General features: G+C 70.2%; 46 protein-coding genes and 1 tRNA gene (2 of these 47 running past the window's edge). 25 read left to right on the top strand and 22 right to left on the bottom strand.

Features of this window, described 5'->3' with window-relative positions:
- Window positions 1-1,806: the 3' portion of an efflux RND transporter permease subunit gene (locus FM069_RS09760; RefSeq protein WP_143488112.1), read on the top strand. It extends 582 nt beyond the left edge of the window; only the last 1,806 of its 2,388 coding nucleotides appear in the window; its start codon lies off the left edge, out of view; it ends in the stop codon at window positions 1,804-1,806.
- Window positions 1,807-2,163: 357 nt separating this feature from the next.
- On the opposite strand, the gene FM069_RS09765 is transcribed toward FM069_RS09760, so the two are convergent.
- The 10 genes from FM069_RS09765 to FM069_RS09810 all read right to left on the bottom strand — a co-directional run bounded on the left by FM069_RS09765 (window position 2,164) and on the right by FM069_RS09810 (window position 12,960).
- Window positions 2,164-3,804, bottom strand: coding sequence for a BatD family protein (locus FM069_RS09765; RefSeq protein ID WP_143488113.1), 1,641 nt, complete (start codon window positions 3,802-3,804; stop codon window positions 2,164-2,166).
- On the bottom strand, window positions 3,801-5,696 hold the full coding sequence (locus FM069_RS09770; protein ID WP_143488114.1) for a VWA domain-containing protein: 1,896 nt from the start codon (window positions 5,694-5,696) through the stop codon (window positions 3,801-3,803). The genes FM069_RS09765 and FM069_RS09770 overlap by 4 nt, the downstream gene beginning before the upstream one ends.
- Complete coding sequence (locus FM069_RS09775; protein WP_143488115.1) at window positions 5,693-6,697, bottom strand: VWA domain-containing protein; 1,005 nt, start codon at window positions 6,695-6,697, stop codon at window positions 5,693-5,695. The genes FM069_RS09770 and FM069_RS09775 overlap by 4 nt, the downstream gene beginning before the upstream one ends.
- Window positions 6,690-7,184, bottom strand: a complete 495-nt coding sequence (locus FM069_RS09780) for a DUF4381 domain-containing protein (RefSeq protein ID WP_143488116.1) — start codon at window positions 7,182-7,184, stop codon at window positions 6,690-6,692. The genes FM069_RS09775 and FM069_RS09780 overlap by 8 nt, the downstream gene beginning before the upstream one ends.
- A complete protein-coding gene (locus tag FM069_RS09785; RefSeq protein WP_143488325.1) occupies window positions 7,181-8,107 on the bottom strand; it encodes a DUF58 domain-containing protein in 927 nt (308 codons plus the stop codon). Before FM069_RS09785 ends, FM069_RS09780 begins: the two co-directional genes overlap by 4 nt.
- Window positions 8,108-8,154: 47 nt before the next feature.
- Window positions 8,155-9,114, bottom strand: a complete 960-nt coding sequence (locus FM069_RS09790; protein WP_143488117.1) for an AAA family ATPase — start codon at window positions 9,112-9,114, stop codon at window positions 8,155-8,157.
- Between the two features lie 130 nt (window positions 9,115-9,244).
- Entirely contained in the window at window positions 9,245-10,168 is a 924-nt protein-coding gene (locus tag FM069_RS09795; protein WP_143488118.1) for a 5-oxoprolinase subunit C family protein, read from the bottom strand.
- Window positions 10,165-10,881: a 5-oxoprolinase subunit PxpB gene (gene pxpB / locus FM069_RS09800; protein ID WP_143488119.1), complete on the bottom strand. Its 717-nt coding sequence runs from the start codon at window positions 10,879-10,881 to the stop codon at window positions 10,165-10,167. The genes FM069_RS09795 and pxpB overlap by 4 nt, the downstream gene beginning before the upstream one ends.
- A complete protein-coding gene (locus tag FM069_RS09805) occupies window positions 10,878-11,630 on the bottom strand; it encodes a 5-oxoprolinase subunit PxpA (RefSeq protein ID WP_143488120.1) in 753 nt (250 codons plus the stop codon). Before FM069_RS09805 ends, pxpB begins: the two co-directional genes overlap by 4 nt.
- Window positions 11,631-11,667: 37 nt before the next feature.
- Complete coding sequence (locus FM069_RS09810) at window positions 11,668-12,960, bottom strand: MFS transporter (RefSeq protein ID WP_143488121.1); 1,293 nt, start codon at window positions 12,958-12,960, stop codon at window positions 11,668-11,670.
- 251 nt (window positions 12,961-13,211) lie between these two features.
- On the opposite strand from FM069_RS09810, the gene FM069_RS09815 reads away from it, so the two are divergent.
- The 3 genes from FM069_RS09815 to FM069_RS09825 all read left to right on the top strand — a co-directional run bounded on the left by FM069_RS09815 (window position 13,212) and on the right by FM069_RS09825 (window position 21,869).
- The gene (locus FM069_RS09815; protein WP_143488122.1) at window positions 13,212-14,144 is read left to right on the top strand and encodes a LysR family transcriptional regulator; all 933 of its coding nucleotides are present in this window, start codon (window positions 13,212-13,214) and stop codon (window positions 14,142-14,144) included.
- A 215-nt stretch (window positions 14,145-14,359) separates the two neighbouring features.
- Window positions 14,360-19,225, top strand: coding sequence for an NAD-glutamate dehydrogenase (locus FM069_RS09820; protein ID WP_143488123.1), 4,866 nt, complete (start codon window positions 14,360-14,362; stop codon window positions 19,223-19,225).
- 250 nt (window positions 19,226-19,475) lie between these two features.
- Window positions 19,476-21,869 (top strand): response regulator, encoded by a 2,394-nt coding sequence (locus FM069_RS09825; protein ID WP_143488124.1) that lies wholly within the window; start codon window positions 19,476-19,478, stop codon window positions 21,867-21,869.
- On the opposite strand, the gene FM069_RS09830 is transcribed toward FM069_RS09825, so the two are convergent.
- The gene (locus tag FM069_RS09830; RefSeq protein ID WP_143488125.1) at window positions 21,870-22,754 is read right to left on the bottom strand and encodes a DUF6685 family protein; all 885 of its coding nucleotides are present in this window, start codon (window positions 22,752-22,754) and stop codon (window positions 21,870-21,872) included.
- A gap of 135 nt (window positions 22,755-22,889) precedes the next feature.
- On the opposite strand from FM069_RS09830, the gene FM069_RS09835 reads away from it, so the two are divergent.
- Window positions 22,890-23,111 (top strand): DUF2835 domain-containing protein, encoded by a 222-nt coding sequence (locus FM069_RS09835; protein ID WP_143488326.1) that lies wholly within the window; start codon window positions 22,890-22,892, stop codon window positions 23,109-23,111.
- A 55-nt stretch (window positions 23,112-23,166) separates the two neighbouring features.
- Window positions 23,167-24,207 (top strand): quinone-dependent dihydroorotate dehydrogenase, encoded by a 1,041-nt coding sequence (locus FM069_RS09840; RefSeq protein ID WP_143488126.1) that lies wholly within the window; start codon window positions 23,167-23,169, stop codon window positions 24,205-24,207.
- Between the two features lie 82 nt (window positions 24,208-24,289).
- Here FM069_RS09840 and rmf read toward each other — a convergent pair whose 3' ends face one another.
- Window positions 24,290-24,505, bottom strand: coding sequence for a ribosome modulation factor (rmf, locus tag FM069_RS09845; RefSeq protein ID WP_143488127.1), 216 nt, complete (start codon window positions 24,503-24,505; stop codon window positions 24,290-24,292).
- 415 nt (window positions 24,506-24,920) lie between these two features.
- Between rmf and rlmKL the strand changes: the two genes are divergently transcribed.
- Together rlmKL and FM069_RS09855 are read left to right on the top strand one after the other, a co-directional pair.
- Window positions 24,921-27,122, top strand: a complete 2,202-nt coding sequence (gene rlmKL / locus FM069_RS09850) for a bifunctional 23S rRNA (guanine(2069)-N(7))-methyltransferase RlmK/23S rRNA (guanine(2445)-N(2))-methyltransferase RlmL (RefSeq protein WP_143488128.1) — start codon at window positions 24,921-24,923, stop codon at window positions 27,120-27,122.
- A gap of 76 nt (window positions 27,123-27,198) precedes the next feature.
- Entirely contained in the window at window positions 27,199-30,054 is a 2,856-nt protein-coding gene (locus FM069_RS09855) for a sensor domain-containing diguanylate cyclase (RefSeq protein WP_178106708.1), read from the top strand.
- Window positions 30,055-30,094: 40 nt separating this feature from the next.
- Here the strand turns inward: FM069_RS09855 and dacB are convergent, their stop codons facing one another.
- The gene (gene dacB, locus FM069_RS09860; protein WP_143488130.1) at window positions 30,095-31,546 is read right to left on the bottom strand and encodes a D-alanyl-D-alanine carboxypeptidase/D-alanyl-D-alanine endopeptidase; all 1,452 of its coding nucleotides are present in this window, start codon (window positions 31,544-31,546) and stop codon (window positions 30,095-30,097) included.
- A gap of 254 nt (window positions 31,547-31,800) precedes the next feature.
- On the opposite strand from dacB, the gene FM069_RS09865 reads away from it, so the two are divergent.
- Window positions 31,801-32,139, top strand: a complete 339-nt coding sequence (locus FM069_RS09865; protein ID WP_143488327.1) for a 50S ribosome-binding protein YggL — start codon at window positions 31,801-31,803, stop codon at window positions 32,137-32,139.
- Window positions 32,140-32,179: 40 nt separating this feature from the next.
- Here the strand turns inward: FM069_RS09865 and FM069_RS09870 are convergent, their stop codons facing one another.
- The 4 genes from FM069_RS09870 to FM069_RS09885 all read right to left on the bottom strand — a co-directional run bounded on the left by FM069_RS09870 (window position 32,180) and on the right by FM069_RS09885 (window position 39,156).
- Window positions 32,180-35,137: an HD domain-containing phosphohydrolase gene (locus FM069_RS09870; protein WP_143488131.1), complete on the bottom strand. Its 2,958-nt coding sequence runs from the start codon at window positions 35,135-35,137 to the stop codon at window positions 32,180-32,182.
- A gap of 67 nt (window positions 35,138-35,204) precedes the next feature.
- Window positions 35,205-36,317, bottom strand: coding sequence for an FUSC family protein (locus tag FM069_RS09875; RefSeq protein WP_143488132.1), 1,113 nt, complete (start codon window positions 36,315-36,317; stop codon window positions 35,205-35,207).
- Window positions 36,318-36,344: 27 nt separating this feature from the next.
- Window positions 36,345-37,676: a deoxyguanosinetriphosphate triphosphohydrolase gene (locus FM069_RS09880; RefSeq protein ID WP_143488133.1), complete on the bottom strand. Its 1,332-nt coding sequence runs from the start codon at window positions 37,674-37,676 to the stop codon at window positions 36,345-36,347.
- Window positions 37,677-37,788: 112 nt separating this feature from the next.
- Window positions 37,789-39,156, bottom strand: a complete 1,368-nt coding sequence (locus FM069_RS09885) for a type VI secretion system Vgr family protein (RefSeq protein WP_143488134.1) — start codon at window positions 39,154-39,156, stop codon at window positions 37,789-37,791.
- A 199-nt stretch (window positions 39,157-39,355) separates the two neighbouring features.
- Here FM069_RS09885 and FM069_RS09890 point away from each other — a divergent pair, with 199 nt between their 5' ends.
- The 3 genes from FM069_RS09890 (at window position 39,356) to FM069_RS09895 (ending at window position 40,240) form a co-directional block, all read left to right on the top strand.
- A complete protein-coding gene (locus tag FM069_RS09890; protein ID WP_143488135.1) occupies window positions 39,356-39,559 on the top strand; it encodes a hypothetical protein in 204 nt (67 codons plus the stop codon).
- A gap of 78 nt (window positions 39,560-39,637) precedes the next feature.
- A complete protein-coding gene (locus tag FM069_RS21605) occupies window positions 39,638-39,793 on the top strand; it encodes a hypothetical protein (RefSeq protein WP_178106709.1) in 156 nt (51 codons plus the stop codon).
- A 216-nt stretch (window positions 39,794-40,009) separates the two neighbouring features.
- Window positions 40,010-40,240, top strand: coding sequence for a hypothetical protein (locus FM069_RS09895; protein ID WP_143488136.1), 231 nt, complete (start codon window positions 40,010-40,012; stop codon window positions 40,238-40,240).
- Between the two features lie 30 nt (window positions 40,241-40,270).
- On the opposite strand, the gene FM069_RS09900 is transcribed toward FM069_RS09895, so the two are convergent.
- Window positions 40,271-40,939, bottom strand: coding sequence for a FadR/GntR family transcriptional regulator (locus FM069_RS09900; protein ID WP_143488137.1), 669 nt, complete (start codon window positions 40,937-40,939; stop codon window positions 40,271-40,273).
- Between the two features lie 167 nt (window positions 40,940-41,106).
- On the opposite strand from FM069_RS09900, the gene FM069_RS09905 reads away from it, so the two are divergent.
- From FM069_RS09905 to FM069_RS09935, 7 genes are read left to right on the top strand one after another with little or no spacing between them, the layout of a single operon-like run.
- Entirely contained in the window at window positions 41,107-42,570 is a 1,464-nt protein-coding gene (locus tag FM069_RS09905; protein ID WP_143488328.1) for an NAD-dependent succinate-semialdehyde dehydrogenase, read from the top strand.
- A 39-nt stretch (window positions 42,571-42,609) separates the two neighbouring features.
- On the top strand, window positions 42,610-43,503 hold the full coding sequence (locus FM069_RS09910) for an NAD(P)-dependent oxidoreductase (protein WP_143488138.1): 894 nt from the start codon (window positions 42,610-42,612) through the stop codon (window positions 43,501-43,503).
- A 33-nt stretch (window positions 43,504-43,536) separates the two neighbouring features.
- The gene (locus FM069_RS09915) at window positions 43,537-43,926 is read left to right on the top strand and encodes a carboxymuconolactone decarboxylase family protein (protein WP_143488139.1); all 390 of its coding nucleotides are present in this window, start codon (window positions 43,537-43,539) and stop codon (window positions 43,924-43,926) included.
- 59 nt (window positions 43,927-43,985) lie between these two features.
- Window positions 43,986-44,768 (top strand): amino acid ABC transporter ATP-binding protein, encoded by a 783-nt coding sequence (locus tag FM069_RS09920; protein WP_143488140.1) that lies wholly within the window; start codon window positions 43,986-43,988, stop codon window positions 44,766-44,768.
- A 41-nt stretch (window positions 44,769-44,809) separates the two neighbouring features.
- Window positions 44,810-45,655: a glutamate ABC transporter substrate-binding protein gene (locus FM069_RS09925; RefSeq protein WP_143488141.1), complete on the top strand. Its 846-nt coding sequence runs from the start codon at window positions 44,810-44,812 to the stop codon at window positions 45,653-45,655.
- Between the two features lie 51 nt (window positions 45,656-45,706).
- Window positions 45,707-46,354 carry an amino acid ABC transporter permease gene (locus FM069_RS09930; protein ID WP_143488142.1) on the top strand — a complete coding sequence of 216 codons (648 nt, stop codon included), beginning with the start codon at window positions 45,707-45,709 and terminating at the stop codon, window positions 46,352-46,354.
- Window positions 46,351-47,148 carry an amino acid ABC transporter permease gene (locus FM069_RS09935; RefSeq protein ID WP_143488143.1) on the top strand — a complete coding sequence of 266 codons (798 nt, stop codon included), beginning with the start codon at window positions 46,351-46,353 and terminating at the stop codon, window positions 47,146-47,148. The genes FM069_RS09930 and FM069_RS09935 overlap by 4 nt, the downstream gene beginning before the upstream one ends.
- A 128-nt stretch (window positions 47,149-47,276) precedes the next feature.
- On the opposite strand, the gene FM069_RS09940 is transcribed toward FM069_RS09935, so the two are convergent.
- The 3 genes from FM069_RS09940 to mobA all read right to left on the bottom strand — a co-directional run bounded on the left by FM069_RS09940 (window position 47,277) and on the right by mobA (window position 48,317).
- Window positions 47,277-47,353, bottom strand: a tRNA-Pro gene (locus FM069_RS09940).
- Window positions 47,354-47,439: 86 nt separating this feature from the next.
- Window positions 47,440-47,661, bottom strand: coding sequence for a YgdI/YgdR family lipoprotein (locus tag FM069_RS09945; protein WP_143488144.1), 222 nt, complete (start codon window positions 47,659-47,661; stop codon window positions 47,440-47,442).
- Window positions 47,658-48,317, bottom strand: a complete 660-nt coding sequence (mobA, locus tag FM069_RS09950; RefSeq protein ID WP_143488145.1) for a molybdenum cofactor guanylyltransferase MobA — start codon at window positions 48,315-48,317, stop codon at window positions 47,658-47,660. Before mobA ends, FM069_RS09945 begins: the two co-directional genes overlap by 4 nt.
- A gap of 68 nt (window positions 48,318-48,385) precedes the next feature.
- Between mobA and moaB the strand changes: the two genes are divergently transcribed.
- Together moaB and FM069_RS09960 are read left to right on the top strand one after the other, a co-directional pair.
- Complete coding sequence (moaB, locus tag FM069_RS09955) at window positions 48,386-48,925, top strand: molybdenum cofactor biosynthesis protein B (RefSeq protein ID WP_143488146.1); 540 nt, start codon at window positions 48,386-48,388, stop codon at window positions 48,923-48,925.
- Between the two features lie 3 nt (window positions 48,926-48,928).
- Window positions 48,929-50,134 carry a molybdopterin molybdotransferase MoeA gene (locus tag FM069_RS09960; protein WP_143488147.1) on the top strand — a complete coding sequence of 402 codons (1,206 nt, stop codon included), beginning with the start codon at window positions 48,929-48,931 and terminating at the stop codon, window positions 50,132-50,134.
- On the opposite strand, the gene gliR is transcribed toward FM069_RS09960, so the two are convergent.
- Window positions 50,106-51,158, bottom strand: coding sequence for an AraC family transcriptional regulator GliR (gene gliR / locus FM069_RS09965; RefSeq protein ID WP_143488148.1), 1,053 nt, complete (start codon window positions 51,156-51,158; stop codon window positions 50,106-50,108). The two genes, FM069_RS09960 and gliR, sit on opposite strands and share 29 nt — an antisense overlap.
- Window positions 51,159-51,304: 146 nt before the next feature.
- On the opposite strand from gliR, the gene FM069_RS09970 reads away from it, so the two are divergent.
- The 4 genes from FM069_RS09970 to yegS all read left to right on the top strand — a co-directional run.
- Entirely contained in the window at window positions 51,305-52,900 is a 1,596-nt protein-coding gene (locus FM069_RS09970; RefSeq protein WP_143488149.1) for an FAD-binding oxidoreductase, read from the top strand.
- Window positions 52,897-54,474 carry a glycerol-3-phosphate dehydrogenase/oxidase gene (locus tag FM069_RS09975; protein ID WP_143488150.1) on the top strand — a complete coding sequence of 526 codons (1,578 nt, stop codon included), beginning with the start codon at window positions 52,897-52,899 and terminating at the stop codon, window positions 54,472-54,474. Before FM069_RS09970 ends, FM069_RS09975 begins: the two co-directional genes overlap by 4 nt.
- A gap of 3 nt (window positions 54,475-54,477) precedes the next feature.
- Window positions 54,478-56,085, top strand: a complete 1,608-nt coding sequence (locus tag FM069_RS09980) for an FGGY-family carbohydrate kinase (RefSeq protein ID WP_407681574.1) — start codon at window positions 54,478-54,480, stop codon at window positions 56,083-56,085.
- A 108-nt stretch (window positions 56,086-56,193) separates the two neighbouring features.
- Window positions 56,194-57,036 carry the 5' portion of a lipid kinase YegS gene (yegS, locus tag FM069_RS09985; protein WP_143488152.1) on the top strand. The gene runs 66 nt beyond the window's last position, so the window shows 843 of its 909 coding nt (coding positions 1-843); it begins with the start codon at window positions 56,194-56,196; its stop codon lies off the right edge, out of view.

Genomic DNA, 57,036 nt, shown 5'->3' on the forward strand with positions numbered 1-57,036 from the left:
CTGAGCCTGGACTACCGCCAGTTCTCCCATGAGCTGGAAGAGAAGATCCGCGACAAGTACGAGGCGCAGAACCCCAACGTCAAGGTGCACATCGTCGGCTTCGCCAAGAAGGTGGGCGACCTGATCGACGGCCTGATCATGGTGGTGGCGTTCTTCGGCATCGCCTTCCTCATCACCCTGGTGCTGCTCTACTGGTTCACCTGGTGCCTCCGCAGCACGGTGGCGGTGCTGTCCACGACGCTGATCGCGGTGGTCTGGCAGCTGGGCCTGATGCACACCGTGGGCTTCGGCCTCGACCCCTACTCGATGCTGGTGCCGTTCCTGATCTTCGCCATCGGCATCTCCCACGGGGTGCAGAAGATCAACGGCATCGCCCTGCAGTCCAGCGGCGCGGACAACGCCCTCACGGCGGCGCGGCGCACCTTCCGCCAGCTGTTCCTGCCGGGGATGATCGCCATCCTCGCCGACGCCGTGGGCTTCATCACCCTGCTGGTGATCGACATCGGGGTGATCCGAGAACTGGCCATCGGCGCCTCCATCGGCGTGGCGGTGATCGTCTTCACCAACCTGATCCTGCTGCCGGTGGCCATTTCCTACGTCGGCATCAGCCGCAAGGCGGTGGAGCGCAGCAAGCGCGACGCGGTGAGCGAGCATCCGTTCTGGCGGCTGCTGTCCAACTTCGCCCACCCGGCGGTGGCGCCCATTTCGGTGGTGCTGGCACTGGTGGCCGGGGTCGGCGGCTTCTGGTACCAGAAGCACAACCTGCAGATCGGCGACCTGGACCAGGGCGCGCCGGAACTGCGTCCGGATTCCCGCTATAACCGCGACAATGCGTTCCTGATCCAGCACTACTCCACCAGCTCCGACGTGCTGGTGGTGATGGTCAAGACGCCCCGGGAAGGCTGTTCCACCTACGCTGCCATGGAGCCCATGGACCAGCTGGCGTGGAAGCTCAACAACACCGAGGGGGTGCAGTCGGCCATCTCCCTGGTGAGCGTGTCCAAGCAGGTCATCAAGGGGATGAACGAGGGCAACCTCAAATGGGAGGGCCTGTCGCGCAACCAGGATGTGCTGAACAACTCCATCAGCCGCGCCGACGGGCTGTACAACGCCGACTGCTCCCTGGCGCCGCTGCTGGTGTTCCTCGAGGACCACAAGGCCGCCACGCTCAAGCGCGCCGTAGGGGCCGTGGAGCAGTTCGCCGCCGAACACAAGGCGGATGGCCCGGAATTCCTCCTGGCCGCCGGCAACGCCGGGATCGAGGCGGCCACCAACGAGGTGATCGCCCGCTCCGAACTGATCATCCTGATCCTGGTGTACCTGTGCGTCGCCACCATGTGCATGATCACCTTCCGTTCGCCGGCGGCGACCCTGTGCATCATCCTGCCGCTGATCCTCACTTCGGTGCTGGGCAACGCCCTGATGGCCGCCCTGGGCATCGGCGTGAAGGTGGCAACCCTGCCGGTGATCGCCCTGGGCGTGGGCATCGGCGTGGACTACGGCATCTACATCTACAGCCGCCTGGAGAGTTTCCTGCGGGCCGGCCTGCCGTTGCAGGAGGCCTACTACGAGACCCTCAAGTCCACCGGCAAGGCGGTACTGTTCACCGGGCTGTGCCTGGCCATCGGCGTCGCCACCTGGATGTTCTCCGCCATCAAGTTCCAGGCGGACATGGGCCTGATGCTGACCTTCATGCTGCTGTGGAACATGTTCGGCGCCCTCTGGCTGCTGCCGGCCCTGGCGCGCTTCCTGATTCGGCCGGAGCGCCTGGCCGGGCGCGCGGGCGGTTCGCTGCTGGCGCACTGAACCGCGTACGCGGGACACACGATGCCGGGCCTTGGCCCGGCATCGTCGTTTCTGCGGGTTGGGATTCAGTGTCAGGCGGGCGAGGACGCGGTCGCTCTGCCGGTGGTCCGGATTGCGAGACCCGGCTGGGGGATTCTCTCAGTCGGGACAATGTCCGGCCGGGTGGCTTAGCTGGGCGTTCCGATTGCCGGCTGGGCAGGCTTCGTCCGAACGGCCTGCGGGCTATTCGATCGCGCGGTGCAGGGCCCGGCATCCCTCGTCAACCTCGGTTCTTCACTGGGTGGGACTGCCCCCAAGTCCTGAGCGCAACGGCCGTGTCGGGCGGCGGCCCCCGGGACGAGCGGCGCGCAGCGCGCCTCAGCGGGGGTAGAGGGGCGGCAGGGGACCGGCGTCCGGCGTGCCGTCGCCTTCGGTTTCCGCCGGGGGCAGGGCGCGGATGGCCTTGAACAACGCCTCGCCCTGCCAGTGCTGGCCAGCCTCGCTGTAGAGCGCGCCGTTCAGGCCGTCGAGGCTTTCCGACAGCGGCGCGAAGCGAGCGGCCATGGCGGCGAGGGTTTCCGGCTGCTGCCGCGCCCAGGCGTCCAGGGCCTGGCGGGTGGCCTGGGGATCGTTGGCCTGGCAGGCGCGGCGCAGGTCGTCCAGCAGCGTGCGCGGGCTCGGACCGTTCTGCACGCTGGGCGGGATCGCCGGTTGCCGGCGGGCGTGCCACCAGAGACCGAAGCCCAGCAGGGTGGTGAGAGCCAGCAGCAGCGTGGCCAACTGCCAGGGCCACAGGGGACGCGCGGGCGCCGCTTCGGCCAGGGGCGCCGGTGCCAGCGGCGCCTCCGGCTCCAGGCTCGGGTTGCCGGCGACGCTGAGGCTGCGGCCCGGCAGGCGCGCATGCTCCAGGCGGTCCTCGACGGTGTTCCACCAGACCAGGTCCACCGCCGGCACCGCCACGTCGCCGGCCTGGGTCGGCACCAGGGCGATCCGCTCCTCGCGGCTGCCGGTCACGCCCCGCTCGGAGACCTGGCTGGTGAGTTGCGGCTGGTCCGGGTAGCGGCGCAGGCCGGGTATCTCCGTGGCCGGCAGGGGCGGCAGCTGGGCGCCGGCCAGGCCGTCCACCTTCACCAGCAGGCTGCGGGTCAGGGAGTCGCCGGCCTTCAGCGCGCCCGGCTCCGGGTTCCAGCTCTCGTTCAGGGTCAGGGCGCGGGCCGGCAGCCAGGGGGCGTCGGCCGGGTAGTCGGCGGGCTTGGGCTTCACCGTCAGGGGGATGTCCGGGGACTTGACCCGGGTCAGCTTGCCCGGTCGCGCGCCGAACGGCTGGTAGGGGTTGCGGGTGTTGCGCTCCACCAGGGTGGCGCTGAAGGTCTGGGCGGGAATGCTCAGCTCGCCGCTGCGCTGGGGAAAGATCGCGTAGCGCAGCTCGATCACCCCGTGGCGCACGCCATTGATGTCCTTCTCGTAGGTGCGTGGCTCGCCCAACTGCTCCACCCGGGCGTCCGGCATCTGCAGGGCGGTCAGGCTGCTATCGTCGTACAGCGACACTGAGTGGTAGATGCGCAGGGTCAGCACCACCTGGGCCTGCACGTAGGTGGTTTCCTGATCGAGGCTGGCGTCGATGAACACCGGCGCCAGCTGGCGCTCGTCGCTGCCGGCGTCGGCGGGCGTCACCCGCACGGTCAGCGGCTGGCTCTCGGCATCGCCCAGACGCAGCGGCGGGATCACCACGAAGCCGGTCTGTTTCGGGCGCAGGGTGATCCGCCACTGGGTGGACGCGTGGGCGGCGCCGTCCAGGGTGGTCAGGTGGTTGACCTGACGGGTGTCCAGCACCTCGAACAGCGGGTCCAGGGCCTTCAGGTCCGGCCTGCCGAAGACCGTGACGTCGTCCGAGACGAGGGTCAGCTCCAGGGTCTCGCCCTCGCTCAGGCGGGCCCGGTCGACGCTGGCGGTGAGGCTCCCGGCGTGGGCCTGGAGGGCCAGCAGGGCGAGGAGCAGGAGGCAGAGCGAGCGGATCATCGGGTGGTTTCCTGGCGCTGTTGCTGTTCGTACCAGAACTTGCGGCGCAGCAATTCGGCGGGGTCGTCGGGAATCTGCCGCAGCCATTGTTCCAGGGCCTGGCGACGTTCCTCGCCGAGCCCTTCGCCTGTGCCCGTCCCGCTCTTGTCGGCCGCCGCGGCTTGGGCGGGCGAGGCGTGCCCGTCGGCGGCATCACCCGCCTGGGCAGGCTGGGCTGCGCCTGCCGAGGCAGGGGAGGCATCCCGTGGGGCTTCCGGCGCGTCGGGGCGTGGCGTTTTCCCGTCATGGCCGTTGGCCGCGGGCGGAGAGGGCGTCGCATCCGCCTGGCCGGAGGGCGACTGGGTCGCGCCGTCGGAGGACGGCGGTGGCGTCGAGGCCCCGTTGGCGCGATCGGCAGCGCCGGCCTCCTGCTGCTGGCCGCCGGCGTCGCTACGGCCCTGGCCGCTCCCGGCGGCGTCGGCAGACGGTTGTTTGGAGGGCGACGGCTGCCGGTCGGGCGGCGGGTCGCCGTCGGCGGCGGACGGCTGCTGCTGGCGTTCCTTCAGCAGGCGTTCCACCAGGGCCCGGTTGCGTTGCGCCGGTTCCAGGTCGGGCTGGCGCTCCAGGGCGCTGTCGTAGGCGTCCAGGGCGGCGTCCAGTTGGCCGGCCTTGGCCAGGGCATTGCCGCGGTTGTAGTGGGCCGCCGCGCTGTCCTCGCCGGCGAAGCGCTCGGCGGCGCCGGCGTAATCGCCGGCCTGGTAGAGGGCCAGGCCCTGCCACTGGCGGTCTTCGAAGCGGGCGGCCGCCTCCGCTGGCTGCTGCATCTGCAGCAGGCGCTGGCCCTGCTGGTCCGGGCGCAGCCACAGGTCGGCCAGTTCGAAGGCCTCGCTCGGCTGGGGCAGGGCCAGCAGCAGCGGCAGGCAGAACAACCAGCCGCGGCGCCCGGCGCAGGCGGCCAGCAGCAGCAACGGCAGCAACAGCCAATGGCCCTGGTCGGCCCAGGCCTGCAGGCGCACGATCGTCGTGTCCTGGCGCAGGCTCCCGGTGTCTTCCAGCAGACCGAGGGTGCGCAGGTCGCGGTCGTCCAGGCGCGCGCTGGCGTAGTGCCCGCCGAGCTTGCCGGCGAAGCGCTTGAGGCCCTTGGCGTCCAGCTTGGGCAGCAGGATGGCGCCGTGCGCGTCCTTGAGGAACCCGCCGTTTTCCTGGGCCACCGGGGCCCCCTGGGCGGTACCGATGCCCAGGATCGACAGGCGTGCGCCACGGTCGCCCAGGGCCGCGCGGATGGCGTGGCGCTCGTCGCTGTCCAGGCGCGAAGTGATCAGCAGCAACCGGCCTTGGCCCTGGGCGCCCTGGTCCAGCAGCGCCAGGGCCCGCGCCACCGCCAGGTCAGCGCGGCGTCCCGGCTCCGGCATGATGGAGGGCTTGAGGGCTTCCAGCAGGTTGCGCGCGGTCATCAGGTCGTCGGACAGCGGCACCAGGGTATGGGCGCTGCCGGCGTAGACCACCAGGGCGGTCTGGGCGTCGTGGCGCGCCTGGAGCAGGTCCAGCAGCTTGCGGCGCGCCTGCTCCAGGCGCGACGGCGGCGCGTCGGCGGCGAGCATCGCCGGGGTCAGCTCCAGCATCACCACCAGCGGGTCGGCGCGCTTGCCGGCGCTCTGTTCGATGCGTTGCCAGCTGGGCCCCAGCAGGGCCAGCAGCGCCAGCAGCCAGGCCAGCCCCAGAGCGATCCACGGCAGGCGGCCGCCCCGGGCGCGCTGGCCCTTGAGCAGCCAGGGCTGGAAGGCCGGCGGCAGCAGCTGTTGCCAGCGTCCGCTGCGGGCTTCCCGGTGCCAGAGGCGCCAGAGCAGCCAGCCCAGGGGCAGCAGCGCCAGCAGCCAGGCGGGGCGCAGCCAGTGGGGCCAGAGGTCGATCACGGGCGCCTCCGGGGCCAGCGGGCATGGGGCCACAGCACCCGGGCGACGAAGGCCACGCTGAGCAGCAGCGCCAGGCCCAGGGGCCAGGGGTAGAGGGCCAGGGCCGGGCGCGCCCGGGTCGGCGACTGGGCCACCGGCTCCAGGCGGTCGAGGGTGCTTTCGATGCGCCGCAGGTCCTCGCCGGTACGGGCGCGGAAATACTCGCCGCCGGTGCGCTCGGCGATGGCGGTCAGGGTCGGTTCGTCCAGGTCCAGGCCCGGGTTCATGCCGAGGAAACCGAGGCCACCGCCCTGATTGGGGTCGGCGCCGATGCCGATGGTGTAGACCTTCACCTGTTCGTCGGCGGCGAGGCGCGCGGCGGTCAGCGGTTCCACCTCGCCCCCGGTGTTGGCGCCGTCGGTGACCAGCACCAGCACGCGGCTGCTGGCGGGGCGCTGGCGCAGGCGTTTGACCCCCAGGCCGATGGCGTCGCCCAGTGCAGTGTTGGTGCCGGCGATGCCGATCAGCGCCTCGTCGAGCCAGGTATGCACGGTGGGCCGGTCGAAGGTTAGCGGCGCCTGCAGGTAGGCCTGGCTGCCGAACAGGATCAGGCCGATGCGATCCCCCTGGCGGCCGTCGATGAATTCGCCCATCAGCCGCTTGACCAGGGCCAGCCGGCTGACCTTGCGGCCGTCCAGGTCCATGTCGGCATATTCCATGGAGCCGGAGACGTCCACCGCCAGCAGCAGGTCGCGCCCGCTGGAAGGCAGGGGGAGCGGTTCGCCGACCCATTCGGGGCGCGCCGCGGCCACCAGCAGCAGCGCCCAGAGCAGGACGAAGCGCAGTTGCTGGCGCCAGGCGGGCAGGCGCAGCAGGGCGCGGCGCCCGGCCAGGGCCTCCAGCTCGGCGAGGAACGGGGTGTGCAGCGCCGCCTCGCCGCTGTCCGCCGCCGGCAGCAACCGGCGCAGCAGCCAGGGCAGCGGGGCGAGCAGGAAGACCCAGGGCCAGGCGAACTCAAACATGCTTGCGAATCCAGGTATCCACGGCCTGGTGGAGCCCGTCGATGGCCTTGTCGTCCAGGCGGCAGTGGGGGCGGTAGGCGCCTTCCACCAGGATCATCCAGCGGGTCAGCCCGGCCGCCGGGCAGCGGCTGTCGAGGAACGCCAGCCAGGCGCGCCCGCTGAGCACATGGCTGGCGTCGTCCGGGTAATGGGCCCGGCACAGGCGCTTGAGTAGGGCGTTCAGCTGCTGCAGCCAGTGTTGCGCCGGGGTGTCGTAGGGCTTGCCCAGGCGCGCCAGCTCGTCGAGGGCCGCCTGGCGCAGCGGGTCCAGGGCCGCTGACGCGTCCGCCATGGGGCGCCGGCGGCGCGGCAGGCGCCGGGCCAGGCGCCAGAGGCCCCAGAGCGCCAGGGGCAGCAGCACGGCTAGCAGCCACCAGCCGGGGGCTGGCGGCCACCAGGGGATCGGCGCCGGCGGGAGCGGCGGCGCCAGCTGATCCAGGGGGTTCATCGACCGCCTCGCTGCTGCAGGTGGTCGCGCAACTGGTCCACCACGTCCCGCTCGGTGCCCAGGGGCATCAGCAGCACTCCCAGTTTCTGCGACAGCCGCTGCCAGCGGGCGACCCGGCCCTCGGCCTGGCGCTGGTAGGCCTGGCGCAGGTCGCTGTCGTGGGTGTCCAGCTCCAGCTGGGCGCCGCGTTCGGCGAAACGCAGCAGGCCGGCGGCGGGCAGCGCCCGGTCGAGGGGGTCGGAGAGGGGCAGCAGGATCAGGTCGGTGTGCCGGGCCAGCAACCCCAACTGCTGCTCGGCGGTGTCGCTGAGGGCGCGCTCGTCGCAGAGCACCACCACCAGGCTGCCGGGGCGCAGCACTTCGCGGGCGCGCCGCAGGGCCAGGCTGAAGCCGTCGCGGTCGGGCGTTCGCTCCACGTGCAGGCCCTGGTTCACCCGCGCCAGGCGGCCCAGCAGTTGCAGCAGGCTCTGCTTGCTGCGGCGCGGCTTGATCTCGTAGTGCTCGGCGTCGCCGAACACCAGGCCGCCAATGCGATCGTTGTGGCCCAGGGCGGCCCAGCCGAACAGGCTGGCGGCGCGGGCGGCGAGCACTGACTTGAAGGCCTGGCCGCTGCCGAAGAACAGCCGCCGGCTCTGCTCCACCAGGATGAACACCGGGCGCTCCCGCTCCTCGTGGAACAGCTTGGTATGGGGTTCTTGGGATCGGGCGGTGACGCGCCAGTCGATGGTCCGCACGTCGTCGCCGGCCTGGTACACCCGCACCTGGTCGAAGTCCACGCCGCGCCCGCGCAGGCGCGAATGGTGCACCCCCACCAGCGGGCTGCGCCGCGACGGCGTGGAGAACAGCTGCACTTCCCGGGCCCGGTGGCGAATGTCGATCAGTTCGGCGAGGCTGGTGTGCACCCCCGGCACCGCTCCGGCCACGCCGCCTTCGGCGGCGGCCGGGGGCGCCTCGGCGGTGGGTCGGGCGATCACGCCACCGCCACCACGTCGAGGATGCGCTGGATCACCCGGTCCTGATCGATGCCGGCGGCTTCGGCTTCGAAGGACAGGATGATGCGGTGGCGCAGTACGTCAAACAGCACCGCCTGGATGTCCTCCGGGCTGACGAAGTCGCGCCCGGCCAGCCAGGCGTGGGCACGGGCGCAGCGGTCCAGGGCGATGGAGCCCCGGGGGCTGGAGCCGTAGGCGATCCACTCGGCCATTTCCGCGTCGAACTTGGCCGGGGTGCGGGTGGCCATGACCAGTTGCACCAGGTATTCCTCCACCGCGTCGGCCATGTACAGGCCGAGGATTTCCTTGCGGGCGGCGAAGATCGCCTGCTGGCTGACGCGCTTCTCCGGCTGGGCCTCGCCGTTGAGGGCCTCGCCCCGGGCCTGCTGGAGGATCTTGCGTTCGACGCCCGCGTCGGGAAAGCCGATCTTCACGTGCATGAGGAAGCGGTCGAGCTGGGCTTCCGGCAGCGGGTAGGTGCCTTCCTGCTCGATGGGGTTCTGGGTGGCCATCACCAGGAATAGCGGCGACAGCTCGTAGGTGCTGCGGCCGACGCTCACCTGGCGCTCGGCCATGGCTTCCAGCAGAGCCGACTGCACCTTGGCCGGCGCCCGGTTGATCTCGTCCGCCAGCACCAGGTTGTGGAAGATCGGCCCCTGCTGGAACACGAAGCTGCCGGTTTCCGGGCGGTAGATCTCGGTGCCGGTGATGTCCGCCGGCAGCAGGTCGGGGGTGAACTGGATGCGGTGGAACTCCGCTTCGAGGCCTTCGGCCAGGTCCTTGATCGCCTTGGTCTTGGCCAGGCCCGGGGCGCCTTCCACCAGCAGGTGGCCGTCGGCGAGGAGGGCGATCAGCAGGCGTTCCAGGAGCTTTTCCTGGCCGAGGATCTGGCTGGACAGGTAGTGGCGCAGCGCGACCAGCGCTTCACGGTGTTCCATGGGGCATTCCGCAAAAGGGTGGGGGCGCAGGATGCGGGCCCCCATCGAGGGCCCACACTTTAATCCATCGGCAGGTCCCCGCCCAACCGAGACGTCCGCCGGGCGTTTGCGGCGCCCGGACGGCGACGCATCAGACCTGGCGCCAGCGTTCCAGGTAGCGGCGGTGCTCGCGCTGGGCGCTGTCGGCGTCCCGTGCCCGCAGGCGCAGTCTCTCCCCCGGCACGCACTGGGCCAGGCGCGCCTGGGCCAGGAGGGTGAGGGCGCCGAGGCGAGGGTAGCCGCCGATGGTCTGGCGGTCGTTGAGCAGGACGAACGGCTGACCGTCCGGCGGGACCTGCACCGCCCCCGGCGGGATGCCCTCGGACACCAGGCCTTCGCCCCGGTAATCCAGCACCGGGCCCTGCAAGCGCACGCCCATGCGGTCGCCGCGGGTGTCCAGGGTCCAGTCGGCGTTGAAGGCGTCGAACAGGCTCCGGCTATCGAACCCGCCGATCTGCGCGCCCACCACCAGGTCTAGCCGGGCCGGGGCGGCGAGGTCGGGGCGCAAGGCAGCGGGCATCTCCCGGGCGACCGGCGCGGCGCCCCGCCAGTCCAGGGTATCGCCGGCCTGCAGCGGCCGGCCGCCCCCGGCCAGCCCGCCCAGGCCTTCGCGGACTACGGTGGCGCAGCTGCCCAGGACCGCGGGCGCGAGGAAACCGCCCGGGGCCGCCAGGTAGGTGCGGGCCCCCAGGCGCGGACCGATGAAGTCCAGCACCTGGCCCCGGCGCACGGCGAAATGACGCCAGGGCGCCAGGGGCTGGTCGTCCAGGCGCGCCTGCAGGTCGGCGCCGGCCAGGGCCAGGCAGGCATCCCGCTGGCAGACCAGGCGCAGCCCGCCCAGGGCGACCTCCACCACTGGCGCCCCCAGGGGGTTGCCCAGCAGCCAGTTGGCCCAGCCCATGGCCACCCAGTCGAGGGCGCCGCCCTGGGTCACCCCCAGGTGGCGCACGCCGAAGCGGCCGGCGTCCTGCAGCTGGCACAGCGGGGTGGCGCGTTCCACCACGAGGCCGCTCATGCCGCGGCGCGTCCGGTGGGCGCCAGGGGCGTGTCGTCGCCCCCCAGGCGCAGGAAGGTGGCGTGGTCGATGGCCTCGAAGCGCACCCGGTCGCCGGGGCGCAGCAGGCTGTAGCCGTCCCGCTGGCGGTCGAACAGCCGCGCCGGGGTGCGGCCGATCAGGTTCCAGCCGCCCGGCGAGACCAGCGGGTAGGCCGCGGTCTGCCGCTCGGCGATGCCGACGCTGCCGGCCGCCACCCGTTGCCGCGGGGTGTCCAGGCGCGGCGCCGCCAGGCGCGGGTCCACCAGGCCCATGAAGGCGAACCCGGGGGCGAAGCCCAGGGCGAACACCCGGTAGTCCCGTTCGCTGTGCAGGCGGATGACGTCGGCCGGTTCGAGCCCGCCGCGCTCGGCCAGCCGTGTCAGCTCCGGACCGACCCGCGGGTCGTACCAGACCGGTAGGGTGTGCCGGGCGCCGCCGTCGTCCTCCGGCACGCGCAGCCCGTCCAGGGCCGCGGCCAGGCGCCGGCGTGCCTCGGCCAGGTCCAGGCGGGTGACGTCGTAGTGCAGCATCAGGGTGGTGTAGGACGGCACCAGGTCCAGCAGCGCCGCGCCGAAGGCCTCGACGATGCGCTGCCGGGCCGCCAGCAGCCAGGGCAGGTTGTCCTCCTCGATGCGGTCGAACAGGCGCAGCATCAGCGCGTCCATGGCTACCACCTCGATGCGCGGGTTCATGGCTGCGCCTCGGCTTCGAGGGCCTCGCGGATGCGCTTCACCGCCGCCACCGAGGCGGCGTTGTCGCCGTGTACGCAGAGGGTGTCGCAGTCCAGCAGCAGGTCGCTGCCGTCGGCGGCGCGCAGCGGCGTGCGGCGGGCGAAGGCCAGGGCCTGGGCGACCACCGTGTCGCTGTCGTGGTGCACCGCGCCGGGCTGGCTGCGGGGCAGCAGGAAGCCATGGGCGTCGTAGCCGCGGTCGGCGAACGCCTCGAACAGCAGCGGCAGGCCGTATTCGGCGGCCAGGGCCAGGGCCGGGCCGTTGTCCCGGGTGCTCATGAGCATCAGCGGCAGGCCGGCGTCGTAGCGCGCCACCGCCTGCATCACCCCGCGCAGGGTGGCCGGGTCGCGCATCATGTCGGTGTACAGCGCGCCGTGAGGCTTCACGTAGCCGACCCGCAGGCCCTCGGCGCGGCAGACGCCGTCCAGGGCGCCGATCTGGTAGAGCAGCAGGTCCTCCACTTCCTGAGGCGTGCAGGCCATGGAGCGGCGGCCGAAGCCCACCAGGTCGGGGTAGGCGGGGTGGGCGCCGACCCGCACCCCGTGGCGCGCCGCCAGGGCGACGGTGCGGCGCATGGTGCCGGGGTCGGAGGCGTGGAAGCCGCAGGCGACGTTGGCGCAGTCGATGAAGGGCATGACCTCGGCGTCCAGGCCCAGGGTCCAGGCGCCGAAGCTTTCGCCGATGTCGCAGTTGAGCAGCAGAGCGGTCAAGGAAACGTCCTCGTGAACGGTGGCAAGGGCGGCTCGGTCAGTCGTGTTCCAGGTCCTTGCCGCGGGTTTCCGGCAGGCTCAGGGCCGCCAGTATCACCACGGCGTAGGCGCCGGCGGAGAATACGCCGATCCCGATGCCCAGGGGCATGCTCTGGCTCAAGTGGCCGATCAGCAGCGGGAACAGCGCCGCCACCGAGCGCCCGGCGTTGTAGCAGAAGCCCTGGCCAGACCCGCGCAGGCGGGTGGGGAACAGCTCGGTGAGAAAGGCGCCCATGCCGGAGAAGATGCCCGAGGCGAAGAAGCCCAGGGGGAAGCCGAGCCAGAGCATCAGGCCGTTGTGGATGGGCAACTGGGTGTAGCCCAGCACGATCAGCAGCGAGCCGGCCGCGAACAGGATGAAGTTCTTCCTGCGCCCCAGGGCATCGGTGAGCAGGGCGCTGATGACGTAGCCCACGTAGGAGCCGACGATGACCATCGCCAGGTAGCCGCCGGTGCCCAGCACGCTCAGGCCGCGCTCGGTCTTCAGGAAGGTGGGCAGCCAGGTGGTGATGGCGTAGTAGCCGCCCAGGGCGCCGGTGGTCAGCAGCGAGGCGCGCAGGGTGGTGCTTAGCAGCCGCGGGGCGAAGATCTCGCAGAACGCCAGCCAGGATTCGCGGCGTTCGTCGCGGCGGCGGTGGACCTGCTGGAAGCTGTCCGACTCCTTCACCAGGCGCCGCACGAACAGCACGAACAGCGCCGGCAGCAGCCCCAGCAGGAACAGCGCGCGCCAGGCCAGCTCCGCCGGCAGCCAGGTGAACAGCAGGGCGTAGAGCAGCGCCGTGAGCCCCCAGCCCAGAGCCCAGCCGGACTGCACCATGCCCACCGCCTTGCCGCGGTCCTGGGCGCGGATCACTTCGCCGATCAGCACCGCGCCGGCGGTCCACTCGCCGCCGAACCCGAAGCCCATCAGGGTGCGCGCCAGCAGCAACTGGTCGAAGTCCCGGGCCAGCCCGCAGAGGAAGGTGAACACCGCGAACCAGAGCACCGTGAGTTGCAGGGTGCGGACCCGGCCGATACGGTCGGCGAGGATGCCGGCGATCCAGCCGCCGGCGGCGGAGGCCAGCAGGGTGCAGGTGCCGATCAACCCGGCCTCGCCGGTGCTCAGGCCCCAGGTGGCGATCAGCGTGGGGATCACGAAGCTGAGCATCTGCGTGTCCATGCCATCCAGGCCATAGCCGATTTTGCAGCTCCAGAAAGTGCGCCGTTCGTTGGCGCTGATTTCGTGGTACCAGGCGAAGGGGCCGCGACGGGCGGGTTGGCCGTGCGTGTCCTGGGTCAGGCTCTTTTCCATGACGGAGGGTTCCTGGGGCAGCGGGCGAAGAAGGCGAGCCGGCCTCGTTGTGGTATTGGAAAGGCGCGGTCGTGAGGAGCGGGCGCGGCGCGGCCGCGCACCTGGGGCGAATCTTTCCGCCGGCGGGCGCGGGACGTCCAACGGAAAAAACCGGCCGCGCCAGATAAGAAATTCTGATCTGCCCGCGGGCCGGGGTTTCGGGTGACAATCCGGGCTCGGCGCGGGCGGCGCGCCGCCGCCGGAGCGCGTCGATGAACCTGAGATTCCTGGAAACCTTCGTCTGGGTCGCGCGGCTCAAGAGCTTTCGTCTGACCGCGGAGAAGCTCTTCACCACCCAGGCCTCCGTCTCCAGCCGTATCGCCGCCCTGGAGAGCGAACTCGATGTGCGCCTGTTCATTCGCGACAGCAAGGGCGTGTCCCTGACCCCCGCCGGGCTCACGGTGCTCGACCACGCCGAGCGGATGCTGGAGGTGCAGCGGGCGCTGCGCCAGTCCCTGGACGACGACGCCCGGCTGCAGCAGGGCTACCTGCGCCTGGGTGCCATGGACACCGTCATCCACACCTGGCTGAGCCCACTGGTGGCGCGGTTGATGGAACGCTACCCGGCGGTGGAGATCGAGCTGACCGCCGACACCGCGCGCAACCTCTGCGACCTATTGCAGAAGGGCTACCTGGACGTGGTGTTCCAGACCGATTTCATCCGCCACGAGACGGTGCGCAACCTGAGCCTGGCGCGCTACCCGATGCGCTGGATCGCCGCCCGCGGGTCCCTCTACGACCGCGACTACGCTTCCCTGGAAGACCTGGCGAAGGAGCGCATCATCACCTTCTCCAAGCAGTCGCGCCCGCACCAGGACGTGCTCAACCTGCTGCACGCCCACGGCATCGCCGCGCCCCGGGTGAACTGCGTGAATTCGGCCTCCGCCATCACCCGCCTGGTCCAGGACGGGTTTGGCATCGGCGCGCTGCCCCCAGCGCTGGTCGCCCGGGCGCTGGCCAGCGGCGAGCTGGTGCTGCTGGGTCTGGACAGCGGCCTGCCGCCCCTGGAGGCGGTAGCCTCGTGGCGCACCGGGGTCGGCCTGGAACTGGTGGAGCGGGTGGTGGAGATCGCCCGCGCAGTGGTGGCCGAGCAGGCCGGCGAGGCGGGCGCCGGCTACCTGCTGCCGGCCGACGAGCCCGCTTAGGCCGACCCGCCCGCCGCCGGTGAAAGAATATGTCGCGGCGTGGTAAGCACGTCGCCCGGCTCCCTCGCTAAGCTCTCCCGGGTGACCGGCCGGTCTGCCCGTTCCTTCCCCGCGCCGGTCGCCGGTTTCTGCAAGGTGAACCGCGGCCCCGATCCAGAGTCCTTCTCTCCACAAGCGCAAGACGCTTACGACAACAGCCCAAGCGGAGCATACACATGGCGTTCTTTACTGCGGCCAGCAAAGCCGACTTCCAGCATCAACTGCAAGCGGCCCTGGCACAGCACGTCAGCGAGCAGGCACTGCCACAAGTGAGCCTGTTCGCCGAGCAATTCTTCGGCATCATCGCCCTCGAGGAACTGACCCAGCGCCGGCTCTCCGACCTGGTCGGGTCCACGCTGTCGTCCTGGCGTCTGCTGGAGCGCTTCGAGCACGCCAAGCCGGAAGTGCGCGTCTTCAACCCGGATTACGAGAAGCACGGCTGGCAGTCCACCCACACCGTGGTGGAAGTTCTGCACCCGGACATCCCGTTCCTGGTGGACTCCGTGCGCATGGAGCTGAACCGCCATGGCCACAGTATCCACACCCTGCAGAACAGCGTCCTCAGCGTGCGCCGCGATGACAAGGGCGACCTGCTGGAAGTGCTGCCCAAGGGCACCCAGGACGAGGGCGTCAGCCAGGAATCCCTGATGTTCCTGGAGATCGACCGCTGCGCCAGCGCCGCCGACATGCGTGCCCTGGAGCGGGCCCTGCTGGACGTGCTGGGCGAAGTGCGCCTGACCGTCGCCGACTTCCAGCCCATGAAGGCCAAGGCCCGCGAACTGCTGGCCTGGCTGGACCAGGCCACCCTGCAGGTGGAGGACGCCGAGCGCGCGGAGATCCGCGTGTTCCTCGAGTGGCTGCTGGACAACCACTTCACCTTCCTCGGCTACGAGGAATTCACCCTGGCGGACGACGCCGACGGTGGCCGCCTGGTCTACGACCCGGCCTCCCTGCTGGGGGTCTCCAAGCTGCTGCGCAGCGGCCTGAGCGGCGAAGAGCTGCACGTCGAGCCCTACGCCGTGAACTACCTGCGCGAGCCGGTGCTGCTGTCCTTCGCCAAGGCCGCCCAGCCGAGCCGCGTGCACCGCCCGGCCTACCCGGACTTCGTGTCCATCCGCGAGCTGGACGGCAACGGCCAGGTGATCAAGGAGTGCCGCTTCCTCGGCCTCTACACCTCCACCGTCTACAGCGAGAGCGTCCGCGAGATTCCCTACATCCGTCGCAAGGTAGCGGAAGTCGCCCGCCGCTCCGGCTTCGATGCCCAGGGTCACCTGGGCAAGGAACTGGTCAAGGTCCTGGAGGTACTGCCCCGCGACGACCTGTTCCAGACCCCGGTGGAAGAGCTGTTCAGCACCGCCCTGTCCATCGTGCAGATCCAGGAGCGCAACAAGGTCCGCCTGTTCCTGCGCTTCGACCCCTACGGGCGCTTCGTCTACGCCCTGGCCTACGTCCCGCGCGACGTGTACTCCACCGAGAGCCGCCTGCGCATCCAGCAGGTGCTGGTGGACCGCCTGCACGCCACCGACTGCGAGTTCTGGACCTATTTCTCCGAGTCGGTCCTGGCCCGGGTGCAATTCATCCTGCGGGTGGACCCGAAGACCAAGCTGGACATCGACCCGCAGCAGCTGGAAAGCGAAGTGGTCCAGGCCTGCCGGTCCTGGAAGGACGACTTCGCCGGGCTGGTGGTGGAAAGTTTCGGCGAGGCCCAGGGCACCCGCGTGCTGGCGGACTTCCCGAAGAACTTCCCGGCCGGCTACCGCGAGCGCTTCGCCCCCCATTCGGCGGTGGTGGACCTGCAGCACCTGCTGAGCCTGGGCGAGGATCGCCCGCTGGTGATGAGCTTCTACCAGCCCCTGGCCCAGGGCGAGCAGCGTCAGCTGCACTGCAAGCTGTACCACGCCGACACGCCGCTGGCGCTGTCCGACGTGCTGCCGATCCTGGAGAACCTCGGCCTGCGCGTGCTGGGTGAGTTCCCCTACCGCCTGCACCACCGCAACGGCCGCGAGTACTGGATCCACGACTTCGCCTTCGCCTGGCCGGAAGGCCTGGACGTGGACATCCAGCAGCTCAACGACACCCTGCAGGACGCCTTCGTGCAGATCGTCCGCGGTGCCGCCGAGAACGATGCCTTCAACCGCCTGGTACTGACCGCCGGCCTGCCGTGGCGCGACGTCGCCCTGCTGCGCGCCTACGCCCGCTACCTCAAGCAGATCCGCCTGGGCTTCGACCTGGGCTACATCGCCAGCACCCTGCTCAACCACACCGACATCGCCCGGGAGCTGGTGCGGCTGTTCAAGACCCGCTTCTACCTGGCCCGCAAGCTGGGCGCCGACGACCTGGACGACAAGCAGCAGCGCCTGGAGCAGGCGATCCTCGCCGCCCTGGACAACGTCGCGGTGCTCAACGAGGACCGCATCCTGCGGCGCTACCTCGACCTGATCAAGGCGACCCTGCGCACCAACTTCTACCAGCCGGACGCCAACGGCCAGGCCCGCAGCTACTTCAGCTTCAAGTTCAACCCCAAGGCCATCCCCGAGCTGCCCAAGCCGGTGCCGAAGTTCGAGATCTTCGTCTACTCGCCGCGGGTCGAGGGCGTGCACCTGCGCTTCGGCAACGTCGCCCGGGGCGGCCTGCGCTGGTCGGACCGCGAGGAGGACTTCCGCACCGAGGTGCTGGGCCTGGTCAAGGCGCAGCAGGTGAAGAACGCGGTGATCGTGCCGGTGGGCGCCAAGGGCGGCTTCATCCCGCGCCGCCTGCCGGTGGGCGGCAGCCGCGACGAGATCCAGGCCGAGGCCATCGCCTGCTACCGAATCTTCATCTCCGGCCTGCTGGACATCACCGACAACCTCAAGGAAGGCGAGGTGGTGCCGCCGGCCCACGTGGTGCGCCACGACGAGGATGACCCCTACCTGGTGGTGGCGGCGGACAAGGGCACCGCGACCTTCTCCGACATCGCCAACGGTATCGCCAACGAGTACGGCTTCTGGCTGGGCGACGCATTCGCCTCCGGCGGCTCGGCCGGCTATGACCACAAGGGCATGGGCATCACCGCCAAGGGCGCCTGGGTGTCGGTGCAGCGGCATTTCCGCGAGCGCGGCATCGACGTGCAGAAGGACAACATCACCGTCATCGGCATCGGCGACATGGCCGGGGACGTGTTCGGCAATGGCCTGCTGCTGTCCGAGACCCTGCAACTGGTGGCCGCCTTCAACCACCAGCACATCTTCATCGACCCGAACCCGGACGCCGCCCGCAGCTTCGTCGAGCGCACGCGCATGTTCGAGCTGCCGCGCTCCAGCTGGGCCGACTACGACGCCTCGCTGATCTCCGCCGGCGGCGGCATCTTCCTGCGCAGCGCCAAGAGCATCACCATCAGCCCGGAAATGAAGGCGCGCTTCGACATCCAGGCCGACAAGCTGACCCCCACCGAGCTGATCAACGCGCTGCTCAAGGCACCAGTCGACCTGATCTGGAACGGCGGCATCGGCACCTACGTGAAGTCCAGCGACGAAAGCCACGCCGACGTCGGCGACAAGGCCAACGACGCCCTGCGCGTGGACGGCCGCGAGCTGCGGGCGAAGGTGGTGGGCGAGGGCGGCAACCTGGGCATGACCCAACTGGGCCGCGTGGAATACGGCCTCAACGGCGGCGCCAGCAATACCGACTTCATCGACAACGCCGGCGGCGTGGACTGCTCCGACCACGAGGTCAACATCAAGATCCTGCTCAACGAGATCGTCGCGGCGGGGGACATGACCGGCAAGCAGCGCAACGCCCTGCTGGCCGAGATGACCGATGCCGTGGGCAACCTGGTGCTGGGCAACAACTACAAGCAGACCCAGGCGCTGTCCCTGGCGCAACGGCGCGCCCGGGAGCGCATCGGCGAGTACAAGCGGCTGATCGTCGCCCTGGAAAGCGCCGGCAAGCTGGATCGCGCCCTGGAGTTCCTGCCCAGCGACGAAGCCCTCAACGACCGCGCCTCCAACGGCCAGGGCCTGACCCGGCCGGAGCTGTCGGTGCTGATCTCCTACAGCAAGATCGACCTCAAGGAAGCCCTGCTGAAGTCCCAGGTGCCGGACGACGAATACCTCGCCCGGGAAATGGAGACCGCTTTCCCCGAGCTGCTGGCGGAGAAGTTCGGCGACGCCATGCGCCGCCACCGCCTGAAGCGGGAGATCGTCAGCACCCAGATCGCCAACGACCTGGTCAACCACATGGGCATCACCTTCGTGCAGCGGCTCAAGGAGTCCACCGGCATGAGCGCGGCCAATGTCGCCGGTGCCTACGTGATCGTGCGCGACGTGTTCAACCTGCCGCGCTGGTGGCAGCGCATCGAGGCCCTGGATTACCAGGTGCCGGCCGAGCTGCAACTGACCCTGATGGATGAGCTGATGCGCCTGGTGCGCCGCGCCACCCGCTGGTTCCTGCGCAGCCGTCGTCACGAGCTGGACGCCGCCCGCGACGTCGCCCACTTCGCCCCGCGGGTGGCCGAGCTGGCCGGCCGTCTCGACGAACTGCTGGAAGGCCCAGCCCGCGAGCAGTGGCTGTCGCGCTTCCAGTCCTACGTGGAGGCCGGCGCTCCCGAGGACCTGGCGCGGGTGGTGGCGGGCACCAGCCACCTGTACACCCTGCTGCCGATCATCGAGGCGTCCGACGTCACCGGCCAGGACACCGCCCGGGTGGCCGAGGCGTACTTCGCCATCGGCGGCGCCCTGGACCTGTCCTGGTACCTGCAGCAGATCACCAACCTGTCGGTGGAGAGTTCCTGGCAGTCCCTGGCCCGCGAGGCGTTCCGCGACGACCTGGACTGGCAGCAGCGCGCCATCACCGTGTCGGTGCTGCAGATGACCGACGCCCCGGACGACATGGAGGCGCGGGTCGCCCTGTGGCTGGAACAGCACCGCCCGCTGGTTGAGCGCTGGCGGACGATGCTGGCCGAGCTGCGTGCGGCCAGCGGCAGCGACTACGCCATGTACGCGGTGGCCGACCGCGAGCTGATGGACCTGGCCCAGAGCGGCCAGCGCGGCACGTCGGCGTCCTGAGGCCGGTGTAATCGGAAAACCCCGCTTCGGCGGGGTTTTTCGTTACGGATACGGTCTGTGACGGGAGCTGCATTACGCCGGGCGGGCTGGGGTGTTTGGTCGTTTCCAGGCTTTCCAGTGCCCGCCCCGCGTGGTTGAATCCGGACATCGGCTTTTTCCGTTCGCCGGCGCTGACCTTCATGCCGTTCGCAGGGGCGCCGGGCAAGCACCTTCTGCGAGCGGACCCCATGCCTGTACTGCCGGGAAACCCATGCCTGCGCCCAGAACCATCTCCCTGTTGCACATCGAACACGACCCCCGGGATACCGAGCGTGTTCGCGATCTGCTGGAACGCCACGGCTACCACCTGGAGCTGACCCGGGTGGAAACCCCCGGGCAGCTCGACGAGGCCCTCGCCGGCCGGCGCTTCGACATCGTGCTGGGCGACTACAGCCTGCCCGCCCTGGACGGCACCGAGGCCCTGGAACAGGTGCTGCGCCAGGCGCCCCAGACGCCGTTCATTTTCCTCACCGACCTGGGCGGCGAGGCCTACGCGGTGGACATGATGCGCCGCGGCGCCACCGACTACCTGCTCAAGCGCAACCTGCCGCTGCTGGCCAACGCCGTGGAGCGCGCCCTCACCGAGGTGCACGAGCGGCGCCAGCGGCGCGTCGCGGAAGAGGAACTGCGGGACGTGCGCGAGCACGCCCACCTGATGATCGAGGCGGCGCGCCTGGGCATGTGGGACTACGAGCCGCCTACCGGTTCGCTGCGCTGGGACAGCCGCTGCAAGGCCATGTTCGGCCTGCCGCCGGACGCGGAGGTGGACCTGGCGTTGTTCGAGGCCCGCTGCCATCCGGACGACCGGGCGCGCATGCAGGAGGAGGTGCGCCAGGCCACCTCCGTCGAGACCGATCAGGCCTACTGCTCGGAATACCGCATCCTCCTGGAATATGGCGAGGTGCGCTGGGTGGCCACCCGGGGCAGGGCGTTCTTCGAGAACGGCGTGTGCGTGCGCTTCCTCGGCGTGCTGCAGGACATCACCGAACAGCGCCAGGCCACCGAGTCCCTGCAACGGCTCAACGAAGTGCTGGGCGAGCGGGTGGAAAAGCGCACCCGCGAGCGCGACCGCACCTGGGAGCTGTCCCGGGACATGCTGGCGGTGGTGGCCTTCGACAGCATGCCCCTGGCCCTCAACCCGGCCTGGGAGTACACCCTGGGCTGGTCGCGGGACGAGCTCCTGCGCGAGCCCCTGCTGAACCTGGTGCACCCGGAGGACCGGACCATGCTCAGGGTCAAAGCGGAAAGCCTTCGTCGCGGCCGTGTCGCGCCGCGCTTCGACATCCGCGTGCGGCACGCCAATGGCGGCTACCGCTGGCTGTCCTGGACCGCGGTGTCCGAGGAAGATGCGATCTACGCCGCGGCCCGGGACATCACCGGCGAGATCACCGCCATGGAGGAACTGGCCAGCACCAACCGCAAGCTGCGCGAGCAGATCGGCGAGCGCGAGCGGGTCGAGGCGACCCTGCAGCAGATGCAGCGGCTCGAAGCGGTGGGCCAGCTCACTGCCGGCGTCGCCCACGATTTCAACAACCTGCTCACGGTGATCCTCGCCAGCGCCAGCTTCCTGGTGCGCGACCTGGAGAAGGGCATCGCCACCGACAAGATGCTGCAGCGCCTGCACAACATCCGGGAAGCCGGCGAGCGCGGCGCTCGCCTCACCAACCAGTTGCTGGCGTTCTCCCGGCGCCAGCGGCTGGTGCCGGAGGCGGTGGACCTCAACGAGACCCTGACCGATACCCTCGACCTGCTGGAAAGCACCCTGGGCGGCAGCGTCCTGATCGAGACCGACATGCAGCAGGGGCTCTGGCACGCCCTGGTGGACCCCACCCAGATCGAGCTGATCCTGCTCAACCTGGCGATCAACGGCCGCGATGCCATGCCGGTAGGGGGGACCCTGCGCCTGGGCACTGCCAACGAGACCGTCACCCGACCGCCACTGCGCCCGGAAGACCCGGAGCCCGGCGAATACGTGGTGCTGCGGGTGGAGGACAACGGCTCGGGGATGAGCGACGAGGTCCTGGCCAAGGCGTTCGAGCCGTTCTTCACCACCAAGGACGTGGGCAAGGGCTCGGGCCTCGGCCTGCCCCAGGTGTTCGGCTTCGCCAAGCAGTCCGGCGGTGGCGTGGGCATCGAGACGCGGATGGGCCTGGGCACCACGGTGAAGGTCTACCTGCCCCGGGTCACCCGCGAGCCCGAGGCCAAGGCCGAGCCGGTCGCCGTGGACCCGGGCGCGGCGCTGGAAGGGCCGTCCCGCACCATCCTGCTGGTGGACGACGACGACCGCGTCCGCGAGGTGACCGCGGCGATGCTGGAGCGCTTCGGCTACCGGGTGCTGGCGGTGAACAGCGGGGCCGCGGCCTTAGCGATGCTGGGTGAGCGGCGCATCGACCTGCTGCTGGCGGACTTCGCCATGCCGGGGATGAACGGCGCCGAGCTGGCGCGTACCGTACGCGCGCGGTTGCCGGGCCTGCCGGTGGTGTTTATCACCGGCTATGCGGAGTTCGGCCAGTTGAATGCGGGCGAGACGGCCATCGTCGCCAAGCCGTTTAGTGAAGAGATTCTGCGGGAGAAGCTCCTGGACGCCCTGCGCGACGCCGAGTGATCAGCGCCGGCGGGGCGCCGGCAACCCGCGCAGGTAAGCGACTACATCCGCGGCGCCCGCCAGCCGCAGCCCGGCGCCCAGGGCGGTGGCGTCGGCATCCTGCTTGGGCAGCATCAGCCACTCCGGTGCGCCGGCGTGCCGCAGCAGGGACAGGCGGGCATAGGGAATCCCGGTTTCCACCAGCAGCCCCATGAACCCGGCATCCGCCCACGCCTGGCTGGGCATCGCCAGCACGTGGTAGCGCTGGTCGAGGGCCGACAGGGCCTGCGGGTCCAGTTCGTGGTCCAGCCGTTCGGCCTGGGTAGACAGCGCCAGGCCGCGGAAGCGGGCATAGGCGATGGCGCTGGCGAACGCCTCGGTGTGCTGGTCGCCGGCCCAGAACAGCCGGCCGCCACGCCAGGCCGCCCGTTGCAGGGCCACCGGTGCGCCACCGGGAAAACCCGGCAGGGCGTGGCCGATGGCCTTGAGAAAGTCCTTGTAGCCAATGATGCGCACCTGGCGGTGGGGCAGGGCGGCGACATAGTCCTCGAAGCGCGCGCAGGGCGGCAGGCCCGGGTTACTGCCCGGCAGGCCGTCCACCTGGCGCAGGTCCAGCTCCGCTGGTGCGGCGCGGCGGGTACGCACCACGCCCATCAGGGCAGCGCGGGCGGCCTGCTTGTCGTCCTGCACCGGCCCGGACAGGGCATCCCGGGGCAATTCCACCAGCCGCTGCAGGGGCAGGGCATCGTCCCACCAAATGCTTTCCGGTGGCGCTGACAGCGCCTGGAACGGCAGGTGCAGCTGGCTCGCGCGCTCCAGCACCTGGCGCGGCGCCCGGCCGCTCAGGCCCAGGCGCTGGGCGATGGCGGCGAGGCGCTCCGACAGGCTGGCAGGGACAGGGGTCATGGACGCACCGGGATGGGCAGCAGGGGAACGGGCCGGCACGACGCACCTCCCGCGTCCTGCGCGGTCGGAGTGTTCAAGGCCGCGCGCGTGGGGCGCGGCGGCATCATCGCCCTGTCCATCCTGAGATCGGTCTCCATGCCTAGCCTGATGCTGGATATTGCCCTATCCGCCGAACAGTTGCGTGCTGTTTATCAAGGGCATGCGAATCGGATCATGCTGCGCAGCCGTGACGGTCGTCGGGTCAGCCTGCCCGCCCATCACCTGCGGCCCTTTCTGACTCACGAGGGGGTGCACGGTTCCTTCGTGCTGGACTTCAGCCCCGACGGCGAGCTGCTGGCCCTGCGGCGCCTCGCTTGAGGGCCGGCGGGGCGGCTATAATCGCCGTCCTTTCCCGCCGACCGAACCCTCGCCCATGTACAACCTGGCTCGCGACCTGCTGTTCAGACTCTCCCCGGAAACCTCCCACGAACTGGCCATCGACTTGATCGGCGCCGGCGGGCGTCTCGGCCTGAACACGCTGCTGGGGCGCCAGCCCGCGCTGCCGGTGACGGTGATGGGGCTGACCTTCGCCAACCCGGTCGGCCTGGCCGCCGGCCTGGACAAGAACGGCGACGCCATCGACGGCTTCGCCCAGCTGGGCTTCGGTTTCGTCGAGATCGGCACCGTCACCCCCCGCCCGCAGCCGGGCAACCCCAAGCCTCGGCTGTTCCGTCTGCCCCAGGCCCAGGCCATCATCAACCGCATGGGTTTCAACAACCACGGTGTCGATCACCTAGTGGAGCGGGTCCGCGCCGCCCGCTACCGCGGCGTGCTGGGGATCAACATCGGCAAGAACGTCGATACTCCCGTGGAGCGGGCGGTGGACGACTACCTGGCCTGCCTGGACAAGGTCTACGACCTGGCCGGCTACGTCACCGTCAACGTCAGCTCGCCCAATACCCCCGGCCTGCGCAACCTGCAGTTCGGCGATTCTCTCAAACGTCTGCTGGAGGCCCTGGGCGAGCGTCAGCGGCACCTGGCCCAGCGCTACGGGCGGCACGTGCCGCTGGCCATCAAGATCGCCCCGGACATGAGCGACGAGGAAACCATCGAAGTGGCCCGTGCCCTGCTGGAATGCGGGATGGATGGGGTGATCGCCACCAACACCACCCTGGGCCGGGAAGGGGTCGAGGGGCTGCTGCACGGGGACGAGGCGGGCGGCCTGTCCGGTGCGCCGGTGCGAGCGAAGAGCACCCATACGGTACGGGTGCTGGCGAGCGAACTGGGCGGGCGGTTGCCGATCATCGCGGCGGGGGGCATCACCGAAGGCGCCCACGCGGCGGAGAAAATCGCCGCGGGTGCGAGCCTGGTGCAGGTCTATTCGGGGTTCATCTACCGGGGCCCGGCGCTGATCCGCGAGGCGGTGGATGCCATTGCGGCGATGCCGGGGCGTAAGCGGGGGAACATGCAGTGAGGGGAAGGGCTCCCGAAGGAGCCTTGGGCGTTACGCCCGCCGCCCGGTTGGGGCGTGCTGGATCAAATCGTGTCGATGTCGGTCAGCCGACTGCCTTGAGTTCGTTGAGTCGATGAATACCGGCGGCGCCGGTCAAACCATCCCAGTTGTCGCCGCGACCCTCGCGCCAGCCATTGATCCAGGCCTGGCGTGTGGACGGATGGGTGAAAGGACAGAGGTCGCGGGATTTGCCATGAATGCCGTGTTGATAACCGCGTAGAAATGCTCGTTCCATCGGATCACGCTTAAGTCTTCTCATAGGGTGTTGCCCTCACTTGTTGACTGTTATGTCCCGTTGGCCCCGAGGCGGGGTCGTGCAGCCGATGGGGCTGCCGCGGAGACCGCTGCCGGCGTCGCGGTCTTCCTGCCAGGCGCCATTGCGGCGTCGGCTAGGCTGTGTTCTAACCAAAGCGTACCGGGGTGGGAACGAACGTTTTGTCATAAGCACGTAACACCCAGGCGCTCCAGGCCATAAGATGCGCGGCACCGGCCGGTCGATTTTGCGGGAACACCGCGTGACCCGCGCCTTTGGGCCGGCTGTGCAGGCCTTTTGCTACCGATAATGAATCTCGTCCGCACGCGAGCTTCAACCCGACGAAGGGTCATGCCGACCCTTTCTTTTTTGGGAGACCCTGGTTTCCCACTGGCTTTTTCGAGTTCTGGAAACACAACCCATGTCGGACCGCTACGAAATCTTCCTCACCTGCCCGAAGAGCCTGGAAGGCCTGCTGCTGGACGAAGCCCGCCACCTGGGGCTGGAGGAGGCGCGCGAGCAGACCGCGGCGGTGCGGGGCTTCGCCGACCTGGAGACCGCCTACCGGCTGTGCCTGTGGTCGCGCCTGGCGAACCGCGTGCTGCTGGTGCTGAAGCGCTTTCCCAGCGACACCGCCGACACCCTCTACCAGGGCGTGCGGGCGGTGGAGTGGGCCGACCATCTGTCGCCCACCGGCACGCTGGCGGTGGAGTTCAGCGGCCACGGCTCGGGGATCGACAACACCCACTTCGGCGCCCTGAAGGTCAAGGATGCCATCGTCGACGCGCTGCGCACCGCTGAGGGCCAGCGGCCTTCGGTGGAAAAGCTCGACCCCGATCTGCGGGTCCACCTGCGCCTGGAGCGCGGTGAGGCGATCCTCTCCCTGGACCTTTCCGGCCACAGCCTTCACCAGCGCGGCTACCGCCTGCAGCAGGGCGCCGCGCCGCTCAAGGAGAACCTGGCGGCGGCCATCCTGATCCGCGCCGGCTGGCCGCGGCTCGCCGCCGAGGGCCGCGCATTGGCCGACCCCATGTGCGGCGTGGGCACCTTCCTGGTGGAAGCGGGCCTGATGGCAGCGGACATCGCGCCCAACCTCAAGCGCGAAAAATGGGGCTTCAGCCAGTGGCTGGGCCACGTGCCGGCCCTGTGGAAGAAACTCCACGCCGAGGCCGAGGCGCGCGCCCAGGCCGGCCTGTCGCGCCCGCCGGTGTGGATCCGCGGCTACGAGGCGGACCCGCGGCTGATCCAGCCGGCGCGCAACAACATCGAGCGCGCCGGGTTGTCCGCCTGGGTCAAGGTCTACCAGGGCGAGCTGGCCACCTTCGAGCCGCGCCCGGACCAGGGCCAGGCCGGCCTGGTGGTGTGCAACCCGCCCTACGGCGAGCGCCTGGGTGACGAAGCCAGCCTGCTCTACCTCTACCAGCACCTGGGCGAGCGCCTGCGCCAGGCCTGCCTGGGCTGGCAGGCGGCGGTGTTCACCGGGGCGCCGGAGCTGGGCAAGCGCATGGGCCTGCGCAGCCACAAGCAGTACGCCCTGTGGAACGGCGCGCTGCCCTGCAAGCTGCTGCTGTTCACCGTCGACGTGGCGCAGTTCGTCACCGGCGAGCGGCGCGGGCGCCCGGAGGGGGCTGCGGCAGAGGGCGCCGAGGCTCCGGTCGCGTCCTGTCCCGTCGAGCCGGCGCGCTTGTCCGAAGGCGGCACCATGTTTGCCAACCGCTTGCAGAAAAACCTCAAGCAGTTGGGCAAGTGGGCGCGCCGCGAAGGCATCCAGTGCTACCGGCTGTACGACGCCGACATGCCCGAGTACGCCGTGGCGGTGGATCTTTATGGCGATTGGGTACACGTGCAGGAATACGCGCCGCCACGCTCCATCGACCCTGCCAAGGCCCAGGAGCGCCTGCTGGACGCCCTGGCGGCGATCCCGCCGGCTCTGGGCGTGGACCCGGCGCGGGTGGTGGTCAAGCGCCGCGAACGCCAGGCCGGCACCCGCCAGTACGAGCGACAGGCCGAGCAGGGGCGTTTCCAGGAGGTGTCCGAGAAGGACGTGAAGCTGCTGGTGAACCTCACCGACTACCTGGACACCGGGCTGTTCCTCGACCACCGGCCGATGCGCCTGCGGCTGCAGCGGGAAGCGGAGGGCAAGCGCTTCCTCAACCTGTTCTGCTACACCGCCACCGCCACGGTGCATGCCGCCCAGGGCGGTGCCCGCAGCACCACCAGCGTCGACCTGTCGAAGACCTACCTGGACTGGGCCCGGCGCAACCTGGCGCTGAACGGCTTCTCCGAGCGGCACCAACTGGTGCGCAGCGACGTGGTGGCCTGGCTGGAAGAGGACCGCGGGCAGTACGACCTGATCTTCATCGACCCGCCCACCTTCTCCAATTCCAAGCGCCTGGAAGGGGTGTTCGACATCCAGCGTGACCACGTGCGCCTGCTGGACCTGGCGATGACCCGGCTGGCGCCGGGCGGCGCGCTGTACTTCTCCAACAACTTCCGCAAGTTCCAACTGGACGAAGGATTGGCGGCACGCTACCGGGTGGAGGAGATCAGCAGCGAGACGGTCGACCCGGACTTCGCCCGCAATCCCCGCATCCATCGTGCTTGGCGTCTGAGCGCTGCGTAGCTAAAGTGCCAGGATGGCCGCTCGCACCGGGCGGCCGGCATCCCGTGTCGGGATGGCGCTACTGGAGCTGCATTGCATGAGCCCGTCTGGTGACATCCGGCCTGGAAGCCCCGGCTTCGTCAGCCCCAGCACGCCCGCCTGGCTGATCGGCGCATCGGCCCTGGCCATCGGCCTGCTGCTGACCGCCGGCGTGGTGGCCACCACCCGGCATTTCTACCAGGATCAGCTGCGCCAGCGCTTTCTGTGGGCCGCCGACGAGCGCGCCGAAGTGCTCCAGGACCGCTTCGATGCCCACACGAAGGACCTGGATGGGTTGCGCCGCTTCCTCGTGCACCCCGAGCATTTGCAGCGCAGCGAATTCGCCCTGTACGTCGACCCGCTGCTGGACACCTCTCTGGCCTATTCCTGGATTCCCCGGGTGCTGGACGAGGCGCGCCCGGCCTTCGAGGAGGCGGGCCGCCGCGAAGGCATCGGCGACTTCGCCATCCGCGACCTGCAGCCGGACAGCAGCTTGCGGATCGCCGGCCAGCGTTCGGAATACCTGCCGATCCTCTACAGCGCCACCCGCCGGATAAAGCGTGTGCCCCTGGGGCTCGACCTGATGGCCCAGCCGACCCGTCGGCTGACCCTGGAGCGCGCCCGGGAGCGCGGCGACATGGCCTTGTCCGACCCGCTGATCCTCCCCGGTGCCAACCCGGAGGACAACCCGGGGCTGTTGCTGCTGGCGCCCGTGTACCCGCCGTTCCTGGCCAGCTCCGGCGAGCTGCGGGCCCTGCCACTGGGCTACGTCAGCGCGGTGTTCAGCCTGCGGCGGCTGATGAGCGAGGGCGGCAGCCGGGATACCGAGGCGAACCTGGCGCTAGTCCTCACCCAGGCGGGCGCCGGTGCCTCCGATACGCCGATCTATCGCTCCACCGGTGCCCCCAGCGCCGACCGCACGCTATCGGTGCGCAAGACCCTCGCCATCGCCGACCGCCGCTTCTACCTGGACATCCGCCCCACCGACGCCTTCCTCGCCGCCAACCAGGCCGCCGAACCCTGGCTGGCGTTCGCCGGCGGGCTGTGGGTCAGCGCGCTGCTGGCGGCCCTGCTGTACACCCTGGCCAGCCAGCGCCGCCGGGCGCTGCTGCTGGTGGAGGAGCGCACCGCGGCACTGCGCCAGCGGGAGCGGGAACTGCAGCAGAGCGAGCAGCGCTGGCAGTTCGCCCTGGAGAGCGCCGGCGACGGGGTCTGGGACTGGAACATCGAGACCGGCGAGATCTACCACTCCGCCGCCTGGCGCCAGAGCCTGGGGTATTCCGAGACGGAGACCTCCCTCGGCCTGGAGGCCTGGCGCCAGCGCATGCACCCCCAGGACCGCGCCGACTACCTGGACTGCCTCCAGGCGCACCTGGACGGCCTGACCCCGGACTACCGCCACGAGCACCGCATCCAGCGCCGCGACGGCAGCTGGATCTGGATTCTGGAGCGGGGCAAGGTGCTGGAATTCGACCGCGACGGCGCGCCGCGGCGCATGGTCGGCACCCACGTGGACATCAGCCGGCGCAAGGCCGCCGAAATGGAACTGGCGCGGGCCCACGGGCAACTGCGCGGGATCCTCGACTCGGCCACCGAATTCGCCATCATCGCCGTCGATCCCAGCGGCCTGATCCTCACCTTCAACATCGGCGCCGAGCGCATGCTCGGCTATTCCACCGCCGAGCTGGCCGGCCTGGCGTCCATCGAGCGGCTGCACCTGTGGTCCGAACTGCAGAACCGCTCCCAGGACCTGGCACGCCAGCTGGGCCATCCGGTGGTGGGGTTCGAGGCCCTGGTGGCACGGGCGGCGGAGCTGGACGACCCGGAGGCGGGGGAGTGGACCTACGTGCGCCGCGACGGCAGCACCCTGACGGTGAACCTGATCGTCACGGCGATCCGCGATGGCAGCGACGCCCTCGGCTTCCTCTGCATTGCCCGGGATGTCAGCGAAGAAAAACGGGTGCGGGAGATCCTGCTGGAGCGTGACCGGCTGCTGGAGAAGCTCACCCTCTGGCTTCCCGGCGCCATCTACCAGTTCCAACGCGAGGCGGACGGCAGTTTCCGCTTCCCCTATGCCAGCGTCGGCATCCGCGACGTCTACGAGTGCACCCCGGACGTCCTGCGGGAGGATGCCGGGCCGGCGTTCTCGCGCCTGCACCCGGACGATCACGAGCGCTTCATGGTCTCCATCGACCATTCCGCCCAGCACCTCACCACCTGGCACGAGGACTACCGGGTGCTGCTGCCCAGCCATGGCCTGCGCTGGCTGCGAGGCCAGGCGGCGCCGGAGCGCCTGGCGGACGGCAAGGTACTCTGGCACGGCTACCTGGCCGACATCACCGGCCTCAAGCAGGTGGAGCAGGAGCTGCGGGCGCTGTCCATCACCGATGCCCTCACCGGGGTGTTCAACCGTCGCTACTTCAATGAGCGGCTGGATGCGGAGATCGGCCGGGCCCAGCGCCATGGCCAGCCGCTGGCCCTGGTGATGCTGGACATCGACTACTTCAAGCGGATCAACGACCGCGCCGGCCATTCCGCCGGCGATCTGGTGCTCAAGGACATCTGCCAGCGCCTGGCCCAGCGCCTGCGGCGCATCGACAGCCTGTGTCGGCTGGGCGGCGAGGAATTCGTGGTGCTCTGCCCGGATACCGACCTGGGCCAGGCCACCATCCTCGCCGAGGCGTTGCGCCAGGCGATTCGCCGCGAGCCGGTGGAGGGCGTCGGGGAGGTCACCGCCAGTTTCGGCGTGGCTGCCTGGACCCTGGAGGAAACCGCGGACACCCTGCTGCGGCGTGCCGACGAGGCGGTCTACGCCGCCAAGCAGGGCGGGCGCGACCAGGTGGTGGCCAGCGACCTGTCGACCAGCCCGGCTTTCCGCCTGCCGGACCGCAGCGGCGGCGGCCGGTCGGGGTGATGCGCGCGGGCGGCGCCGTCCCTGGCGCCTGCGCGGGTCCTCAGCGCGCCGCCTTGGGCTGCTTGTAGAGTTCCAGCAGCACCTGATCGAGGATCGACGACGCCCCCCACGGGCGCGGGTCGTTGAGGATCGCCACCACCGCCCAGTTGCGGCCGTTGATGTCCCGGGTGAAGCCGGCGATGGCGCGTACGGTGTTCAGGGTGCCGGTCTTGATGTGGGCCTGGCCCGCCAGGGGGCTGTTGCGCAGGCGCTTGCGCATGGTGCCGTCCATCGCCACCAGCGGCAGGGACGACATGAACTCCGGCGCGTAGGGGCTCTGCCAGGCGGCCTGCAGCAGGGTGGCCATTTCCCGGGCGCTGACCCGCTCCTGGCGCGACAGGCCGGACCCGTTCTCCATCACCAGGTGCGAGGCGGTGATGCCCTTGCGGGCCATCCAGGCGCGGATCACCCGCTGCGCCGCCTTGGAATCGTCGCCGTCCGCCTCGTTGCGGAACTGCGCGCCGATGCTCAGGAACAGCTGCTGGGCCATGGTGTTGTTACTGTATTTGTTGATGTCGCGGATGATCTCCACCAGGTCCGGGGAGAATGCCCGCGCCAGGAGCTGGCCGTTCTTCGGCACGTCGCCCAGGCGGTCCTTGCCGAGGATGCTGCCCCCCAGTTCCTTCCAGATCGCCCGCACCGCACCGGCGGCGTAGGCCGGGTGATCCAGCAGGGCCAGGTAGGACTGGGCGCTGCAGCCTTCCACCATTTCGCCGCTGGCCACCAGGCTGGTGGTGCCGTCGGCCTGGGTCACCGGGTTGTAACGGATGTCCGGCCAGGCCGGGCACTGCCCGGCGGGCTTCACCTTGACCCGGTTGTCCAGGCGGATGGTCTCGATGGGCGGGTCGAAGCTGACGTTGACCCGGCCCCCTTCGGCGCGGGCGATGAAACGCAGGGCTTTGAGGTTCACCAGCAGCGAATCCGGGCCCACCAGGAACGGCTTGTTCTCGTCGCCGCCGTCGTCGTTGAAGGCCGGCAATTGCGGATGGACGAAGCGGCTGCGGTCCAGCACCAGGTCGCCGGTGACCTGCACCACGCCGTTGGCCCGCAGGTCGCGCATCAGCAGCCAGAGCTTTTCCATGTTCAGCTTCGGGTCGCCGCCGCCCTTGAGGTACAGGTTGCCGTGGAGCACGCCGTCCTTGAGCGGGCCGTCGCTGTAGAACTCGGTGCGCCACTGGTAGGTGGGGCCGAGGATCTCCAGGGCGGCGTAGGTGGTGATGACCTTCATAGTGGACGCCGGATTCACCGAGACGTCTGCGTTATAGACGGTCTGGGTGCCGGGACCGTCCAGGGGAATGGTGACCAGCGAGAGGGCGTCGTTGCCCAGCTTGTTGGTTTTCAGCGCCTGCTGGATCTTGGCCGGCAGGGCAGTATTGATGGGGGCAGCATGGAGCGGGGTGGCGAAAGGCGCGAGCAGGCTGGCCAACGCCAGGATACGGATGGACCTGAGCATCAGATGAAGACCCCTGGACAGGAAACGATGAAAAAGGATGAAGACGCGAAAAAGGGGGTAACGCTGGATGACATTGAAGATTTCCACGATGAATGCGGGAAATTGTCACGCATTATGCCGCAAGGTGTGGCGCGCCGCGCTAGCCGACGATCGCGGTGGTTTGGCCGCGTCCGGGCCGGTACGTTCCATGGGACGGGCGATCGGCGGCCCAACCTGCTAGAGTGCCGCCCGTGATCACTCAAGAGGACTTCCCCATGGCCACCAACCGTTCCCGTCGTCTGCGCAAGAAGCTGTGTGTCGACGAATTCCAGGAGCTGGGTTTCGAACTGAACCTGACCTACCCGGAAGGGGCCAGCGACGCCGACATCGAGGCCTTCCTCGACAGCCTGACCCAGGAGGCGCTGGTCGCCAACGGCCTGGGCTACGTCGGTGGCGAGGACTACGGCTTCGTCTGCCTGGGCAAGCGCGGCTCGGTGTCCGAGGAACAGCGCCAGGCCGTCGAGACCTGGCTGAAGTCCCGCAAGGACCTGGCCGGCTTCACCATCAGCCCGCTGATGGACGTCTGGTACCCGGAAAACCCGATCAACGCCTGAGGGCGGGTCGGTACGAAAGAAGGCGCTTCGGCGCCTTTTTTCATGCCCGCGATTCGCCGAGGCCGGCCTCGGCGCGCAGGGCCGGCACGTCCACCGTGTCCAGTTGCTCGGGGTCGAGGAAGCGCCGGGCATAGTCGAACGGCACGCCGCTCTCCAGGAACAGGCCGAACAGGTCCGGGTCGATGTGGCCGTCCCGGCACATCGCAGCCATCAGCCCCAGGGCCTCGGACAGCGGCTTGCCGGCCTTGTAGGGGCGGTCCACGGCGGTCAGCGCCTCGAACACGTCGGCCACCGCCATGATCCGCGCCGGCAGGCTCATCTGCGCCCGCGTCAGACCCCGGGGGAAGCCGCTGCCGTCCATGCGCTCGTGATGGCCGCCGGCGTACTCCGCCACGTCGCTCAGGTGCGGCGGGAACGGCAGGCGCTCCAGCATGAGGATGGTCTGCACCATGTGGTGGTTGATCACGTAGCGCTCCTCGGGGGTGAGGGTGCCGCGCTGCACCGACAGGTTGTGCAGCTCGCCCCGGTCGAACTTCCAGGTGGGCGTGTCCAGATGGAAACCCCAGGGGTTGTCCGGTGCCAGGTGCTCGCTGGCCGGGCGCTCGATGCGCTGCTCCGGGCGGTCGGCCAGCAGCGCTTCCTGCACCGGCAGCCGGGGCGCGGGTTGCCGGGCCTGGCGCTGCGCTTCTTCCCAGGACACGCCCAGGCGATCGTCCAGGGTCCGCCACCAGGTGCGGCCGGCGATGCGCTGCAGGCGCTCCAGATCGGCCTCGGCCATGGTCTCGCCGCCCCGGTTGCAGCGGGCGACGAAGGCGAAGTCGTCGTCCAGCTCCGCCAGCAGGCGGTCGCGACGCTCGGCCTCCCGCTCGCCGTCCGCGCCTTCGGCGACGGCGCGCCAGTAGGCGACCCAGGCGTCCCGTTTGAGCACCTCGAAGCGGGTACGCACTTCATGGATGCGGTCGTAGACGGTTTCCAGCTTGGTCGCCTTGTCCACCACGTACTCCGGCGTGGTCACCTTGCCGCAGTCGTGGAGCCAAGCGGCGATGTGCAGGGCTTCCCAATCCTCCTCGCCGGGGGTGAAGTCGCGGAACGCCGGGGCCTGGCTGTCGGCCGCGGCCCGCGCCAGGGCCAGGGCGATTTCCGGTACCCGCTGGCAGTGACCGCCGGTGTAGGGGCTCTTGGCGTCGATGGCACCGGCGATCAGCTGGATGAAGGCGTCCAGCAATTGTTTCTGCCGCTCCAGCAGGCGCTGGCTGTCGATGCACAGCGCGGCGATCCCGGACACCGCCTCGACGAAAGCCACCCGCTCCGGGCGCAGCAGGGTCGGGTCCTGGCTGCGGCCGCTGTCGCGATGCAGCAACACCAGCACACCCACGGTATCGCCGCGACGGTTGTGCAGGCCGCTGCTGACCAGATGGATGCGCGGACTGCCCAGGCGGTTCAGCAGGGCCTCGAAGCCCTCGGCACGGTCGTAGCCCAGCGACAGCGCCAGGCTGGCACCACCCGTCGCGGGCTGCGCCAGCCAGTGGGGCAGGTGGGCGTCGTCCGGCTCGTAGCTATCCAGGCGCAAGGCCTGGGGATCGAGGACCTGGCCTTCGAGGATCAGCCCCTGGGGCTGCAGGCGGCCGCTGTCGGCGTCCACCAGGTAGATCAACCCGCCGCAGGCCTCGCCGATGTCCACGGTTTCCTTCAGCACCCGCCGCAGCAGGGCATCGAAGCGGGTCTCCGCCGACAGGCTGGCGGTGATCTCGAGGAAGCTGGAGAGGGTTTCCTTCATGCGCGCCATGGCCAGGGCCAGGCGATCCACCTCGGCCACCGGCGAGCGGCTGCTGGCCGGGTGGCCGAAGTCGAAGCGGCGGATCGCCTCGGCCTCGGCCACCAGACCTTGCAGCGGCCGCACCAGGATGCGTGACAGCAGCCAGCCCAGGGGGATGCACAGCAGCAGGATCGCCAGGGTCAGCACCGCGCTCTGCCAGCGGATGCGGTAGGCCTCCTCCAGCAACTCGTCCTCCGGGGTCAGAAGGGCCAGGCGCAGGCCGCCCGGCCCGCCCTCGGCGAGGTGGCTGTAGGACACCAGCCAGCGGCGCTTGGCCAGCAGCATGAGCGCCTGGCGGTCTTCGTCCTGGCCCTGTTCCAGCAGCGCCCGCAGGGGTTCGCTGAGGTCGGCCACCCGCGGCAGCTGGGTACGCTCCTGCTTGGGGATCAGATGGTCCTCGCGGGGGTAGGCGATGGCCTCGCCGGTGGGGGTGAACAGCACCACCTCGCTGGACGGGGTGAGGCGGCTGGCCGCCAGGGTGGCGGAGAGCTGGGCCAGGGTCAGGTCGGCGGCGATCACCGCGTCGTCGCCGACGCGGCGGGCGAGGGTGGTGCCCACGTCATGGCTGGAAAAGAACACGTAGGGCGCGGTGGTGATCTGCCCGGCATCGCCGCGGGCGGCGACGAACCAGTCGCGCTGGCGCGGATCGTAGCGCTCCTCGGCGATGGGCCGGCGTTCCAGCAGGTTCAACTGCTCGTCGAAGAACAGCGAGACGGCCCGGGTGACTTCGCCGCCGCGGTCGATGCTCCACACCTGCAGGGCCGCCCCGGGCGGCGCGGCCAGCCGGCGCCGCAGGTCTTCGCTGCGCAGCGGGCGGACCATGAAGAAGTCGCCGTCGGGGTAGCCAAGGTACAGCGAGGCCAGCCGGTCATCGTCCCGCAGGGCCTGGGCGAAGGCGGGCAACCAGGCCAGCCGCTGCTCGCCGTCGCGCGCCTGGCCGGCGCCGCTCAGGGCCAGCAGGCCCAGCAACTGGCGGATCGGCTGGTAGGTCTCGCGCAGGTCGCGCTCCACGTCCTGGCGGATACGACCGAACAGGTGATCGCTGCCGGAGAGGATGATCCGGCTGGTTTGCCAGTAGTTGAACAGCCCGAGGGTGATGCCGCTCAGGAGCAGCAGCAGGGTGAACAGCAGGCTGATGTGGACGTGCAGGGGGAAACGGCGGTCGGACGGCTGGGCTGGCATGCGGGGCTCCGAGGATGCCTGTCACCCAGCAGCATAGAAGAGTCGGGTGCCGCCGCGAACGGCGCCGTCATTTATCGGCCAGCGGGTCACCGTGGCGGGCGGCGCGGTCCTCGGCTTCCGCCACGGCGGCCGCGGCGGCAGCCCGGCGGTCGTGGTTCAGCCAGCGCTTGCGCGCCTGGTGGGCGAGGGTGGACACCAGTAGCGCCAGCACCGCCCCCAGCAGGGTGTTGTACAGCCGCACCTCTGGCAGGTGCCAGTCCCGCGCCAGGCTTTCCGCCAGCAGCACGAAGCACACCGTGGTCTGCAGCACGAACAGCCCGTAGTGCTGGGCGATGAAGGCCCGGCTGAGGACGATCAGCGGCAGCATGCAGGCCACCAGCCATCCCGGCGTCGCCAGCCAGTGGCCGAGGAGGATCAGCACCACCGCGCCCAGCAGGCTGCCCAGGCAGCGGTGCACCGCCCGTTCCAGGCTGCTGTTGAGTTCGATCTGGATGGTGGTCACCACCGTGAGGGTCAGCCAGTAGCCCCGCGGCATGCCGCTGAGCTGGACCGCCAGGCCCGCCAGGGACGTCGCCAGGGTGCAGGCCAGGGCATGGATCAGCCAGAGCTGCCGAGGCAGCCGCCGCGCATGACGACCCAGCACCCGGAACAGCCCGCGCAGCCGCGGCAGGTGCGGCCACATGCGCAGGCCGTGCAGGCCGCGCAGGGCGAACGCCAGCAGCATCACCCAGAGCCCGCCGATGGCGAACAGCGCGCCGATGGCCAGGCCGTTGGGCAAGTTGCCGGTGCCGGCCTGACCCTGGCCCAGGCACAGGCAGACCGCCAGGCCCACCCCCAGCTTGCCCAGCTCGCTGCCGAAGCGCTGCAGCCAGGCCAGCAGGAACCCGTAGACGGCGAAGATCGACAGACTCAGCAGCCCGTGGCTGGCGGACCAGAAGCCCAGGCCGACGCTGACCGCGCCCAGCAGGGTGAGCAGCAGCATGCGCAGCATGCCGAAGCGGTGCAGGGGGTTCGTCAGGGCTGCCTGGAAGGCGCCGGTGGCGGCCCAGATGAAGCCGCTGTGGGCGCTGAACAGGCCCAGCAGCAGGGGGCCGCCGCAGCCGATCCCGGCGATGAGGGCGGGACCCCAGGCGGGTGGGCCGGCATGCCAATGGAGGAAATGTCTGAGCAGCGTGCGCATCGGGTCTCCAGGTGAGTCCGCTGGACTTTACACCGGGCTGGAGCGCCCGGTCATCTCGCGGGCCATCTCCGTGGCGTAGCTGTCGGTCATCCCGGCGATGAAATCGATCATCCGCAGGAAGGCCCGGTACAGCGGCCAGTGCGGGTCCGGGGCGTTGTTGCCGAGCAGGTCGAGGATGCGCCGGTTCTTGAATGACGGCCGGCGCCCGCCGTGCTGTTCCAGGGCCGCGCCGCAGAAGGCGTTGAGCAGGATCTCCAGGGTCGTGTAGGCGCCGATCTCGTGCAGGGTCTTGCGCTTGTCTTGGAAGATTTTCTCCCGGGCCAGGGCCTTGGCCTCCAGCACGCAGCGCTTCGCCGGACCGTGCATGTGCTCCACCAGGTCGCCCTGCAGGCGCCCCGCCAGCAGCGCCTGCTGCTGTTCGACGAAGGCGTGGGCGGCGGCGTTGGTCAGGTGCTCGATGGCCTTGCCGCGCAGGATCGCCAGGCGCCGCCGGCGCGAATCCCGCGGGCCGAGCTGGCGGTAGGTTTCCGGCAGGTCGTCGCCCACCAGGGCCAGCAGCAGGGCCTCCACCTCGGCATAGTCCAGCAGCTCCATCTCCAGGCCGTCCTCCAGGTCGATCAGGCCGTAGCAGATGTCGTCCGCCGCCTCCATCAGGTAGACCAGGGGATGGCGCGCCCAGCGTTGGTCCTCGATCTGCGGCAGGCCCAGCTTGCCGGCGATCTGTTCCAGCAGCGGCAGCTCGCTCTGGTAGCAGCCGAACTTGTGCTTCTTGTAGCCCAGGGCCTCGGCGTGGCGGGCGGTCCAGGGGTACTTCAGGTAGGCGCCGAGGGTCGCGTAGGTGAGCCGGGTGCCGCCGTCGAACTGGTGGTACTCCAGCTGGGTGAGGACGCGGAAGCCCTGGGCGTTGCCCTCGAAGTTGAGGAAGTCGCCGCGCTCGGCTTCTTCCATGGCGTCCAGCCAGCCGCGCTTCTCGGCCTGCTGGAACCAGTGGCGGATGGCGTCCTCGCCGGAATGGCCGAAGGGGGGGTTGCCGATGTCGTGGGCCAGGCAGGCGGACTGCACGATCATCCCCAGGTCGGCGGGGCTGCACCAGTCGGGCAGCGCTTCGCGCAGGACCTCGCCGACCCGCATGGCCAGGGAGCGGCCGACACAGCTCACTTCCAGGGAGTGGGTCAGGCGGGTGTGGATGTGGTCGTTGCTGGAGACCGGGTGGACCTGGGTCTTGCGCCCCAGCCGGCGGAACGCGCCGGAGAAGATGATGCGGTCGTGGTCCTTGTGGAACGGGCTACGCCCCAGTTCTTCGGGGTCGTGTACGGGTTTGCCGAGTCGTTCGCGGGTGAGCAGGGTCTGCCAATCCAAGGCCGGTCCTCTTCTTCTGTCGTTGCCGTGGGCCTAGCTTCCCGGTTCGCCGGGCGGGCCGCAAGGCGGTTCGGTGGCCTGGGTATGATGCGGGGCACTTCTGTTCGTTCGCTCAGCCCCGTTCACCCAGGCCTGCCGGCGGTACGTGGGTGGTGCGATCCGCCGCCACGGCGCGCACCCTCTCCAGCGGCGCCGGCCGTACCTCTATGCCGTCGGGGGTGATGCGGATGCGATGGCCGTCGCAGCGGACGATCACTTCCCGTTCGCCGACGAAGCGCACGCCGTCGCCGCCACCGGCGGCGCAGCGGTGGATCAGGCTGGCTGTCTCCGGGGACGGCGCCTGCACGGGCGCGGGGGTGCGTGCGCCCAGGCTGGCATTGACGAGGGCGGTGACCAGGGGTTGGTCGGGGTCGCCGTCCAGGTGGTCCACCAGCACCTGCTGCCCTATCAACCGGGAACCCGAGCTGGCCGGCAAGGCGCTGCGCACCCAGCCGCTGGCCGGGCCGTCGGGCCAGGCGAAGCGCACCCTCAAGCGGCTGTGACCGTCATCGAAGGCCACGGCGTCCTGTTCCACCACCGCCACCTGGCGCCCCAGGACCTGGGGCCTGGGCGCCTGGCGGGCCGGCCGGAACGGGCGATCGCCGGGGTGGGTCTCGATCCGCGTGCTGAGGCAGGCGGAGCGGCAGCGCGCGACGCTGAAGCGGTAGTCCGCGGCCACCACCCACTGGGGCGGTGGCGTGGCCTGGCCGGGGTGGCCCTCCAGCTGGAAGCTCTGTCCCGGTGCGAGGCTTGCCGTGCAGCCACTGGCCTGGCTGCGCGGGGCGGGCTCGCCGAGGCCGCAGGCGCTGCTCCAGCTATCCAGGTACTCCGGGTGGCCGGCGCCCCGGCCGGGCCCGCAGTAACGAATGCGTCGGCGCGGAGCCTGGGCCTGGCTGAAGGCCAGGTCGTCGGCGATCACCAGTTCGTGCCGGCCCGGCAGGTGCTCGAACCAGAACCACAGGCCCTCGCTCTCCAGCAGGCGCATCACGAAATCGGCGTCGCTTTCCCGGTATTGGGCGCAATACAGCCGTGGTGCATAGGGACGGCTGAGCAGGAAGCGGGTGCGGAACGGGTAGGAGGCGAGCACCTGGCGCACCATCTCGGGCACGCTGCGCCGTTCGAACAGACGGCAGCGTTCGTCCCGGCTGGCGTACCACAGCCAGGGCCTGAGGGTCGCCTGGTAGTGGAGCCGGCCTTCCCGGGTGCCCAGGCAGGCGACCTGCACGCACTCGCCGCCCAGGTGGCGACGGCTGCCATCGGGTAGGTCGATGGCCAGGGTCATGGGGGTGCCCAGCAGCATGTCCGGATCGAATGCGGGCCCACTGCCGGTCAGGTTCAGGGTGAACGCGAACAGCCGCGAGACTTCCTCGCGCCCGCTCAGGGCGGCGAATGCCAGGGCGCCCGGTCCGAGTGCGGTGGTCAGGTGGAAAATGGGGTTCACAGCAGCTCCCTTGCTGAAGGATCATCCGTGTCCGGCGGCGCCGGACGCACCCGCGACGAGCGGGATGGCACGATGATACTGTCGGCCGCGGCCCCCGAATTGCAGACTGATTCGCTGTTCGGGCGTCGTCGAGTGTTAACCAGTCTGCAAATCCGCATCAATGTCGGGCGCCTGTCGCGCCATTACCCCCGGGAGCACCATGAACCAGACCTCACTGCTGCTGAGCGTGCTGTTCGGCAGCATCGGCGCCGGCTACGCCCTGTACGGCAAGCGTCAAGACCATATCGTCTGCCTGGTTTGCGGGTTGCTGCTGGGGGCGGTCAGCTTCCTGCTGGACGGCCCCTGGACCACCGTGGCGGCCGGCCTGGCGCTGATGGCGGTGCCGTTTTTCGTGCGCCTGTAGCGCGCCACTGGTCACGCCGTTCCGCACTCGCGGCCGTGAATGCGGACAAACCCAGTGTGTACCGCGGAGGACTCTCCCATGAGCGAGCAGAAGCACACCCGGCGCGAAGAACGCAGCGGTCCCGGCCAGGCATCCCAGGTCGACGAACGCCAGAAGGACACCAACCGCAAGGGCGAGCAGCCGCGCCCCGGCACCGGCAGCGACGAAGCCCAGCGCTGGCGCGAGGAGCCTTAGGGGCGCCGTGGATCGACCGGCAAACCACGACCGGAACGTGAAGAACCGTAGAGAAAGACCCTAAAAGAAGCACGCCATGAGCGCGCTAGCGTCGAGTCGGGCTCGCCGGCTCGACGCTCGTAACGTGTCTTTCCTGCGGTCGGGGACTCCCCATGAGCCTTTCGATGCCGGCTGACGACTGCATGGCGGCATCGTGTCATTCAAGGAGACTGTGTCATGCCCGAACTCGACGAAGCCCAACTGGACGCCATTCTGGAGCGCATTCGCCAGCAGCCCGGCCAGCTGTCGGCCTCGGATTTCCAGGGTGAGCGCAAGGCCATCCTGGCCGCCCTGCGCGAGTTGCGCCTGCGGGGCAAGATCGACGGCCTGTTCGAGGACAATTTCACCGAGGCGGAAGACCAGCACGGCAAGCTGCTGGACGATGCCAAGGAGCTGGTCCTGCGCTGAGTCGACCCGGACTCGGCGTCGAAGCTGGCGCTACCAGCCCTTGCCCAGCAGGTTGTCGGTAGCCTCGACGATATGGGTGCGCATCTCCCGTTCGGCGCGGGGCGCATCGCGGTCGACGATCGCGTCGAGGATCGCCGCATGGCCTTGTACGTAGCGCTGCATGCTTTCCGGCGTCAGTGACGCTTCCTTGAGACGCCCCCAGATCTTGCCCGCCCGCACCGCGTCGATGCTCTGGTAGAGCGAGGCCAGCAGGCCATTGCGGGCGGCCTGTACCAGCACCCGGTGAAACGCCGAATCCCATTTCTCGAACACCTCGATGGTGGCCGCCCGCCGGCCCTGGTCGACGGCTTCCCGCAGCGCGGCGATGTCGCTGGCGCTGGCGCGCTGGGCGGCTAGGCGGGCGATCTGCGGCTCCAGGATCAGCCGGGTCTCCAGCACTTCCCCAGGGTAGGTGGTGGCCATGTGGGGCGTGGCGGGCGTCTCCGCGTCGAGTCCGCGGGCGGCGATGAAGGTGCCACGACCCACCTGGCGGACGAGGGTGCCCTGGTCCTCCATCTGGGAGAGCTGGCGCCGCAGGGCAGTGCGGGCGATGCCCAGTTGCAGCGCCAGGTCGCGTTCCGGCGGCAGGCGGTCGCCGGCCTGGTAGCCGGCCTCCTGGATGAAGGCCTGCAGGGAGGTCAGGGGGGAAGAGCGGGTCATCGTCGAATATCCCTATCGGTCGTGGTGCGCAGTGTAGGCAGATTGGTTTAATTTTACAAACCAATTTGACACCGGTTTCGTATTGGTTTTAGCTTGGACTCGCTCACGCCAGGAATGCCTGGCACAACAACAATAATCAAGTCGAGGTGATCGTGGCCATTCCTGCGATGTCGTCCCCTTCCACCCTCCTGGACCCCGCCACCCTGGACACCGGCCTGTACATCGCCGGCGCGTCCGTCGCGGCGGCCTCTGGCGCTCGCTTCGCCGTGCACAACCCGGCCGACGGCCGCGAGCTGGCGCAGGTGGCCGACGCCGACCTCGACGATGCCGCCCGGGCCCTGGACGCCGCAGCCGACGCGGCACGGGACTGGGCCGCACGGACCCCGCGGGCGCGCGCCGAGGTGCTGCTGCGCTGCTTTTCCCTGATGAAGGAACGGGCCGACTGGTTCGCCACCTTGATCTCCCTGGAGAACGGCAAGGCCTGGGACGACGCCCGGGGCGAAGTGGCCTACGCCGCGGAGTTCTTCCGCTGGTACGCCGAGGAAGCGGTGCGGGTGATCGGCGAGGTCAGTGTCTCACCCGCCTCAACCAATCGCATATTGGTTCAATACCAACCCATGGGAATCTCGGTGCTGGTCACGCCCTGGAACTTCCCCGCCGCCATGGCCACCCGCAAGATCGCCCCGGCCCTGGCCGCCGGCTGCACCTGCATTCTCAAGCCCGCCGCGGAGACGCCCCTGACCGCCCTGGCCATCGCCGCACTGATGACCGAGGCCGGCGTGCCGGCGGGGGTGGTGAACGTTATCGCCACCACTCAGGCCGGGCCGCTGGTGAGCACCCTGTTGGCCGACCCACGGGTGCGAAAGCTGTCGTTCACCGGCTCCACCGCGGTGGGCAAGCTGCTCCTGCGGGAAGCCGCCGGGCAGGTGATCAGTTGTTCCATGGAGCTGGGGGGTAACGCCCCGTTCATTGTCTTCGACGACGCCGACCTGGATGCGGCGGTGGAGGGGGCGATGCTGGCGAAGATGCGCAACGGTGGCGAGGCCTGCACCGCTGCCAACCGCTTCTATGTACAGCGGGGCCTCTACGAGGCGTTTTCCGCCCGCCTGAGCGAGGCCATGGCGGCGCTCAAGGTGGGCACCGGCCTGGACGCCGCCAACCAGTGCGGCCCGCTGATCACCCCGGCGGCGGTGGCCAAGGTGGATCGCCTGGTGCGGGGCGCCCTGGACCAGGGCGCGCGCCTACGCATCGGCGGGCAGCCCCTGGACGGCGAGGGCTGGTTCTACCCGCCCACGGTGATCGCCGATGTCCCTGTCGGCGCCGACATCCTGCGGGAGGAGATCTTCGGCCCGGTGGCGGTCCTGGTGCCCTTCGAGACCGAGGCGGAGGCCATCGCCCTGGCCAATGGCACCGAGTACGGCCTGGCCGCCTACCTGTTCACCGGCGATCTGCAGCGCGGCCTGCGCGTCGCCGACGCCCTGGAGAGCGGCATGGTCGGCCTCAACCGCGGCCTGGTGTCGGACGTCGCCGCGCCCTTCGGCGGCATCAAGCAGAGCGGCCTGGGCCGCGAGGGCGGCCACCATGGCCTGATGGAATACCTGGAGCCCAAGTATGTCGCGCTGAGCTGGTAGCCGGCGCCGCCCCCCACAACGCTAAGAAAGGTGCATGTGATGAAGACAGAAGTCATCGGTTTCGTCGGCCTCGGCCGGATGGGCGCGCCCATGGCCCGGCGCCTGCTGGAGGCCGGGCACCCGCTGGTGGTGTTCGACACCCAGCCGGGGGCGGTGGCCGAGCTGGTGCGCCTCGGCGCCCGCGGCGCGGCGGACGCTCGAGAGGTGGGGGCGGAGGCGGACCTGGTGTTCACCAGCCTGCCCACCCCGGCGGTGGTCCGGGCCGTGGCGGCGGGCGAGCAGGGCATCGCCGCTGGGGGCCGGGTGAAGACCCTGGTGGATTTGTCTACCATCGGCCCGCGGGCCGCCGGGGAGATCGCCGTAGCTCTGGGCGAGCAAGGTGTCGCCTGGGTCGAGGCGCCGGTGAGCGGCGGGATCAAGGGCGCCGAGGCCGGCACCCTGGCGGTGATGGTGGCCTGCCCGGAACCGCTGTTCGAGGCCCTGGCGCCGATTCTCCAGCGCCTGGGCAAGCTGTTCTTCACTGGCGAGCGGCCCGGGCTGGCGCAGACCGCCAAGCTGGCCAACAACCTGTTGTCGGCGGCGGCCATGGTGATTTCCTCGGAGGCCATGGTGATGGGGGTCAAGGCGGGTCTGGACCCTCAGGTGCTGCTGGACATCATCAATGCCGGCAGCGGCCGCAACAGCGCCACCGTCGACAAGATTCCCCGCGCCGTGCTCAGCCGGCGCTTCGACTACGGCTTCGCCACCGAGCTTTCCTACAAGGACACCCGCCTGTGCATCGACGAGGCGGAGGCCATGGGCGTGCCCATGCCGGTCGGCGGGCTGATCCGCCAGATGCTGGCGGCCACCCACGCCAAGTATGGCCCGGCCTCGGACTTCACCAGCGTCGCCCGCATCTACGAAGAGTGGGCCGGCGTCGCCATCGGCGGCTGAACACCCTCCCTGCAAACCATCGGAGAAAGCACCATGAGCAACGAGCTGTTCGAGAAAGGCCTGGAAATCCGCAAGGCGGTGCTGGGCGACGCATTCGTCGAGGCCTCGCTGAAGGCCGCGGACGACTTCAACCGGCCCATGCAGGAACTCAGCACCGAATACTGCTGGGGCAAGATCTGGGGCCGCGACGGCCTGCCACGCAAGACCCGCAGCCTGCTCAACCTGGGCATCATCGCCGCCCTGAACCGCCCCCACGAACTGCGCCTGCACGTCCGCGGCGCCTTGCGCAACGGCGTCACCCGCGAGGAAATCCGCGAGGTGTTCATGCAGGTGGCGGTGTACTGCGGGATTCCCGCCGGCATGGACTCCTTCCGCAACGCCCGGGAGGTCTTCGCCGAACTGGACGCCGAGCAGGCCGGCTGACCGCGCGTGGCGAGGCCGCGCACCGCTTCCCCATACAAGAACAAGCAAGGGGGTGACGTATGCAATTCGCTGTCGAGGGCGCGCCGGCGCCCGCCACTGCCGGGCGCGATCCGCTGATCGTGCTGGCGGGGGTGAACAAGTTCTACGGGTCCCACCACGTGCTGCGGGACGTGGACCTGAGCATCGAGCGCGGCGAAGTGGTGGTGCTGATCGGGCCGTCGGGCTCGGGCAAGTCCACCCTGTGCCGCACCATCAACCGCCTGGAGAGCATCCAGAGCGGGCGCATCACCATCGACCGGCAGGCGTTGCCGGAGGAGGGCGCCGAGCTGGCGCGCCTGCGCTCGGAGGTGGGCATGGTGTTCCAGTCCTTCAACCTGTTCGCCCACATGACCCTGCTGCAGAACGTCACTCTCGGGCCGATCAAGGTTCGCGGGCTGCGCCGCGCCGACGCCGAGGAAAAGGCCATGGCGCTGCTGGAGCGGGTCGGCGTGGGCGGCCATGCCCACAAGCTGCCGTCGCAGATTTCCGGCGGCCAGCAGCAGCGCGCCGCCATCGCCCGGGCCCTGGCCATGGAGCCCAAGGCGATGCTGTTCGACGAGCCCACCTCGGCCCTCGATCCGGAGATGATCAACGAGGTGCTGGACGTGATGCGCGGCCTCGCCGACAGCGGCATGACCATGATCGTGGTGACCCACGAGATGGGCTTCGCCCGTTCCGCCGCCCACCGGGTGGTGTTCATGGACCAGGGCAGCATCCTCGAGGACGCACCGCCGGCGGCGTTCTTCGAGAACCCGCGCTGCGAGCGCGCCCGGGACTTCCTCTCGAAGATCATCACCCACTGACGCCGACTCCTCATCACAAGAACAAGACCCGGAGGTAACCCATGAGCATTCCATCCCGGCTCGGCAAGGGCCTGCTGGCCCTGTGCGCCACCATCCTGATCGGCGGCGCCAGCCTGGCCGACGAGTTTCCCGCGGACAGCACCATGCACCGCCTGGCCGAGGCCGGGAAGGTGCGCATCGGGGTAAAGTTCGACCAGCCGCTGTTCGGCCTGCGCAACCTGCGCGGCAAGCCGGAAGGCTTCGACATCCGGATCGGCACCCTCATCGCCGAGGCCCTGGGCCTGGACAAGGACGACATCGTCTGGGTGGAGACCACCTCGGCCAACCGCGAGGCGTTCATCCAGCAGAACAAGGTGGACATGGTGATCGCCACCTTCGCCATCTCGCCCAAGCGCAAGGAAGTGGTCACCTTCGCCGGCCCGTACATCATCACCGGCCAGGACCTGCTGGTGCGCAAGGGCAACCCTCTGGGCATCACCGGGCCGGACGACATGGCCGGGCGCAAGCTGTGCGTGATCAACGGCAGCGAGGGGCGCAACGTCATCAGCCGCAACTACCCGAAGGCCATCCAGGTGGGTTTCGACGCCTTCTCCAAGTGCGCCGAGGCGGTGAAGAACGGCTCGGTGGACGCCGCCACGCTGTCCGCGGCGGTGATGATGGGCTACGTCAGCAAGGAGCCGGATGCCTTCGAGCTGGTGGGCAAGCGCTTTACCGACGAGCCGTGGGGCGTGGGCGTGACCAAGGGCGATCTACCGTTCTGCGAATTCATCGAAGGCACCCTGCGCCAGGCCGCCGCCGACGGCCGCTACGAGAAGGCCTACCAGGAAACGGTGGGCAAGTACGCCAAGGACAATCCGCCGCTGCCGCCCCTCGACCCCTGCAGCTGACCGTCGTTCGCGTGCGCCGGCCCGTCGGGTCGGCGCCGGAGGAATTCGCCCATGTCCGCCGTCCTCGATAACCTGCCGATCTACGTCACCGGCCTGGCCTGGACCCTGCTGCTGACCCTGATCGCCGGGTCCGTGTCCCTGCTGGCCGGCACCCTGCTGGCGGCCGCCCGCATCTCGCCGGTGCCGCTGCTGCGGGCTGGCGGTGCGCTGTACGTGCACGTGCTGCGCAACACGCCGATTACCATCGTGTTCTTCTTCGCCGCCTTCGTGCTGCCGCAGCTGGGCATCAGCCTGTCGTACTTCACCTTCGCGGTGATCGCCCTGTCCCTCTACTACACGGCGTTCTTCTGCGAGGCGGTGCGCGCCGGGATCAACGCGGTCTCGCCGGGCCAGGCGGAAGCGGCCCGGGCCATCGGCCTGGGTTTCGGCCAGACCCTCTGCCACGTGATCCTGCCCCAGGCGCTGCGCTCGGTGGTGCCGCCGTTGATCAACGTGCTGATCGCGCTGATCAAGAGCACCGCGGTGGCGTCGGCCTTCGGCGTCGCCGAGCTGCTGAGCAACGCCGAGGCCCTGGCCAATGCGGAAAGCAACGCAGTGCTCTGGGTGCTGGGCGCCACGTGCCTGTTCTACCTGCTGCTGACCGTACCCGCGGGGCTGCTCGCCTCCTACCTCGAAGCCAAGCTGGTATTCAACTCATGAGCGCTACCCTGCTGTTCGACCACCCGGGCCCCCGCGCGCGCCGGCGCGTGTGGCTGTTCAACGTCATCGCCCTGGTGGCGGCCGCGCTGCTGGCGGCCGGCTGCCTGTACGCCCTGCACCAGCGCGGGCAACTCGCCGGCGAGCTGTGGCGGGTGGTGCTGGATGGGGATTTCCTGGCCCTGATCGGCGACGGGCTGCTGGCCACCCTGAAGGTTGCCGGGCTCGGCATGGCGCTCTCGGTGCTGGTGGGGCTGGCGCTGATGGCCGGGCTGATGTCCCGGCGCCGCTGGGTGCGCCTGCCGGTGCGGGGCTGGATGGAAGTGTTCCGCGGGCTGCCGCTGCTGCTGATGATCTTCTTCGTCTACCTGGGCGCGCCGGCCCTGGGCTTCGAGCTGAGCACCTTCTGGTCCCTGGTGATCGGGATCACCCTCTATAACAGCGCGGTGCTGGGGGAAATCTTCCGCGCCGGGGTGGTGTCCGTGCACCGCGGCCAGCGGGAAGGCGGGCTGGCCATCGGCCTGACCCAGGCCCAGGTGCTGCGCATCGTGCTGTTACCCCAGGCGGTGCGGCGCATGCTGCCGGTGCTGGTCAGCCAACTGGTGATCATCCTCAAGGAAACGTCCCTGGGCTTCGTCATCGGCTACACCGAGCTGCTGCGAGAAGGACGCACCGCGGTGGAATACCTGGGGGGCCAGTACTCCATCCCGGTGTACACGGCGATGGCAGTGGCCTACATCGCCCTGAACCTGGTGCTGTCGGGCATCGCTGGCTGGCTGGAGCGCCGTCTGCGCTGAGCCGTGCCGCCGCCCTGCCGCGAAGGCGTGGGGCGGTCCGGACAAGGGGCGGACGGAAAAGGAGCGGATACGAAAAAGCCCGCGCGAGGCGGGCTTTTTCGGAGTGGTTTCCAGTGAAACCGGGGATTTGGTCGGAGAGACAGGATTCGAACCTGCGACCTTCTCGTCCCGAACGAGACGCGCTACCAAGCTGCGCTACACTCCGATGGCCGAAATCATACCGAAAAAGTTTTGCCGCACAAGGGGTTAGTGCAAAAATTTTTCGTCAGCGGCCCTCCGCACCGCGGAAATTCAGAGTTCCCGGATGCTCTGCACCTGGTCCTTGTTGACCCGGGCCCGGCGGCCATCGAACTGCTCGAACTGGTAGAAGCCGGTCTTCTCGTCGAAGCGCGGCTCGTCCACGGTCTGGATTTCCCGCCCGTCGTTGAGGGTAACGATGCTCGGGGTGGAGCAGCCGGCCAGGACGGCGGTGCCGAGGGCGAGGGATAGGGCGGCGAGGAACCGATGGGTCATCGTGAGTCTCCTGGTGAGAGGTCGAAGCGAGTGGTTATGACGGAGGCGTCGCGGTCGAGTTCCGGCGGTGCCGGCGTCCGCTGCAAGAGATCGGGGGTATTGAGGTTGGCCAGGCGCGCATCGCCGTCGGGGCAGGCCACCGTGGCCGCCTGCCAGCGCCGTAGCAGGCGGCCGACGCTGCGCTCGCCATCCTGCCAGGCGGCTTCCAGCTCGGGGCGCAGCGCCGTCGGCAGCACGCAGAACAGCGGCTCCAGCTGATCGCCCTGGCGAAGGGCGGACGGCTCATTCCCCGCGGCGGCCAGCAATGCCTCTAGCAGCGCCCGATCCAGGCGTGGCGCATCGCAGGGCAGCACCAGCAGGCGGGCGTGGCGGGCCACGGCGAGCCCGGCGCGAATGCCAGCCAAGGGCCCCTCGAACGCGGCGGCATCGCCATCGTCCACCAGGCGGTCGGCGAAGGCGGCATAGCGGTCGGCGTTGCGGTTGCAGGACACGATCAGGTCGTCGGTCAGGGGGCGCACCAGGCGCTGCAGCCAGGCGATCAGCGGCCGTCCGTGCCAGCCCTGCAGGCCCTTGTCCACGCCCCCCAGGCGCTGGCCGCGGCCGCCCGCCAGGAGCAGCACCGAACAGCGCGGGAGCGGGGCGGGGGGTACGGTCATCGACGGCCTCCGGGAAAGGCCCGTGGTATAACACCCGGCTGTTCGCTCCCACAACTGGAAAGCCTTTCATGAATCACCAGGCCGAGGCGGCGTTCGTGCCGCTGAACATCGCCGTGCTCACCGTCAGCGACACCCGCAGCGCGGACACCGACACCTCTGGGCAGCTCCTGGCGGACCGCCTGCAGGCCGCCGGCCACCACCTGGCCGAGCGGGTGCTGCTCAAGGACGACCTCTACCGTATCCGCGCCCGGGTGGCCGCCTGGATCGCCGAGGACGCGGTGCAGGTGGTGCTGATCACCGGCGGTACCGGTTTCACCGCGCGGGACAGCACCCCGGAAGCGGTGGCCTGCCTGCTGGACAAGCAGGTGGACGGCTTCGGCGAGCTGTTCCGGCAGATCTCGGTGGCCGACATCGGCACCTCCACCGTGCAGTCCCGGGCCCTGGCCGGCCTGGCCAACGGCACCCTGGTGTGCTGCCTGCCGGGCTCAACCAACGCCTGCCGCACCGCCTGGGACGGCATCCTCGCCGAACAACTGGACGCCCGCCATCGCCCCTGCAACTTCGTCGTGCACCTGAAACCGGTGGACGCCTGCCCGAGCCGGGGTTGACCCATGGCCGCCGCCCCCCTGATGCCGGTGGAAACCGCCCTGGCGCGCCTGCTGGAGCTGGCCGGGCAGACGCCCATCGACGCTTGCGAACAAGTGCCGCTGGAGGACGCGGACGGTCGCGTTCTGGCCGAGCCGCTGCGGGCCGGCTTCGACCTGCCGCCCTGGCCCAACAGCGCCATGGACGGCTATGCCCTGCGGCTGGCCGACTGGCAGGGCGATCCGCTGGCGGTGAGCCAGCGGATTTTCGCCGGCCATGCGCCGGCGCCGCTGCAGCCGGGAACCTGCGCACGCATCTTCACCGGCGCGCCGCTGCCGGACGGCGCGGACACCGTGGAGATGCAGGAGAACGCCCAGGTCGGTGACGACGGCCGGGTTCGCTTCGTCGAGCCCCTGGAGCGCGGCCAGCACGTGCGTCCCCGTGGCCAGGAAACCCGCCAGGGCGACCAGGTCCTGCCGGCCGGCACCCGCCTGGGGCCCATCGAGCTGGGTCTGGCCGCTTCCCTGGGGGCCGCGTACTTGACCGTGCGCCGTCGGCCGCGGGTGGCGGTGCTGTCCAGCGGTGACGAACTGGTGGAGCCGGGCCAGCCCCTGCAGCCGGGGCAGATCTACAACAGCAACCGACGCCTGCTGCTGGCCTGGGTGCGGCGCCTGGGCTGCACCGCGGTGGACGCGGGTATCCTCGCGGACGACCTGCAGCGCACCCGGGAGACCCTGGCGGCCCTGGGCGACGTCGACCTGATCCTGTCCAGCGGCGGCGTCTCGGTGGGCGAGGCGGATTTCCTCGGCCAGGTGCTGGAGCACGAAGGCGAGCGGAACCTGTGGAAGCTGGCCATCAAGCCGGGGAAACCCCTGACCTTCGGGCGTTATCGCGGCGTGCCGCTGCTGGGCCTGCCGGGCAACCCGGCGTCGACCCTGGTGACCTTCGGCCTGCTGGCCCGGCCCTACCTGCTGCGGCGCCTGGGTGTCGAGACGGTCGCTCCCCTGGGCTTCACCGTGGCCGCCGGGTTTTCCTGGCCCAAGCCCGGCGATCGGCGCGAGTACCTGCGAGCGCGTTTGGAAAACGGTCGCGCGGTGCCTTATCCGAACCAGAGTTCCGGGGTGCTGCGCAGCGCCGCCTGGGCCGACGGTTTCGCCGAGGTGCTGGAAGGCCGCACCCTGGCGGAGGGCGACAGCCTGCGCTTCATTCCGCTGAGCGAATTGCTGGGCTGACCCCGCGGGCCCGGCCGGCCTCGCGGTATTCCCCCGGGGTCTGCCCGGTCCACAGTTTGAAGCTGCGGTGGAAGGAGCGGGCCTCGGTGAAGCCCAGGTAGCTGGCGATGTCCTGGATTGCCAGGTCGCTGCGCAGCAGGTAGTGCTCAGCCAGTTCCTGGCGCAGCTCGTCGAGGATCTGCTGGTAGCCGGTGCCGGCCTGCTGCAGGTGCCGCTGCAGGGTCCGCACGGTCATCCCGAAGCGTTCGGCGACCCGTTCCTTGCGCGGCAGGCCATCCCGCAGCAGTTGGCGCAACGCGGTCTTCACCCGGCCCGGCAGGGGCTCGTCGCCCTCCAGCCCGGCCATCAGTCCCAGGGCGTGTTCCTCCAGGGTACGCAGCAGGCCCGGGTCCGCCAGCCGCAGGGGCAGGGCCAGGTATTCCAGGGGCACCAGCAGGGCGTCACAGGCCTGGCCAAAGCGCACCGGGCAGCCGAACACCGCCTGGTAGTCCTGCTCGGTCACGCCATCCGGCAAGGCGTGGCTGAGCCAGACTTCCCGGGGCGAGCGGGTGGTGTCGGCGATCCAGCGGGCATACAGCAGCCAGGACGCCAGCACGTTCTCCACCATGTGCCGGCGGATCGGCGCCGTCTGGTGGCGGCAGCGCCAGATCAGCCGGACGTGGTCCGGCTGGGCCTGCACCTCGCTGACCCCCATGTCCCCCACCAGCCGCTCGTAGGGCACGATGCGGCCCATGGCTTCGCCGAGGGTCGCGCAGTTCATGGTGATGTAGCCCAGCACGCTCCACGAGCCGGGCTGGACGAAGCGCGCCGAGCGCAGGCCGAACAGCGGGTCACCGGACCCGTGCAGCAGGGCTTTCAGCAGGCGCTCGTGGGCCTCGCTGGGCAGGCGCGCGGCGGTGTCCGCCAGGTCGGTACCGGCGAGCCCGGCGGCGGCCAGGGCCGGCGCGGTGTCCAGGCCGAGGTGCTCGGCGTAGCGCAGGTACTTCAGCAGGACGGGAACGGCGGTATGACCCAGAGGCTGCATGGGGGCGTACCTGTTGGCTCGATTGGCGACAGCCACTGTCTTGATTCGACAGTGACGCCCGCAGGGGGCCGGCTAGTATAGGCAGCCATCACGAGCGAAGCGAAAGCCCGCCGCGCCCCGGCGCCGCGGTGCGACGAGGAGACGGCATGCGGCGGTGGAACGGGTGGGGTGAAGAATCGACGGTGGTGGAGCTGCCGGCCCAGGGTGGCGCGTTCCTGGCGGAGCGCCTGGGGCCGGGCCAGGTGCTGCCGGACGCGGACCTGGCCGAGGTACTGGCCCGGGTGCCGCCCTCTCGGCTGCTGCCCCACACCCGGATCGCCAGCGACCCCGAGACCCGCGTGCGCCATGCCCGGGGCCAGAGCCTGCCGGACTGGCTGGCGCTGCGCGAAGGCCAGCTGGGCACCTTCCCCGATGGCGTGGCGTTCCCGGAGAACGCCGAGCAGATCCGCGAGCTGCTGGCCTGGGCGGCGCAGCACGATGCCCAGGTGATCCCTTACGGCGGCGGCACCTCGGTGGCCGGCCACATCAACCCCCAGGCCGGCGCCCGGCCGGTGCTGACCCTGTCCCTGGAGCGGATGAACCGCTTGCTGGAACTGGACGAGGAAAGCCTGCTGGCCACCTTCGGCCCCGGGGCCAACGGGCCCCAGGTGGAAAGCCAGCTGCGCGCCCGCGGCTTTACCCTCGGGCATTTCCCCCAGTCCTGGGAACTGTCCACCCTCGGCGGCTGGGTCGCCAGCCGCTCCAGCGGCCAGCAGTCCCTGCGCTACGGCCGCATCGAGCAGCTGTTCGCCGGCGGGACCCTGGAAACCTTCGCCGGGCCCCTTGAGATTCCGGCATTCCCGGCGTCCGCCGCCGGGCCCGACCTGCGCGAGCTGGTGCTGGGCTCGGAAGGCCGCTTCGGGGTGATCTCCCAGGTACGGGTGCGGGTCTCGCGGCTGCCCGAAGAAGAGCGGTTCTACGCGGTGTTCCTGCCGTCCTGGGAGCGGGCGCTGGACGGCGCGCGGACCCTTGCCCAGGCGCGGGTGCCGCTGTCCATGGTGCGCCTGTCCAACGCCGCCGAGACCGAGACCCAGCTGGCCCTGGCCGGGCACCCGGGGCAGATCGGCCTGCTGGAGCGCTACCTGGCGCTGCGCGGCGCCAGCGCCGGCAAGTGCATGCTGACTTTCGGCATCACCGGCAACCGTTCGCAGAACGCCGCCTCGCTGCGCCAGGCCCGGCGCCTGCTCAGGGGCTTCAGCGGTGTGTTCACCGGGACCCTGCTGGGCCGCAAGTGGGCGGAGGGGCGCTTTCGCTTCCCCTACCTGCGGGAGGCCCTGTGGCAGGCCGGCTATGTGGTGGACACTCTGGAGACCGCCACCGACTGGCGCAACGTCGCGTCCCTCATGGGCAAGGTGGAGGGTGTGCTGCGGGAGGGGCTGGCGGAGCAGGGCGAGCAAGTCCACGTGTTCACCCACCTGTCCCACGTCTACGGCCAGGGTTCCAGCCTCTACACCACCTACGTGTTCCGCCCCGGCACCAGCTACGCCGAGGCCCTGGCCCGCTGGCGCCGGCTCAAGCACGCTGCCAGCGTGACCCTGGTGAACAACGGCGGCACCATCAGCCACCAGCACGGGGTGGGCCGCGACCATGCGCCCTACCTCGCGGTGGAAAAGGGCGAGCGGGGCCTGGACGTCCTGCGGGCCATGGCGCGCCATTTCGACCCGGACGGCCGGCTGGCGCCCGGCGTGCTGCTGCCGGAATGAACGCCTGGAACGCGGCCTGGCGCGATGCCGCGCTGCCCGGTCTGGCCAGCCGCGACTGGGACTTGCTGGTGGTGGGCGGTGGCATCAGCGGCGCCGGCATCCTGCGCGAGGCGGCGCGCCAGGGCTGGAAATGCCTGCTGCTGGAGCAGCGCGACTTCGCCTGGGGCACCTCCAGCCGCTCGTCGAAGATGGTCCACGGTGGCCTGCGCTACATCGCCAAAGGGCGCTTCGGGCTGACCCGCGACTCGGTGCGCGAGCGCCAGCGGCTGCTGGACGAGATGCCCGGGCTGGTGGAGCCCCTGAGCTTCGTCATGCCCCACTACCGCGGCGGATTCCCCGGCCCGCGGGTATTCGGTGGCGTGCTGACCGTCTACGACGCCCTGGCCGGCCGGCGCAACCACCGCTTCTACGACCCCGCTCAGCTGCGCTACCTGGCGCCGGGGCTGCGCCCGGACCACCTGCTGGGCGGCACCCGCTTCTATGATGCGGTGACCGACGATGCGCGACTGGTCATGCGGGTGCTGGGCGAAGCCCGCGCCGCGGGGGGCGAGGCCCTGAACGGCGTTCGCGTGCTGGAGCTGCTGCGGGACGGCGGCCGGGTGGTGGGGCTGGTGGCCGAGGACCGCGAGAGCGGGCGGCCCTTCACCTTTCGCTGCCGCGCCGTGGCCCAGGCCACCGGTGCCTGGGCCGGCGCCCTGGGTGCCGGCGAGCGGCCCGCGCGCATCCGCCCGCTGCGGGGCAGCCACCTGCTGGTGCCCCACTGGCGCCTGCCGGTGGCCCACGCTTTCAGCTTCATGCACGCCGCCGACCAGCGCCCGGTGTTCGTCTTCCCCTGGGAAGGGGCGACAGTGATTGGCACCACCGACCTGGACCACCGCGAGACCCTGGACGACGACCCGCGCATCGCCGCGGAGGAAGTGGACTACCTCCTGGCCGCCTGTACGCAGCAGTTCCCGGCGGCGGCCATCGGCCCGGCCGACGTGCTGTCCACCTGGGCCGGCGTGCGCCCGGTGGTGGGCGAGGGCGGCGCGCGGCGGCCGTCCGACGAGTCCCGCGAGCATGTCCTCTGGGTGGAGCCCGGCAGCGTCACCCTGGCGGGCGGCAAGCTCACCACCTTCCGCCTGCTGGCCCGGGAAGTCCTGCAGGCGTGCGCGCCCTTCGTCGGCCGCCCGTACCAGGACGTGACGCCGCCCCCGGCCGTCGCCCCCGATCTCCCGCGTCATCTGCCGGCCGCGGTCCGCCGGCGCCTGGCCGGGCGCTATGGCGCCGCCGTGACCGCCCTGCTGCGGGACCTGGACAGGACCGGTGGTGCCTGCATCGGCGACACCGAGACCCTCTGGGCCGAGCTGGCCTGGGCCGCGCGCCAGGAATTGGTGCTGCACCTGGACGACCTGCTGCTGCGGCGCACCCGTATCGGCCTGTTGCTGGCCGACGGCGCCGCCGCCGAGCTGCCGCGCATCCGGGCCCTGTGCCAACCCCTGCTGGGCTGGAGCGACAGCCGCTGGTTGCGCGAGGAGCAGGCCTATCACGCGCTCTGGCGCCGTTGCTACAGCCTGCCGGCCGCATCGCCCTGAGCGATGCCCGGCGTTCCCCTTGACCCGGGCCCCGGCCCGCGAGGACCCGACGTGAGCGAACCGACCTACCTGCTGGCCCTGGACAACGGCACCCAGAGCGTGCGCGCGCTGCTCTTCGACCTGGCCGGCAACCTGGTGGCCAAGGGCAAGGTGCCGCTGCAGGCCTACTACTCGACCCGGCCCGGCTGGGCCGAACAGGACCCCGACTACTACTGGGCCTGCCTGGGGGAAGCCTGCCGGCAACTCTGGGACCAGGTGGACATCGACCGCCGGGCGATCCGCGGAGTGGCCCTGACCACCCAACGCGGCACCCTGATCAACGTCGACGCCGAGGGGCACCCCCTGCGCCCGGCGATCCTCTGGCTCGACCAGCGCCGCGCCGAGGTCGAGGCGCCCATCGCCGGTCCCTGGGGCTGGCTGTTCAAGCTGATCGGCGCCGAGGCCACGGTGGACTACTTCCGTGCCCAGGCCGAGGTCAACTGGATCGCCCAGCAGCAGCCCGACATCTGGGCGCGTACCCACAAGGTGCTGCTGCTCTCGGGTTTCCTCACCCATCGCCTCACCGGCCGTTTCGTCGACTCGGTGGGCTGCAGCGTCGGCTACCTGCCGTTCGACTACCGCCGGCTGCGCTGGGCGGCGCCGCGGGACTGGAAGTGGCAGGCCATGCCGGTGCGCCCCGAGCAGTTGCCAACGCTGCACAAGCCCGGCGAGCAACTGGGGGTCATCAGCGAGGCGGCCAGCCTGCACACCGGCATCCCGGCCGGGCTGCCACTGATCGCCGCCGGTGCCGACAAGGCCTGCGAGGTACTGGGCGCCGGGGTGGTGGAGCCGGGCATCGCCTGCCTGTCCTACGGCACCACCGCCACCATCAACACCACCCGGGCGCGTTACCTGGAGACCATCCCGCTGATCCCGCCCTATCCGGCGGCGATCCCCGACCACTACAACACCGAGGTGATGATCTACCGCGGCTACTGGATGGTCAGCTGGTTCAAGGAGGAATTCGGCCTGCGGGAGCGCCAGCGCGCCCAGGACCTGGGGGTCGAGCCGGAGGCGCTGTTCGACGAACTGGTGAACGCGGTGCCGCCGGGCTCCATGGGGCTGATGCTGCAACCCTACTGGTCGCCGGGCATCCGCGAGCCGGGGCTGGAAGCCAAGGGCTCGATCATCGGCTTCGGCGACGTGCACACCCGGGCCCACCTGTACCGGGCGATCCTCGAAGGCCTGGCCTATGGCCTGCGCCAGGGCAAGGAGCGTATCGAGCGCCGTTCGAAGACCCCCATCGAGCGGTTGCGGGTCTCCGGGGGCGGTTCCCAGAGCGACGCGGCGATGCAGCTCACCGCCGACATCTTCGGCCTGCCGACGGAGCGTCCCCACACCTACGAGACCTCGGGCCTCGGCGCGGCCATCGACTGCGCGGTGGGGCTGGGCCTGTTTCCCGACTTTCCCGCCGCCATCGCCGCCATGACCCGGGTCGGCCGGGTGTTCCACCCCGAGCCCGAGGCCCAGCGCCTCTACCAGCGGCTCTACCGGGAGGTCTACCAGCGCATGTACCGCCAGCTGAAGCCGCTGCACCAGGCGATCCGCGACATCACCGGCTACCCCGCCTGACGCCTGCGGCGTCCGGGGCGAAACCATCGTCCGCGCCGCGCAGTCCTACTCCCTGCGCCAGGCCGCCGGCCTGGGCGCGCGGGTCGCGTTTCGGCCAGGAGGATGGACATGACGGATGTGGCGGCGCCCCGGCGGCGGGCCCTGATGATCCTGAACGGCAAGCAGATCGCCAACGACGAGGTGCGCACGGCGGTGGCCGAGCAGCGAGCCCGGGGCTGGGACCTGGCGGTGCGGGTCACCTGGGAGCACGGCGATGCCCAGCGGATCGCCAGCGAGGCGCTGGCGGCCGGTTATGCCACGCTGATCGCCGCCGGTGGCGACGGCACCCTGCGGGACGTGGCCGAGACCCTGGCCCAGGCGGGCGGCGACGCCACCCTGGCGCTGGTGCCCCTGGGCACCGCCAACGATTTCGCCCGCGCCGCGGCGATCCCCCTCAACCCCCACGAGGCCCTGGCGCTGCTGGACTACCCGGCCCAGGCCATCGACCTGGGCGAAGCCGGCCCGCGGCTGTTCGTCAACATGGCCACCGGCGGCTTCGGCTCGAAGATCACCGCCAATACCCCGGAAGACCTGAAGAAGGTCCTCGGCGGCGCCGCCTACCTGCTCACCGGCCTGACCCGCTTCTCGGAAGTGCGCGCGGCGTTCGGGCGCTTTCGTTCGCCGGACTTCGCCTGGGAAGGGGAATTCCTCGCCCTGGGCATCGGCAACGGGCGCCAGGCCGGGGGCGGCCACCTGCTGTGCCCGGATGCGCGTATCGACGACGGCCTGCTGGAGCTGTGCATCGTGCCGGCACCGCCGGACGTGGTGGGTACTCTGGGGACGCTGTTCGCCGGTGGCGTGCGCGGGGTGGACACGGTGGCGGTGCGGGCCCGGGTGCCCTGGGTCGAGGTGGAGGCACCGGAAGGGCTGGACATCAACCTGGACGGCGAGCCCCTGGAAAGCACACGGGTG

Origin of the sequence: Pseudomonas mangiferae (assembly GCF_007109405.1) — a bacterium.
In the GTDB taxonomy this organism is placed as follows: domain Bacteria; phylum Pseudomonadota; class Gammaproteobacteria; order Pseudomonadales; family Pseudomonadaceae; genus Pseudomonas_T; species Pseudomonas_T mangiferae.

Coding starts and splice junctions, on each gene's coding strand:
- FM069_RS09765 (WP_143488113.1), bottom strand. CDS start 3,804: ATGATCCGCTCGCTCTGCCTCCTGCTCCTCGCCCTGCTGGCCCTCCAG.
- FM069_RS09775 (WP_143488115.1), bottom strand. CDS start 6,697: ATGTTTGAGTTCGCCTGGCCCTGGGTCTTCCTGCTCGCCCCGCTGCCC.
- FM069_RS09780 (WP_143488116.1), bottom strand. CDS start 7,184: ATGAACCCCCTGGATCAGCTGGCGCCGCCGCTCCCGCCGGCGCCGATC.
- FM069_RS09790 (WP_143488117.1), bottom strand. CDS start 9,114: ATGGAACACCGTGAAGCGCTGGTCGCGCTGCGCCACTACCTGTCCAGC.
- FM069_RS09795 (WP_143488118.1), bottom strand. CDS start 10,168: ATGAGCGGCCTCGTGGTGGAACGCGCCACCCCGCTGTGCCAGCTGCAG.
- pxpB (WP_143488119.1), bottom strand. CDS start 10,881: ATGAACCCGCGCATCGAGGTGGTAGCCATGGACGCGCTGATGCTGCGC.
- FM069_RS09810 (WP_143488121.1), bottom strand. CDS start 12,960: ATGGAAAAGAGCCTGACCCAGGACACGCACGGCCAACCCGCCCGTCGC.
- FM069_RS09815 (WP_143488122.1), top strand. CDS start 13,212: ATGAACCTGAGATTCCTGGAAACCTTCGTCTGGGTCGCGCGGCTCAAG.
- FM069_RS09820 (WP_143488123.1), top strand. CDS start 14,360: ATGGCGTTCTTTACTGCGGCCAGCAAAGCCGACTTCCAGCATCAACTG.
- FM069_RS09825 (WP_143488124.1), top strand. CDS start 19,476: ATGCCTGCGCCCAGAACCATCTCCCTGTTGCACATCGAACACGACCCC.
- FM069_RS09830 (WP_143488125.1), bottom strand. CDS start 22,754: ATGACCCCTGTCCCTGCCAGCCTGTCGGAGCGCCTCGCCGCCATCGCC.
- FM069_RS09835 (WP_143488326.1), top strand. CDS start 22,890: ATGCCTAGCCTGATGCTGGATATTGCCCTATCCGCCGAACAGTTGCGT.
- FM069_RS09840 (WP_143488126.1), top strand. CDS start 23,167: ATGTACAACCTGGCTCGCGACCTGCTGTTCAGACTCTCCCCGGAAACC.
- rmf (WP_143488127.1), bottom strand. CDS start 24,505: ATGAGAAGACTTAAGCGTGATCCGATGGAACGAGCATTTCTACGCGGT.
- rlmKL (WP_143488128.1), top strand. CDS start 24,921: ATGTCGGACCGCTACGAAATCTTCCTCACCTGCCCGAAGAGCCTGGAA.
- FM069_RS09855 (WP_178106708.1), top strand. CDS start 27,199: ATGAGCCCGTCTGGTGACATCCGGCCTGGAAGCCCCGGCTTCGTCAGC.
- dacB (WP_143488130.1), bottom strand. CDS start 31,546: ATGCTCAGGTCCATCCGTATCCTGGCGTTGGCCAGCCTGCTCGCGCCT.
- FM069_RS09865 (WP_143488327.1), top strand. CDS start 31,801: ATGGCCACCAACCGTTCCCGTCGTCTGCGCAAGAAGCTGTGTGTCGAC.
- FM069_RS09870 (WP_143488131.1), bottom strand. CDS start 35,137: ATGCCAGCCCAGCCGTCCGACCGCCGTTTCCCCCTGCACGTCCACATC.
- FM069_RS09875 (WP_143488132.1), bottom strand. CDS start 36,317: ATGCGCACGCTGCTCAGACATTTCCTCCATTGGCATGCCGGCCCACCC.
- FM069_RS09890 (WP_143488135.1), top strand. CDS start 39,356: ATGAACCAGACCTCACTGCTGCTGAGCGTGCTGTTCGGCAGCATCGGC.
- FM069_RS21605 (WP_178106709.1), top strand. CDS start 39,638: ATGAGCGAGCAGAAGCACACCCGGCGCGAAGAACGCAGCGGTCCCGGC.
- FM069_RS09895 (WP_143488136.1), top strand. CDS start 40,010: ATGCCCGAACTCGACGAAGCCCAACTGGACGCCATTCTGGAGCGCATT.
- FM069_RS09900 (WP_143488137.1), bottom strand. CDS start 40,939: ATGACCCGCTCTTCCCCCCTGACCTCCCTGCAGGCCTTCATCCAGGAG.
- FM069_RS09905 (WP_143488328.1), top strand. CDS start 41,107: ATGTCGTCCCCTTCCACCCTCCTGGACCCCGCCACCCTGGACACCGGC.
- FM069_RS09910 (WP_143488138.1), top strand. CDS start 42,610: ATGAAGACAGAAGTCATCGGTTTCGTCGGCCTCGGCCGGATGGGCGCG.
- FM069_RS09915 (WP_143488139.1), top strand. CDS start 43,537: ATGAGCAACGAGCTGTTCGAGAAAGGCCTGGAAATCCGCAAGGCGGTG.
- FM069_RS09920 (WP_143488140.1), top strand. CDS start 43,986: ATGCAATTCGCTGTCGAGGGCGCGCCGGCGCCCGCCACTGCCGGGCGC.
- FM069_RS09925 (WP_143488141.1), top strand. CDS start 44,810: ATGAGCATTCCATCCCGGCTCGGCAAGGGCCTGCTGGCCCTGTGCGCC.
- FM069_RS09930 (WP_143488142.1), top strand. CDS start 45,707: ATGTCCGCCGTCCTCGATAACCTGCCGATCTACGTCACCGGCCTGGCC.
- FM069_RS09935 (WP_143488143.1), top strand. CDS start 46,351: ATGAGCGCTACCCTGCTGTTCGACCACCCGGGCCCCCGCGCGCGCCGG.
- FM069_RS09945 (WP_143488144.1), bottom strand. CDS start 47,661: ATGACCCATCGGTTCCTCGCCGCCCTATCCCTCGCCCTCGGCACCGCC.
- mobA (WP_143488145.1), bottom strand. CDS start 48,317: ATGACCGTACCCCCCGCCCCGCTCCCGCGCTGTTCGGTGCTGCTCCTG.
- moaB (WP_143488146.1), top strand. CDS start 48,386: ATGAATCACCAGGCCGAGGCGGCGTTCGTGCCGCTGAACATCGCCGTG.
- FM069_RS09960 (WP_143488147.1), top strand. CDS start 48,929: ATGGCCGCCGCCCCCCTGATGCCGGTGGAAACCGCCCTGGCGCGCCTG.
- gliR (WP_143488148.1), bottom strand. CDS start 51,158: ATGCAGCCTCTGGGTCATACCGCCGTTCCCGTCCTGCTGAAGTACCTG.
- FM069_RS09970 (WP_143488149.1), top strand. CDS start 51,305: ATGCGGCGGTGGAACGGGTGGGGTGAAGAATCGACGGTGGTGGAGCTG.
- FM069_RS09975 (WP_143488150.1), top strand. CDS start 52,897: ATGAACGCCTGGAACGCGGCCTGGCGCGATGCCGCGCTGCCCGGTCTG.
- FM069_RS09980 (WP_407681574.1), top strand. CDS start 54,478: ATGCCCGGCGTTCCCCTTGACCCGGGCCCCGGCCCGCGAGGACCCGAC.